This is a genomic window from Lysinibacillus sp. NPDC056185 (assembly GCF_047737915.1).
In the GTDB taxonomy this organism is placed as follows: domain Bacteria; phylum Bacillota; class Bacilli; order Bacillales_A; family Planococcaceae; genus Lysinibacillus.
In genome coordinates this window covers 57,672-115,342 of sequence record NZ_JBLLLQ010000005.1, presented here as the reverse complement: position 1 = coordinate 115,342, position 57,671 = coordinate 57,672, and the positions used below count along the sequence as shown (strand labels likewise).

General features: G+C 38.3%; 58 protein-coding genes, 1 pseudogene, 2 riboswitches and 1 other annotated feature (2 of these 62 cut by a window edge). Of the genes and pseudogenes, 23 read left to right on the top strand and 36 right to left on the bottom strand.

Features of this window, described 5'->3' with window-relative positions; translation table 11 throughout:
• Nucleotides 1-147, top strand: partial view of a hydrogen peroxide-dependent heme synthase gene (gene hemQ, locus ACMZ42_RS07230; protein ID WP_370082792.1) — the end only. Its footprint begins 603 nt before the window's first position; 147 of the gene's 750 nt are visible here — the last part of the coding sequence; its start codon lies off the left edge, out of view; its stop codon occupies nucleotides 145-147.
• Nucleotides 148-197: 50 nt separating this feature from the next.
• Here hemQ and ACMZ42_RS07225 read toward each other — a convergent pair whose 3' ends face one another.
• Together ACMZ42_RS07225 and ACMZ42_RS07220 are read right to left on the bottom strand one after the other, a co-directional pair.
• Nucleotides 198-380, bottom strand: coding sequence for a hypothetical protein (locus ACMZ42_RS07225; RefSeq protein ID WP_370082794.1), 183 nt, complete (start codon nucleotides 378-380; stop codon nucleotides 198-200).
• Between the two features lie 923 nt (nucleotides 381-1,303).
• Nucleotides 1,304-1,495: a hypothetical protein gene (locus ACMZ42_RS07220; RefSeq protein WP_415731016.1), complete on the bottom strand. Its 192-nt coding sequence runs from the start codon at nucleotides 1,493-1,495 to the stop codon at nucleotides 1,304-1,306.
• Nucleotides 1,496-1,614: 119 nt separating this feature from the next.
• Here ACMZ42_RS07220 and ACMZ42_RS07215 point away from each other — a divergent pair, with 119 nt between their 5' ends.
• Nucleotides 1,615-1,998 carry a cell wall hydrolase gene (locus ACMZ42_RS07215; RefSeq protein ID WP_400941852.1) on the top strand — a complete coding sequence of 128 codons (384 nt, stop codon included), beginning with the start codon at nucleotides 1,615-1,617 and terminating at the stop codon, nucleotides 1,996-1,998.
• 21 nt (nucleotides 1,999-2,019) lie between these two features.
• Nucleotides 2,020-2,361, top strand: coding sequence for a spore coat protein GerQ (gene gerQ, locus ACMZ42_RS07210; RefSeq protein WP_142509394.1), 342 nt, complete (start codon nucleotides 2,020-2,022; stop codon nucleotides 2,359-2,361).
• 274 nt (nucleotides 2,362-2,635) lie between these two features.
• On the opposite strand, the gene ACMZ42_RS07205 is transcribed toward gerQ, so the two are convergent.
• The 5 genes from ACMZ42_RS07205 to ACMZ42_RS07185 all read right to left on the bottom strand — a co-directional run bounded on the left by ACMZ42_RS07205 (nucleotide 2,636) and on the right by ACMZ42_RS07185 (nucleotide 6,009).
• Entirely contained in the window at nucleotides 2,636-3,814 is a 1,179-nt protein-coding gene (locus ACMZ42_RS07205; protein WP_370082796.1) for a M20 family metallopeptidase, read from the bottom strand.
• A 217-nt stretch (nucleotides 3,815-4,031) separates the two neighbouring features.
• Complete coding sequence (locus ACMZ42_RS07200; RefSeq protein WP_370082798.1) at nucleotides 4,032-4,412, bottom strand: DUF423 domain-containing protein; 381 nt, start codon at nucleotides 4,410-4,412, stop codon at nucleotides 4,032-4,034.
• 270 nt (nucleotides 4,413-4,682) lie between these two features.
• The gene (locus ACMZ42_RS07195) at nucleotides 4,683-4,949 is read right to left on the bottom strand and encodes a YwdI family protein (protein WP_370082800.1); all 267 of its coding nucleotides are present in this window, start codon (nucleotides 4,947-4,949) and stop codon (nucleotides 4,683-4,685) included.
• Complete coding sequence (locus ACMZ42_RS07190) at nucleotides 4,946-5,125, bottom strand: uracil-DNA glycosylase (protein ID WP_068985233.1); 180 nt, start codon at nucleotides 5,123-5,125, stop codon at nucleotides 4,946-4,948. The genes ACMZ42_RS07195 and ACMZ42_RS07190 overlap by 4 nt, the downstream gene beginning before the upstream one ends.
• 206 nt (nucleotides 5,126-5,331) lie before the next feature.
• On the bottom strand, nucleotides 5,332-6,009 hold the full coding sequence (locus tag ACMZ42_RS07185; RefSeq protein ID WP_415731015.1) for a uracil-DNA glycosylase: 678 nt from the start codon (nucleotides 6,007-6,009) through the stop codon (nucleotides 5,332-5,334).
• A 555-nt stretch (nucleotides 6,010-6,564) separates the two neighbouring features.
• On the opposite strand from ACMZ42_RS07185, the gene thiD reads away from it, so the two are divergent.
• Nucleotides 6,565-7,395: a bifunctional hydroxymethylpyrimidine kinase/phosphomethylpyrimidine kinase gene (thiD, locus tag ACMZ42_RS07180; protein WP_370082804.1), complete on the top strand. Its 831-nt coding sequence runs from the start codon at nucleotides 6,565-6,567 to the stop codon at nucleotides 7,393-7,395.
• 274 nt (nucleotides 7,396-7,669) lie between these two features.
• On the opposite strand, the gene ACMZ42_RS07175 is transcribed toward thiD, so the two are convergent.
• Entirely contained in the window at nucleotides 7,670-8,173 is a 504-nt protein-coding gene (locus ACMZ42_RS07175) for an Rrf2 family transcriptional regulator (protein WP_415731014.1), read from the bottom strand.
• Between the two features lie 11 nt (nucleotides 8,174-8,184).
• On the opposite strand from ACMZ42_RS07175, the pseudogene ACMZ42_RS07170 reads away from it, so the two are divergent.
• A pseudogene (locus ACMZ42_RS07170) lies at nucleotides 8,185-8,403 on the top strand (NAD(P)H-dependent oxidoreductase); the annotation flags it as partial.
• A gap of 34 nt (nucleotides 8,404-8,437) precedes the next feature.
• Here ACMZ42_RS07170 and ACMZ42_RS07165 read toward each other — a convergent pair.
• Entirely contained in the window at nucleotides 8,438-8,989 is a 552-nt protein-coding gene (locus ACMZ42_RS07165; protein WP_142509401.1) for an acyl-CoA thioesterase, read from the bottom strand.
• A 182-nt stretch (nucleotides 8,990-9,171) separates the two neighbouring features.
• Here ACMZ42_RS07165 and ACMZ42_RS07160 point away from each other — a divergent pair, with 182 nt between their 5' ends.
• Nucleotides 9,172-9,501 carry a hypothetical protein gene (locus tag ACMZ42_RS07160; protein ID WP_370082806.1) on the top strand — a complete coding sequence of 110 codons (330 nt, stop codon included), beginning with the start codon at nucleotides 9,172-9,174 and terminating at the stop codon, nucleotides 9,499-9,501.
• A 388-nt stretch (nucleotides 9,502-9,889) separates the two neighbouring features.
• On the opposite strand, the gene ACMZ42_RS07155 is transcribed toward ACMZ42_RS07160, so the two are convergent.
• On the bottom strand, nucleotides 9,890-10,252 hold the full coding sequence (locus ACMZ42_RS07155; RefSeq protein WP_370082808.1) for a DUF779 domain-containing protein: 363 nt from the start codon (nucleotides 10,250-10,252) through the stop codon (nucleotides 9,890-9,892).
• Between the two features lie 21 nt (nucleotides 10,253-10,273).
• Complete coding sequence (locus ACMZ42_RS07150) at nucleotides 10,274-11,794, bottom strand: aldehyde dehydrogenase family protein (protein WP_328007773.1); 1,521 nt, start codon at nucleotides 11,792-11,794, stop codon at nucleotides 10,274-10,276.
• A gap of 277 nt (nucleotides 11,795-12,071) precedes the next feature.
• Here ACMZ42_RS07150 and ACMZ42_RS07145 point away from each other — a divergent pair, with 277 nt between their 5' ends.
• Entirely contained in the window at nucleotides 12,072-12,422 is a 351-nt protein-coding gene (locus tag ACMZ42_RS07145) for a YojF family protein (protein WP_049667947.1), read from the top strand.
• 13 nt (nucleotides 12,423-12,435) lie between these two features.
• Nucleotides 12,436-13,125: a bacillithiol biosynthesis deacetylase BshB2 gene (gene bshB2, locus ACMZ42_RS07140; RefSeq protein WP_370082812.1), complete on the top strand. Its 690-nt coding sequence runs from the start codon at nucleotides 12,436-12,438 to the stop codon at nucleotides 13,123-13,125.
• Nucleotides 13,126-13,177: 52 nt separating this feature from the next.
• On the opposite strand, the gene ACMZ42_RS07135 is transcribed toward bshB2, so the two are convergent.
• Complete coding sequence (locus ACMZ42_RS07135) at nucleotides 13,178-13,921, bottom strand: TerC family protein (RefSeq protein ID WP_415731013.1); 744 nt, start codon at nucleotides 13,919-13,921, stop codon at nucleotides 13,178-13,180.
• Between the two features lie 245 nt (nucleotides 13,922-14,166).
• Between ACMZ42_RS07135 and ilvA the strand changes: the two genes are divergently transcribed.
• Nucleotides 14,167-15,429 carry a threonine ammonia-lyase IlvA gene (ilvA, locus tag ACMZ42_RS07130; protein WP_415731012.1) on the top strand — a complete coding sequence of 421 codons (1,263 nt, stop codon included), beginning with the start codon at nucleotides 14,167-14,169 and terminating at the stop codon, nucleotides 15,427-15,429.
• 186 nt (nucleotides 15,430-15,615) lie between these two features.
• Here the strand turns inward: ilvA and ACMZ42_RS07125 are convergent, their stop codons facing one another.
• The 7 genes from ACMZ42_RS07125 to ACMZ42_RS07095 form a co-directional block, all read right to left on the bottom strand.
• Entirely contained in the window at nucleotides 15,616-16,560 is a 945-nt protein-coding gene (locus tag ACMZ42_RS07125; protein ID WP_415731011.1) for a nuclease-related domain-containing protein, read from the bottom strand.
• A 151-nt stretch (nucleotides 16,561-16,711) separates the two neighbouring features.
• Nucleotides 16,712-17,506: an ABC transporter ATP-binding protein gene (locus tag ACMZ42_RS07120; protein ID WP_370082820.1), complete on the bottom strand. Its 795-nt coding sequence runs from the start codon at nucleotides 17,504-17,506 to the stop codon at nucleotides 16,712-16,714.
• Nucleotides 17,499-18,527: an ABC transporter permease gene (locus tag ACMZ42_RS07115; protein ID WP_370082822.1), complete on the bottom strand. Its 1,029-nt coding sequence runs from the start codon at nucleotides 18,525-18,527 to the stop codon at nucleotides 17,499-17,501. Before ACMZ42_RS07115 ends, ACMZ42_RS07120 begins: the two co-directional genes overlap by 8 nt.
• Before the next feature lie 222 nt (nucleotides 18,528-18,749).
• Complete coding sequence (locus ACMZ42_RS07110; RefSeq protein WP_370082824.1) at nucleotides 18,750-19,769, bottom strand: ABC transporter substrate-binding protein; 1,020 nt, start codon at nucleotides 19,767-19,769, stop codon at nucleotides 18,750-18,752.
• Nucleotides 19,770-20,114: 345 nt separating this feature from the next.
• On the bottom strand, nucleotides 20,115-20,693 hold the full coding sequence (locus ACMZ42_RS07105) for a TetR/AcrR family transcriptional regulator (RefSeq protein WP_370082826.1): 579 nt from the start codon (nucleotides 20,691-20,693) through the stop codon (nucleotides 20,115-20,117).
• Nucleotides 20,690-22,882, bottom strand: a complete 2,193-nt coding sequence (locus tag ACMZ42_RS07100; RefSeq protein ID WP_415731010.1) for an FtsX-like permease family protein — start codon at nucleotides 22,880-22,882, stop codon at nucleotides 20,690-20,692. The genes ACMZ42_RS07105 and ACMZ42_RS07100 overlap by 4 nt, the downstream gene beginning before the upstream one ends.
• A 17-nt stretch (nucleotides 22,883-22,899) precedes the next feature.
• Complete coding sequence (locus ACMZ42_RS07095) at nucleotides 22,900-23,592, bottom strand: ABC transporter ATP-binding protein (protein ID WP_415731009.1); 693 nt, start codon at nucleotides 23,590-23,592, stop codon at nucleotides 22,900-22,902.
• 241 nt (nucleotides 23,593-23,833) lie between these two features.
• Here ACMZ42_RS07095 and ACMZ42_RS07090 point away from each other — a divergent pair, with 241 nt between their 5' ends.
• The 4 genes from ACMZ42_RS07090 (at nucleotide 23,834) to trpB (ending at nucleotide 26,876) form a co-directional block, all read left to right on the top strand.
• Nucleotides 23,834-24,079, top strand: coding sequence for a hypothetical protein (locus tag ACMZ42_RS07090; RefSeq protein ID WP_370082832.1), 246 nt, complete (start codon nucleotides 23,834-23,836; stop codon nucleotides 24,077-24,079).
• Between the two features lie 72 nt (nucleotides 24,080-24,151).
• Nucleotides 24,152-24,547, top strand: a complete 396-nt coding sequence (locus ACMZ42_RS07085; protein WP_415731008.1) for a DUF1259 domain-containing protein — start codon at nucleotides 24,152-24,154, stop codon at nucleotides 24,545-24,547.
• Nucleotides 24,548-24,825: 278 nt separating this feature from the next.
• A riboswitch (PreQ1 riboswitch) is annotated at nucleotides 24,826-24,870 on the top strand.
• A gap of 6 nt (nucleotides 24,871-24,876) precedes the next feature.
• A complete protein-coding gene (locus ACMZ42_RS07080) occupies nucleotides 24,877-25,359 on the top strand; it encodes a QueT transporter family protein (protein WP_370082836.1) in 483 nt (160 codons plus the stop codon).
• Nucleotides 25,360-25,451: 92 nt separating this feature from the next.
• Nucleotides 25,452-25,652, top strand: a binding site (T-box leader).
• A gap of 60 nt (nucleotides 25,653-25,712) precedes the next feature.
• Nucleotides 25,713-26,876 carry a tryptophan synthase subunit beta gene (trpB, locus tag ACMZ42_RS07075; RefSeq protein WP_415731007.1) on the top strand — a complete coding sequence of 388 codons (1,164 nt, stop codon included), beginning with the start codon at nucleotides 25,713-25,715 and terminating at the stop codon, nucleotides 26,874-26,876.
• A gap of 43 nt (nucleotides 26,877-26,919) precedes the next feature.
• Here the strand turns inward: trpB and ACMZ42_RS07070 are convergent, their stop codons facing one another.
• Entirely contained in the window at nucleotides 26,920-28,545 is a 1,626-nt protein-coding gene (locus ACMZ42_RS07070) for a long-chain fatty acid--CoA ligase (protein WP_415731006.1), read from the bottom strand.
• A gap of 296 nt (nucleotides 28,546-28,841) precedes the next feature.
• Here ACMZ42_RS07070 and ACMZ42_RS07065 point away from each other — a divergent pair, with 296 nt between their 5' ends.
• On the top strand, nucleotides 28,842-29,837 hold the full coding sequence (locus tag ACMZ42_RS07065) for a serine hydrolase domain-containing protein (protein WP_415731005.1): 996 nt from the start codon (nucleotides 28,842-28,844) through the stop codon (nucleotides 29,835-29,837).
• Nucleotides 29,838-30,303: 466 nt separating this feature from the next.
• On the opposite strand, the gene ACMZ42_RS07060 is transcribed toward ACMZ42_RS07065, so the two are convergent.
• Nucleotides 30,304-31,257, bottom strand: coding sequence for an L-threonine 3-dehydrogenase (locus ACMZ42_RS07060; protein WP_370082844.1), 954 nt, complete (start codon nucleotides 31,255-31,257; stop codon nucleotides 30,304-30,306).
• A gap of 323 nt (nucleotides 31,258-31,580) precedes the next feature.
• Entirely contained in the window at nucleotides 31,581-33,254 is a 1,674-nt protein-coding gene (locus ACMZ42_RS07055) for a methyl-accepting chemotaxis protein (protein ID WP_415731004.1), read from the bottom strand.
• A gap of 392 nt (nucleotides 33,255-33,646) precedes the next feature.
• On the opposite strand from ACMZ42_RS07055, the gene ACMZ42_RS07050 reads away from it, so the two are divergent.
• Nucleotides 33,647-34,816 (top strand): FtsW/RodA/SpoVE family cell cycle protein, encoded by a 1,170-nt coding sequence (locus ACMZ42_RS07050; protein ID WP_370082848.1) that lies wholly within the window; start codon nucleotides 33,647-33,649, stop codon nucleotides 34,814-34,816.
• A gap of 168 nt (nucleotides 34,817-34,984) precedes the next feature.
• Here ACMZ42_RS07050 and ACMZ42_RS07045 read toward each other — a convergent pair whose 3' ends face one another.
• Genes ACMZ42_RS07045 through ACMZ42_RS07035 form a run of 3 tightly spaced genes read right to left on the bottom strand, consistent with a single transcriptional unit; the run spans nucleotide 34,985 to nucleotide 39,325 of the window.
• Nucleotides 34,985-36,337, bottom strand: a complete 1,353-nt coding sequence (locus ACMZ42_RS07045) for an aspartate aminotransferase family protein (protein WP_415731003.1) — start codon at nucleotides 36,335-36,337, stop codon at nucleotides 34,985-34,987.
• 24 nt (nucleotides 36,338-36,361) lie between these two features.
• A complete protein-coding gene (locus ACMZ42_RS07040) occupies nucleotides 36,362-37,891 on the bottom strand; it encodes a CoA-acylating methylmalonate-semialdehyde dehydrogenase (protein ID WP_415731002.1) in 1,530 nt (509 codons plus the stop codon).
• 24 nt (nucleotides 37,892-37,915) lie between these two features.
• A complete protein-coding gene (locus ACMZ42_RS07035; RefSeq protein ID WP_415731001.1) occupies nucleotides 37,916-39,325 on the bottom strand; it encodes an amino acid permease in 1,410 nt (469 codons plus the stop codon).
• 225 nt (nucleotides 39,326-39,550) lie between these two features.
• Between ACMZ42_RS07035 and ACMZ42_RS07030 the strand changes: the two genes are divergently transcribed.
• Nucleotides 39,551-41,119 carry a PucR family transcriptional regulator gene (locus ACMZ42_RS07030; protein WP_415731000.1) on the top strand — a complete coding sequence of 523 codons (1,569 nt, stop codon included), beginning with the start codon at nucleotides 39,551-39,553 and terminating at the stop codon, nucleotides 41,117-41,119.
• 3 nt (nucleotides 41,120-41,122) lie between these two features.
• Here the strand turns inward: ACMZ42_RS07030 and ACMZ42_RS07025 are convergent, their stop codons facing one another.
• The 3 genes from ACMZ42_RS07025 to ACMZ42_RS07015 all read right to left on the bottom strand — a co-directional run bounded on the left by ACMZ42_RS07025 (nucleotide 41,123) and on the right by ACMZ42_RS07015 (nucleotide 43,256).
• On the bottom strand, nucleotides 41,123-41,554 hold the full coding sequence (locus tag ACMZ42_RS07025; RefSeq protein ID WP_415730999.1) for a hypothetical protein: 432 nt from the start codon (nucleotides 41,552-41,554) through the stop codon (nucleotides 41,123-41,125).
• 30 nt (nucleotides 41,555-41,584) lie between these two features.
• Nucleotides 41,585-42,379: a carbon-nitrogen family hydrolase gene (locus tag ACMZ42_RS07020; RefSeq protein WP_415730998.1), complete on the bottom strand. Its 795-nt coding sequence runs from the start codon at nucleotides 42,377-42,379 to the stop codon at nucleotides 41,585-41,587.
• An 82-nt stretch (nucleotides 42,380-42,461) separates the two neighbouring features.
• Nucleotides 42,462-43,256: a PhzF family phenazine biosynthesis protein gene (locus ACMZ42_RS07015; protein ID WP_415730997.1), complete on the bottom strand. Its 795-nt coding sequence runs from the start codon at nucleotides 43,254-43,256 to the stop codon at nucleotides 42,462-42,464.
• Between the two features lie 107 nt (nucleotides 43,257-43,363).
• Here ACMZ42_RS07015 and ACMZ42_RS07010 point away from each other — a divergent pair, with 107 nt between their 5' ends.
• The 7 genes from ACMZ42_RS07010 to ACMZ42_RS06980 all read left to right on the top strand — a co-directional run bounded on the left by ACMZ42_RS07010 (nucleotide 43,364) and on the right by ACMZ42_RS06980 (nucleotide 49,724).
• Entirely contained in the window at nucleotides 43,364-44,533 is a 1,170-nt protein-coding gene (locus ACMZ42_RS07010; protein WP_415730996.1) for a pyridoxal phosphate-dependent aminotransferase, read from the top strand.
• A 187-nt stretch (nucleotides 44,534-44,720) separates the two neighbouring features.
• Nucleotides 44,721-44,825: riboswitch (SAM riboswitch) on the top strand.
• 90 nt (nucleotides 44,826-44,915) lie between these two features.
• Nucleotides 44,916-45,749 (top strand): MetQ/NlpA family ABC transporter substrate-binding protein, encoded by an 834-nt coding sequence (locus ACMZ42_RS07005; RefSeq protein WP_415730995.1) that lies wholly within the window; start codon nucleotides 44,916-44,918, stop codon nucleotides 45,747-45,749.
• Nucleotides 45,750-45,854: 105 nt separating this feature from the next.
• Nucleotides 45,855-46,880: a methionine ABC transporter ATP-binding protein gene (locus ACMZ42_RS07000; RefSeq protein ID WP_370083707.1), complete on the top strand. Its 1,026-nt coding sequence runs from the start codon at nucleotides 45,855-45,857 to the stop codon at nucleotides 46,878-46,880.
• Nucleotides 46,873-47,544 carry a methionine ABC transporter permease gene (locus ACMZ42_RS06995; RefSeq protein ID WP_415730994.1) on the top strand — a complete coding sequence of 224 codons (672 nt, stop codon included), beginning with the start codon at nucleotides 46,873-46,875 and terminating at the stop codon, nucleotides 47,542-47,544. Before ACMZ42_RS07000 ends, ACMZ42_RS06995 begins: the two co-directional genes overlap by 8 nt.
• Before the next feature lie 13 nt (nucleotides 47,545-47,557).
• Entirely contained in the window at nucleotides 47,558-48,718 is a 1,161-nt protein-coding gene (locus ACMZ42_RS06990; RefSeq protein ID WP_415730993.1) for an alpha-hydroxy-acid oxidizing protein, read from the top strand.
• 70 nt (nucleotides 48,719-48,788) lie between these two features.
• Complete coding sequence (locus tag ACMZ42_RS06985; RefSeq protein ID WP_415730991.1) at nucleotides 48,789-49,139, top strand: hypothetical protein; 351 nt, start codon at nucleotides 48,789-48,791, stop codon at nucleotides 49,137-49,139.
• 99 nt (nucleotides 49,140-49,238) lie between these two features.
• A complete protein-coding gene (locus ACMZ42_RS06980; protein WP_415730990.1) occupies nucleotides 49,239-49,724 on the top strand; it encodes a hypothetical protein in 486 nt (161 codons plus the stop codon).
• 42 nt (nucleotides 49,725-49,766) lie between these two features.
• Here the strand turns inward: ACMZ42_RS06980 and ACMZ42_RS06975 are convergent, their stop codons facing one another.
• From ACMZ42_RS06975 to ACMZ42_RS06940, 8 genes are all read right to left on the bottom strand, one after another.
• Nucleotides 49,767-50,966 (bottom strand): glycine C-acetyltransferase, encoded by a 1,200-nt coding sequence (locus ACMZ42_RS06975; RefSeq protein ID WP_415730989.1) that lies wholly within the window; start codon nucleotides 50,964-50,966, stop codon nucleotides 49,767-49,769.
• Nucleotides 50,967-51,024: 58 nt separating this feature from the next.
• Nucleotides 51,025-52,101, bottom strand: a complete 1,077-nt coding sequence (locus ACMZ42_RS06970; protein WP_370082451.1) for a nucleotide kinase — start codon at nucleotides 52,099-52,101, stop codon at nucleotides 51,025-51,027.
• 99 nt (nucleotides 52,102-52,200) lie between these two features.
• On the bottom strand, nucleotides 52,201-52,836 hold the full coding sequence (locus ACMZ42_RS06965; RefSeq protein WP_415730988.1) for a YczE/YyaS/YitT family protein: 636 nt from the start codon (nucleotides 52,834-52,836) through the stop codon (nucleotides 52,201-52,203).
• Between the two features lie 106 nt (nucleotides 52,837-52,942).
• Complete coding sequence (ybaK, locus tag ACMZ42_RS06960) at nucleotides 52,943-53,437, bottom strand: Cys-tRNA(Pro) deacylase (protein WP_415730987.1); 495 nt, start codon at nucleotides 53,435-53,437, stop codon at nucleotides 52,943-52,945.
• 24 nt (nucleotides 53,438-53,461) lie between these two features.
• A complete protein-coding gene (locus tag ACMZ42_RS06955; protein WP_415730986.1) occupies nucleotides 53,462-54,163 on the bottom strand; it encodes a hypothetical protein in 702 nt (233 codons plus the stop codon).
• 310 nt (nucleotides 54,164-54,473) lie between these two features.
• Nucleotides 54,474-55,037 carry a VanZ family protein gene (locus ACMZ42_RS06950; RefSeq protein ID WP_415730984.1) on the bottom strand — a complete coding sequence of 188 codons (564 nt, stop codon included), beginning with the start codon at nucleotides 55,035-55,037 and terminating at the stop codon, nucleotides 54,474-54,476.
• Between the two features lie 250 nt (nucleotides 55,038-55,287).
• Nucleotides 55,288-56,826 carry an acyl-CoA carboxylase subunit beta gene (locus ACMZ42_RS06945; RefSeq protein WP_415730983.1) on the bottom strand — a complete coding sequence of 513 codons (1,539 nt, stop codon included), beginning with the start codon at nucleotides 56,824-56,826 and terminating at the stop codon, nucleotides 55,288-55,290.
• A 452-nt stretch (nucleotides 56,827-57,278) separates the two neighbouring features.
• Nucleotides 57,279-57,671, bottom strand: the 3' portion of a protein-coding gene (locus tag ACMZ42_RS06940; protein ID WP_415730982.1) for an enoyl-CoA hydratase. It continues 390 nt past the right edge of the window; the window shows 393 of its 783 coding nt (coding positions 391-783); its start codon lies beyond the right edge, outside the window — the gene reads right to left on this strand; the stop codon is at nucleotides 57,279-57,281.

The window sequence follows — 57,671 nt, the reverse complement described above, 5'->3', positions numbered from 1 at the left end:
CTATTCGCAGATGACGTACTGCAATTCAAAAAATTAGTTTATGAAATGCGTTTTGATGAAGTTTCAGCTCGCTACGGTGAGTTCGGTGCATTCTTCGTTGGTAACCTTCTTGATAACGAAAAACTTGTGAAATTCTTAACTGTCTAAAATGCTTTTAAATATAAAAATGCGAGTCCATAGTAGCGGACTCGCATTTTTTAATATTCATTTTCTTCGCTGTTCTCTGATTCCAATATTAAAATAATTGTATGAATAAAAAAGCCAGTTAGAATCATAAGAAAAACTAAATACCAATTATAAGGTTGATGATAGTATTCTGCTATACCAACGGCCATGAATGCACTTATGATAATTGCTACAAACGTACCAAAACTATGCATTATAACACTCCTTCATGAAAGCAAAAAATAATTTTCCACTTTAGTATGTCACAATTTGTTTTTAATATACTTGCAAAACATTAGATTCCATCTATTTAATCAAAAAAAATTAACAAAAAATAAGAAAGTGTCACCACAACGATGACACTTTCTTATTTTCATACCTCAAGACCTTTCATCCTTAACCTTCAAAATTAGTATGATTGTATGGATGAAAAATCCTACTACAATTATTAATATAAAGAGATACCAATGGAGTGGCTGTCCGTAAAAACTCCCTACTAAAAATGCCAGCACAGCACTCAACAAAATGCCTACCCAAACACCAATCTCCATACCCTATCACCTCACATGTATTCAATACACATGCAATTTCCTATCTCACATTCCCGATTATATTTTCTATCTCTATTTACCCATGTTTATAAAATTTAGGCTCATCACCATAACGTGGGGTTGATTTCCGTTCCGGCTAGGCTGTTTCCTGGGGACGTTGGGGCAAAAAATGTTTTCTGTGTGAAAGCGTAGCGCAGCAACAGAATGCTCATCACAAGGCGTTACCACGGGACGTGATGCTATTTGCCTTCGTTTCCCTACCCTTTTGCGCTTCGGGGTCTCATCTGTGACGCTGTTTCCCAAGGAGCTCATCCTCACTCCAATCAACTTATATATATGGCATACGTTTGGTGTTGAATATCTAAATTTTTTAAAAGTCTGGCCCTCTTTTACAGACTACTCGTTATTACTAATATATGCTTAGCATTTTTAAATTGTGAATTTCTTTCGATCAATTATGCCTCGGCATAGTTGTTGCTGTCGCTTCGCTTTCGCACAGATAAACAATGCGCTCGGAGGCTTTGGGCCAACAAATGTTTTCTGTGCGAAAGCGTAGTGTTAACGCAGCGGCAGCAACAAGATGTTGGTCACTCAGTCGTTGCCACAGGACGTGGCGTTCTTAGACTGAGTTCCTCTATTTCAGCAGGTGTTTTGGCATCCACTGAAAAGTAACTTAGCCCCGTATTCATCTCACCGCCTATAGTGGTGGAAGACATCTGTAGCTGACGCTTCGCTTTCGCTACCAAAACACTTGTACCTGTCGCTTCGCTTTCGGTCAAAAGACATCTGCTGAAAAAAGTTAAAATTGAACATGTCTACAATACCATCATGCATATACTGTCTGCGAGGAGGAGTGAAAATCGCCGCCGTTATAAAGACGAATGATGCACAAACAGCCATGTTAGCAAGGCTTATGCGCTCTGAGGCAGAAGGTGAAGGAAATTTAGGTATGCTGATGGTCGGCAATGTTGGCGTCAATCGTGTACGAGCCGATTGTTTAGATTTTACGGATGTTCGTACAATTGAACAAATGGTTTTTCAGCGTCCTGGGGGCTTTGAAGCGACACAAAAAGGCTACTTTTATCAACGAGCACGTGATCAAGATCTTCGATTAGCGAAGAGAGTTATTCAAGGCGAAAGATTCCATCCGGCGACTCGTTCGCTATGGTTTTTCAGACCTGAGGGAGATTGTCCAGCGCAATGGTATGGTCAGTGGAACACGGGAAGATTCAAAGCACATTGCTTCTTCTCGCCAACCGAAGAAGATTGTCCTCAAATCTAAAAGAAAGAAGGTTGATAACTTATGATGCCTTATTATTGGACACCGACAACGCAACAACAAATGCCTCCACAGGTAATGCCTCCACAGACGACTGGAGCACGACCACCTGGACGGGAGCAATCGTATATTGAAAATATTTTCCGTTTGAATCGCGGAAAACCTGGTACTTTCCATTTTTCCTTCGAGCATGCGGTAGAGCAAGGGAAAAACACGAAAACTGTGCGAGGCGTTGTAGAAGCTGCTGGTCGAGATCATGTTATTTTACGTGAACTCAAATCGAATCATCGTTTCCTATTCCCAATGATTTACTTTGATTTTGCTGAGTATGATGAAGAAATGGCTTATTTTAACCAAAATCCATAAGAAATAAGCTATTCAAAAATTCATATTTTCTTATATGGTAAAATCCCGCTCCTCTATATGCGAATAAAATAAGTACAGAATCGGTTTGCTCCTTCGCTCCGTTTTACTCACGCTTCGTCGCATTGCAAGTTCCGCTAGACTGCCAATTGGGTCTGGTGTTCTTGCTTGCATTGCAAATATTTTCGTATGTAACGAGGAATCTGCATGGATATTTACCATTAGATCAAAAGAATTGGCATGTTAGGATACCTCCTAGCATGCCAATTTTTATTTACTATTGATTTTCTTGTAAAAACTGCAATGTTGCTTTTCCTAATGTTTTAGCAGCAATCAACATTGCACGTTCATCAAAGTCAAAGCGTGCATGATGGTGAGGATATGCTACTTCCCACTCTGGCTTTTTAGCACCCGTGAAGAAAAATGTTCCTGGTACATTCTCTAAATAATACGCAAAGTCCTCACCAATCATAAATGGTGGGCACGTTATTATATTTTCTACTCCAGGTATATCTGCTGCAAGTTGTGCAATAAATTCTGTTTCTTTCACATGATTATACACAGGTGGATAGCCTCTTGTATAACGATAGTCATAACTTGCACCGAATGCCAAACAAGTGGCATTTAAAATGGCCTCAAGTTCTTGCTCCATTTGTTTACGTACCTGCTCTTCAAAAGTACGGACTGTTCCAGCTAATACTACCCGTTCGGCAATAACATTGAAAGGATTAATCGCCTCCAAATGACCAATCGTTAAGACGGCTGATTTTAATGGATCAATACGTCGAGATATAATTTGCTGTGCATTAACTACAAACTGTGACGCAAGTGTAACTGCATCTATAGAATGATGAGGCTCCGCACCGTGACCACCTTTGCCATGAATCGTAATTTCCACTTTATCCGCAGCAGCCATAATTGCTCCATCTCTCACCAATATATCCCCTAACGGTGTTGGTGCCCATAAATGTGTACCGAAAATAACATCTACTCCATCTAAACAGCCATCTTCGATCATAGGCTTTGCTCCACCTGGCGCCATTTCTTCTGCATGCTGATGAATAAATACCACATTGCCCGCAATATCATCCTTTATAGCATTAAGTGCTTTAGCAAGCCCTAATAATGTTGCAGTATGACCATCATGTCCACATGCATGCATTTTACCATCCACTTTTGATTTATAAGGGACGTCATTTTCCTCCTGAATTGCCAGTGCATCAAAATCAGCTCGCAGTGCCACTGTTTTACCTGGCTTCCCTCCGCGTAAAGTAGCAACAACACCACGTTCACCTACATGCTCACGAACCTCATGTCCTAATGCTCGATGAAAAGCAGCTACATAGGCTGGCGTTTCCACTTCCTCAAAGGATAATTCCGGGTATTCATGTAAATGACGACGAATCGCTACCATTTCATCATAGTTATTATCTAGTAAAGTAAAAAGCTTCTCCATATCACAAAACCTCACTTCCTATTTGTCGAACTTATTTGATAATAATAGTGTACTATAAATCCTTACAAAAACAATAGGAATTAAAACTACCTTTCTATTGAAATTATATTGTTGATAAGGAATGAAAATTCTCTTGAAAGAGGTCTGTAAAAAAAACAAAAACCCCCTCACACATAGTGCAAAGGAGTAACTTAGAAAGAAAATTTATATTCAATTTTTATCGCGCATGTTTAAGGGCAGCAACTATAATTAGAACCCAGCCAGTTAAAAATAGAACACCACCAATTGGTGTGATGGCACCTAGAACTTTAACGCCGCTAATTGCCAGTACATATAAGCTTCCTGAAAAGAAGACAATACCTAGGTTGAAAAAGATTCCAGCTAAATTTAACTGCTTTACTTCACCTAGTAGTTTCGAGCTCATCAATATGCCAATCACCAGTAAAGCCGTGGCATGAAACATTTGGTACTGAACAGCTGTTTCCCAAATTCCGCGACTATAATCGTCTAGAACCTCTTTTAAAGCATGTGCACCGAATGCACCCAATGCCACTGCTAAAAAGCCGTGGAGTGCACCTGTTACGATAAATTTTTTCATGTCATTTTCCCTACCTTTTATCAATTTCACCTTGGCGAATTGTAGCTGACGCTTTGCTTTTGCTACAGAAAACATTTGCCGCTTTCGCGCAGATAAACAATGGTCCGGATTTTGAATTGTGCTTGCACAATTTATTCCTTTCAAAATCTGTGACATCCGCCGGAGGCTTTATCTTCATTCAGTAGGCGTTGGGACACCTACTGAAAAGGAACAACATCCGCATTCATTTAGCCACCTTCAGAGGTGGGAGTCTTCGCTGAATAAAGATAATTAAAAGTCAAAAATTGAATCACCATTTGCTCCGTCTTCTTCTTCAATTTTTGCCGTATATAGGCTTGTTTGCTTTGGCTCTGACACAAGCATTTGTGGCAGATGTTTTGACTGGGCTTTAGAAATGCTATCAGATGAGTCTAATACCACATCACATAATGCTCGGATTGCCGTTAAGGCTTCACGAATTTGTTGTTCGTCTCCTGCATTTTTGACACCAGATAATTGTTTTTCAAGTTGTTGAATAACGGCTTGATAAGGAATCATTGCATTCTCCCACTTTCTGCTTTTGGCACAAATTTTAGACAGTCTGTGCCAGAGGATTGTTTAACGACAACAGATGGTATTTGCTTCGTTTTAAAGCCATATGCTACACAGGCCCGTGGAGTTTGAGGGTCCCACGTTACTTTAAAATATTGACATTTGAAACAATTTACCTTCATCGTTGTTCCTCACTTTCTTCTATTAACTGTAACACGAAATGATGAGTGATGTGCATCAATTTCGCCTTGGTGTAATTGTTGCTGTCGCTTCGCTTTCGCACAGATAAACAATGTTGCTGTCGCTTCGCTTTCGCACAGGTAAACAATGTTGCTGTCGCTTTCGCTAAAAAATATTTACTGAATGAAGATATACGATTTGTGCCAATCTAAGCTAGACTCCAATCAATTGGTTGCTCTCCCCATTCCACTAACTGTGTATTGATCTTGGAGTATGGTTTACTGCCGAAAAAACCTCGATAAGCACTTAGTGGACTTGGATGAGGTGCTTCTAAAATTAAATGTGGTGTTGAGTGTTTACGAATTAATTGTTTTTTACGTTGTGCTGGTTTACCCCACAGCACAAAAATAATTGGTTTATCTCTTGATGCTAATTTATCGATTACAGCATCGGTAAATTGCTCCCACCCTTGTTCTTTATGAGAATTCGCCTGACCTACTCGAACAGTTAATACAGTGTTCAATAACATTACTCCCTGCTGCGCCCATTTTGTCAATGTTCCATTTTGAGGGATTGGACAGCCAAGATCATCTTGTAACTCTTGTAGCATATTGCGTAGGCTTGGTGGATGTTTAATTCCCGGCATGACCGAAAAGCTTAATCCATGTGCTTGGTTTGGTCCATGATACGGATCCTGACCTAAAATTACGACCTTTACATCTTGATAAGCCGTCGTATTAAATGCATTCATTATGTCATTTATCGAGGGATAAATTGTTTCTGCTGAATATTCATCTGCTACAAATTGACGTAGCTTTGTGTAATATGTCTTTTCTATTTCTTCTGCAAGTATTGCTTGCCAATCATTCAGGAATTCTTGTTTCATTGTAATATAAGCCCCTTCCTCTTCTTACAACGGTACAAAAAAATAATGTTGAATTCAAGTATCCCGTTCAATTATGCCTTGGCATAATTGTAGCTGACGCTTTGCTTTCGCTACAGATAAACAATGCGTCCAGATCGGCTTTGTTCTTAGACCTGCAGATGTTTTTTGCGCGAAAGCGTAGCGGCAGCAACGTGTTTTTGTCTGTGCGAAAGCGAAGCGACAGCAACGACAGATGTTTTTTGCGCGAAAGCGTAGCGGCAACAGCAACGAAGCAGGTCAGTTAGCCTTTATCGCATGGATACAATGGTTTTAGGCTAACATCCTTATGAACTCATTTCCGATTCTGTGACATCCGCCAGAGGCTTTAACTTCTTTCAGATGAAGAGTGAGAAAAAACCACATTCATCTCACTGTCTTTAGAGATAGGAGACTTCTACTGAAAGAAGTTAAACTGACCTTCTAAAAATATCTAACTCTGACTATTTTTATAACATCAGAATAAGACTATACTAGATGGTAATTTTAAAACTTTCATCTATAAAGGAGATATTCCACATGGCTCTTAAAAAAACTTTAACGATTGCTGGTTCAGATACATCAGGTGGCGCAGGTATGCAAGCCGATCTTAAAACATTTCAGGAGCACGGCACATATGGCATGGTTGCATTAACCGTTGTCGTAACAATGGATCCAAACGGTTGGACTCATAACGTAACGCCATTACCAACAGAGCTTTTACAAAAACAAATTGATACTGCTCTTTCAACAGGCATTGATGCCGTAAAGACCGGTATGCTATCAACAGAAGAAATTATTCGTATCGCAGGTGATGCTATCGCAAAATCTGGTACGGAAAATGTTATCATTGACCCTGTAATGGTATGTAAGGGAGAAGATGAAGTATTGAACCCTGGCAATACAGATGCAATGATTCAACATCTTTTACCATTGGCTGCAGTTACAACACCTAACCTATTTGAGGCTGGCCAATTAGCTGGAACTGGAACACCAAAAACAATCGAGGAAATGAAAATAGCCGCTCGTAAAATTCACGACCTTGGTGCCAAAGCCGTTGTGATTAAAGGTGGAAAAGCGTTAGCTACTGAAAAAGCAACTGACTTATTCTTCGACGGCGAAAAATTCTACTTATTAGAATCTGAAAAAGTAGCTTCTACTTATAACCACGGGGCTGGCTGCACATTTGCTGCTTCCGTAACAGCAAACCTCGCGAACGGTCTTTCAGTACAAGAGGCTGTAATTGAAGCAAAAGAATTCGTTTCAGCTGCAATCGCTCACGGTTGGGCATTAAATGACTATGTAGGACCAGTTATGCATGGTGCAAAATCTCGTTTTGGCGCACCACAAGTAACAGTGACAGAAATTTAAAAGCGAAAAGAGACTGGGACATAACTAGCTGATATCCAGACAAAGAGAAATCGAGGTCATTCGATTTCTCTTTTTTCTTGGATTTATTGAGAAATCTATAAACGCTTTGTGCGCTTGTTTCGGTACTTTTCGTTCAGAACGTAGTTTTTCAATTTTTTGATCATACGCTTGTACTTTTTCAACTAATGGAATACTGCCATTTTTGCTCCAAAAGAAAAAGCGATTTCTCGTTATGAAAAATCACCAAATAATCTCCTTTTACTATTTCTAAAAGTTAACTTTTATTTCTTTTAAAGAATTCTTTTGCTTCTTCTATTTGCTTACTTGGTAAAGTGCGTAGTAATTCTTGTTCTAACCATGCTATTGTCTTATTCCGTAAATAATTTCGCATTTGTTCTTCAGCCTCAAGCATTACAATATTAATAGTACAGTTCGATTGACTCGAACAAGATTCACACTCTTTGTCTGTGTCTTGATAAGCAAAGTTTGCTTTAATATTCTTACACTGAAATATTGGCTTTTCACCTTCAACAGCTCGTACAACATCCCAAAACGAAATATCTTCTGGTTTCTTATTAAGACGATAACCTCCTTTTACGCCAGGTACTGAACTTACAATCCCTTCCTTAGACAACTTACCTAAAACTTTTGAGAGATAGGTTTCTGATAACCCTTGAAATTCTGATAAATCTTTTATCCCAATACTTTCACTTGGTGGTACATCTATTAAATAAACAAGACTGTGTAGGGCATATTCAACCATGACACTATATTTCATTACTTCACCGGGTCGTTATACAGGCAAGTGGTTCACTCTATACAAATGACGATTGGTATACTGAAGTGGAATATTCCTATAAGTACCTTAAATCAATGTTTAACTTTCTTGGAATAGAAGATTTTAAAATCCTGCGTGTCCAAGGAACAGCATTATTGAATACAGAAGATGTTTTACAAAACGCACTTAATGATTCGGACCAATTATCCGTTGAATTAGCTCATAAATAACGAAAAGGCATCTGATTAGTTTCAGATGCCTCTTTTACATATAGTAGTTCTCCATCATTTCGAGCCGATAATCCCATGGATCGTTCATCGAAATGAATTGAGCCAATGCCTTACTTTCCTTTTTACGATCTGCACGCGCCTTTGCTCGTTCAGATGCCGTTTCATGTAGTTTTGTTTCCTCTACTGTTTCTGGAATAACAGATGGAACTGGGGCTGGTTTATTATTTTCATCTAATGCAACAAAGGTTAATAAGGCTGTTGCCGCTACCTTACGTTCTCCCGTTTTCAAATTCTCAGAAATGACCTTGACGAAAACTTCCATTGAAGATGTCCCAGTCCACGTTACATAAGATTCGAAATAGACAGAATCGGTCGGGCGTATTGGATGTAGGAAGTCTACAGAGTCCGTTGAGGCTGTCACACAATCTCTACGACTATGCTTAGCAGCAGAAATTGAAGCTACTTGATCGATATCACTCATTAATCGACCGCCAAACAGTGTATTATGATTGTTAATATCATTCGGAAAAACTCGACTTGTACGCATAACTCTAGAATCTTTACAATATTTAAAGTTTTTGTTCACATCTATTCCCCCTAAAAACAACTGTTTATTTCTACTATATTGCTCTATTTTTCCATAAAAATCAAATAAATTATTTGAAAATTAAGAATTTTTATTTCGGCTGTCGTTTTTTATTAATTCTCTGGACAAGATACGCTACTACTTCATATGCCATATATTAGCTGTATACGGGAGGGAGAAAAATGGCAAGACGTAGACAACAACAAGACCCAAACGGAGAAGGGAATTTCCTAGCTGGTCAAGAAGCAGGTCTCCTAGGTGAAGATACAGGTACCCAAAGTGGAGATATAACCTCTACCAAAGTAGAATTAATATCTTCAATGGTTTTGACAATAGGGTATTCACTAGCAACCCTCTCCACCATTTTAGCATTGCAGGAAGAAGAGGCAAATGAACAAGCAAGAACATCCGACGCGCAAAATCAAAGTGTACAATTTAGACAAATGCATAAGCATCTATCACATCTCAACAATCGTCTAGATTCCATTGAACGAAAACTCAACCGATATTAACAAATACATACCCCCACAAAAACCGCTAATTATAAAAAGCCGCAATTCTCCGTCATAAAAGAGAATCGCGGCTTTTTTTACTATACTATGATAATGAGCTTTCAGTCTTCTTCCCTTTTTTACAGCTATACATATCAATGCTGAAGGAATGTCATCTATTGTACCAAGATAGAATTCGTTATTAAAATTCCCTTCAACATCAAGCGCTGCCTTTCCGTCAGTTAAGGAAGAAATCATGGTCAGTATCTTTTCATTTGTGAAACCGTATACAATACAAAACGACACATTTTGTACAAAATTGCTTTCACATTCATTATATTGATATATTTCTATAATTTTTTCAAGGATATTGCTTAAAAAATCTTCATAGATTAAAAGATGCAATCAATTAAAAGAGCTTTATTACTTCTCCATACTCTTCTGTTGTGAATACTCTAGAGTTTGTAATAAAATGCATATTTTCAACACTATCTAAAGAAAAACTTGCACCTCTGCCCTCAATCGCATGAATAATCAATTGCGTATGCTTAAAATATTCATATTGCGCTCTATGAATGTAAAAAGGAACGTCACCTATTGTACCAAGATAGATATCGTTTTCACCAATTTTAAAATCTCCTTCTACATAACACATCGGTGCAGAGCCATCACAGCAACCTCCAGATTGATAAAACATGATAGCGCCATGCTGACTCTTAATTAACTCTATTAAATTTAAAGCCTCTTTTGTTGCAATCACTCGTTCTACCATGTTGTTATTCATCCCTTGGTATTAGAAAAATCCTTGTGCTTCTTTTTTGTAGCTCACTAAAAGACACTTAGTTTGTTGGTAGTGATCTAACATCATTGCGTGGTTTTCACGACCGATACCTGAAAGTTTGAATCCACCAAATGCAGCACCCGCTGGATATTGATGATAAGTGTTTGTCCACACACGACCAGCTTGAATAGCTCGACCTGCACGGTAAGCGATGTCACCAGAACGTGACCAAACACCAGCACCTAAACCATATTCTGTATCATTTGCAATTTCCATAGCTTCATCGAAATCTTTGAATGTAGTCACGCCAAGCACTGGACCAAAGATTTCTTCTTGGAAGATTCGCATTTTATTGTGACCTTTGAAAACTGTTGGTTTAATGTAGTTACCTCCTGCAAGGTCGCCTTCAAGAATATTTTCTTCTCCGCCTATTAAGCACTCAGCACCTTCTTCTTTACCAAGTTTTAAGTAAGAAAGGATTTTTTGTTTTTGTTCGTTAGAAGCTTGAGCACCCATCATGACTTCTGTATCTAATGGATTACCTATTTTAATAGCTTTTACGCGTTCTAATGCAAGTTCAATAAATTTATCGTAAATGGATTCTTGAACAAGTGCACGGGAAGGACAAGTACAAATTTCACCTGAGTTTAATGCGAACATCACAAAGCCCTCAATTGCTTTATTTAAATATTCATCATCTGAAGCCATTACGTCCTCAAAGAATACGTTTGGTGATTTACCACCTAACTCTAACGTTACAGGAATAATATTTTCAGTTGCATATTGCATAATTTGGCGACCAACAGCTGTTGAACCAGTAAAAGCAATTTTTGCAATTCTTTTGTTCGTTGCAAGTGGTTTACCAACTTCAACACCAAAGCCGTTTACAATGTTAAGTACGCCTTTTGGTAGAATGTCTTGAATTGTTTCAATTAACACTAATAATGAAACTGGCGTTTGCTCAGCTGGTTTCATCACGATACAGTTCCCTGCTGCAAGTGCAGGAGCAATTTTCCAAGCAGCCATTAAGATTGGGAAGTTCCAAGGAATGATTTGGCCAACTACACCTAGTGGCTCTTGGAAGTGGTATGCAACCGTGTCGTTATCTAATTGTGTTGTACGTCCTTCTTGTGCACGGATAACACCTGCAAAATAACGGAAGTGATCAATTGCTAAAGGAATATCTGCGTTTAAAGTTTCGCGAACTGCTTTACCATTATCCCATGTTTCTGCAACAGCAATCATTTCTAAGTTTTCTTCAATGCGATCTGCGATTTTATTTAAAATAGAGGCACGCTCAGTTGCACTTGTTTTACCCCATGCATCTTTTGCTGCGTGTGCTGCATCAAGGGCAAGCTCAATATCTTCAACTGTTGAACGAGCTGCTTTTGTGAAAACTTGACCTGTTACAGGTGTTTTATTTTCAAAGTATTGACCTTTTACTGGAGGAACCCATTCGCCACCGATAAAGTTATCATATTTTTCTTTGAAATTTACTACTGCACCCGGAGTATTAGGATTTGCATATATCATAGTATCAATCTCCCCATATTTTATTTATGAAACCGCATACAAATTATAACGACACAATTTATATTAATCTGTTTCATGTGTCCTATATTGATACATCAAAATAGTTTTTTCAAGGAATTAACACTAATAATAGTGAAAAATAGTTTTTTTAAAATAAAGAAATTTCAGTATTTTATCAATAACATTTATGATTAGTTTGGCAACAAAGTCTTTCGATTTCCCTTTGTCATCTTTTTTAACTATACTTAAAGGAGAAATAATCGAGAGGAGTGTTAAGATGCAAGAAGTACAAGTAAAGACGTTGCAGGAATTATTGAATTCTTTCGCCAACAAAGACGTTTATATTCATCTTGAGACGACAAACGGTTCTTATGCAGCACACTATGATGAGAAATTTTTCAATGCAGGTGCTTTTATTCGCAATGCAAAAATCAACTATGAACTTGCTAAAGTGGTAGATGATTCACCCCATCGTGTCGGATTAAAAATGGCACATGGCTGGGTTTATGCTCAAGGCATCACACATTTTGAATTAGATGATTTAGGTCGTTTATTAATGGCTGGACTAGACTACTCAGGTAAATTGGCGATTGCACTCGAAATTAGCGAAACGCCATTTACTTACTAAGGGGGACAACTTTTTGAATTTACAACCACAACGTCATATTTTAATTGTTTACCCTCACCCAGATGATGAGGCTTTTTCAGTTGCTGGAACAATTGCCTACTATACAAAGAAAATGAATACACCTGTTACATATGCCTGTTTAACTTTAGGCGAAATGGGGCGTAATTTAGGAAATCCTCCTTTTGCAACACGTGAATCTTTGCCAGAAATTCGACGCAAGGAGCTTGTTGCAGCAGCAGAGGCTATGGGAATACAAGATTTACGTATGCTTGGTTTCCGTGATAAAACGATTGAATTTGAAGACGATGAAAAAATGGTAAAGCTTGTTGAAGGTTTAATAGAGGAGTTAATGCCTTCTCTTATCATTACATTCTTACCTGGTTTTGCAGTTCATCCTGACCATGAGGCAACAGCACGTGCTGTAGTAGAAGCTGTTCGTCGTATGCCAAAAGCCGCACGCCCACAAGTGTTAGGCTGTGCCTTTGCAAATGATACAATTGAAAAAAATGGTGAGCCACATGTTGTCAACGATATCAGTGAAATGAAGATGGATAAAATTAAAGCATTACAAGCACACGCATCCCAAACAGCTTGGATGATGCAAGAAACAGAAAAACGTGTTGATGACGGCGAGCCAATGAGTGAAAGCTGGCTTAATATCGAAAAGTTCTATATTGTGAATCCTGATCAATATGTAAAATAACAAATAAAACGGTTCTGTCCTCTTTCTTCATTGAGAACAGAACCGTTTTATATTAAGCAACCTTCATTTTTTTTAAGAAATGAATAATGAAAGTAATAGCAAAAATAATAATTAATACAACAAAAAACATATAATGTGGAATGTGAATACCGATGACGCTGGCTAGCATTTTCAGTGCAATAATTCCAATAATAATAAATGCTGTTGCCTCTAATTCTGGTATTTTTTCAATAACGATTAAAAATAAGCCTGCAATAGTTCTCATCATTAAAATACCTAGCATTCCCCCGATTAGCAATATCCAAATTTGATTGGATATCGCAAAAGCAGCAAAAATCGCGTCAATTGAAAAGGCAATATCCATCAGTTCTACAGAAATAACCGTTGCCCAAAACGTTCCAAAAAGACGAACGATCAACCCTGTTTTTTTCATCTCCTTGGCACTATCCGCTTCCCCAATCTGCAGGAAATGAGCGACACATAGCCAACCTAAATACAGGGCTCCTAGCAATTTAATAAACCAAAACTCTACCAAATAAACACCTATTCCAATAAATAAAAATCTGAAAAAATAGGCCCCCAACATACCGTACATTAATGCTCGTTTGCGTTGCTTGTTTGGTAAATGCTTCACTAGCACTGCTAATACGAGAGCGTTATCTGCTGAGAGTAAACCTTCTATTATTACTAGCGTTGATATTAACCCCCAAGATACAGGGTCAGATAAGATCTCTTTCCACATTTCCCAATTGAAAAATTGAATGTATGTAGATAGAATTCCTTGAATGATTTCCAATTACATACCCTCCTACTTGTCCTAAGGTATTCTAGTATATGCTTGACCATTTTCGTTATGAGGAAATGTGTGCATCCTTTATTTCTACAAAAAATTCTCGTAGAAATTTAATTATTCTGCATTTTGTAGTTTCCTAGACGAAATAGACACCGAAAATTTAGAATTTACTAAAAATTAATAACAAAAAGCTTATAATATGTGCTATCATAGATAAATGTTTTATACGTATACGGAGGATGAATATTATGGAAGCTGCTGACACTAGAACTGTGCAGGTAGAAAATATCTTGATTGCACATCATTTCTTAAAAGACGTAGTGGTGCACACGCCGCTACAAAAAAATGACTATTTATCTGAGAAATATGGAGCTAATATTTATTTTAAACGCGAAGATTTACAGCATGTACGCTCATTTAAACTTCGTGGTGCCTATTATAAGATTAAAAAAATTGAAGAAGAGGCTCGTAAAGTTGGCGTCGTTTGCGCGAGTGCGGGTAATCATGCCCAAGGCGTAGCCTACGCCTGTGCACAATTGCAAATTCAAGCAAGTATTTTTATGCCTCAAACAACACCTAAGCAAAAAATTGACCAAGTGCGTATGTTTGGTCGTGAATATGTAGAAATTATTTTAGCTGGCGATACCTTTGATGATTCTGCAGAAAGTGCATTTGCTTACTGTGATGAACACGAAAAGATCTTTATTCACCCATTTGATGATTTTGATGTCATTGCCGGACAAGGAACCGTCGCTGTTGAAATTATGAATGACATGGAGGAACCGATTGATTACGTGTTCGGTAGTATTGGCGGCGGTGGCTTAATGTCAGGTGTTTCTGCCTATGTGAAAAACCTTTCTCCTAACAGTAAAATTATCGGTGTAGAGCCTGCTGGTGCAGGCAGTATGAAGGCTGCATTTGCAGAAGGTGGTGCAGTGGCACTTGATTGGATTGACAAATTCGTAGATGGTGCTGCGGTAAAGTGCGTCGGTAACCACACATATGACGTTTGTCGTCGCTACTTAGACGACATCTTACTAGTACCTGAAGGAAAAGTATGTACAACAATTTTAGATCTTTACAATAAACACGCTATTATCGCAGAGCCTGCTGGAGCATTATCAGTAGCAGCAATCGACTCCTATAAAGAGGAAATTAAAGGGAAATCAGTCGTTATCATCATTAGTGGTGGTAATAATGACATCGGTCGTATGCAGGAGATTAAAGAAAAGTCTTTAATTCACGAAGGCTTACTATACTACTTCATCGTTAGTTTCCCACAGCGTGCAGGTGCGCTTCGCCAATTCCTAACAAGCGTGCTAGGACCAAATGATGACATTACAACTTTCGAATATACAAAGAAAAACAACAAAGAAAGTGGTCCTGCCCTAGTCGGTATCGAGCTTGGCAATCGTGAAGACTACGAAGGATTACTCGCTCGCATGCACGAATTCGGCTTCAAATACAAAGAAGTAAACAACGACATTCAACTATTTGGCTTACTAGTCTAAAATAAAGGGTCACACTTGCTACTGCTAAAGTAGGTGTGGCTTTTTTAGGTTTATCGGAATAAATTTGTGATTTATCGGAACAATTTCGAGATTTATCGGAACAATTCACGATTTTATCGGAATGTTTCATCAATTTATCGGAACATTATATAAAAACAGTCTATCTGACCGCTCTGATAGACTATACTATTTAATAATATACTTTCGATTCTTCTTTGCACCTACTTCTTGAAGCTGTAACGACTTCAATATTTTATATACTGTTTTAGCGCAAGAGATACCGAAAAAATCTTGAAATATACTATTGGATATAAATTCTCCATACATAAATCGGTAATCTTTCAGTGCATTATTGAATGCTTGATGATCTACCTCACCACAATTCTCACACTGCCACTTACCTTGACGATAGTGCATGACAAATCGATAATCGCACTTAGAACATAATACACCTTTCTTTAGTTCATCCATCTTCATATCGAATGTCCATAGCGTAGGTTTATGCATCATTAGAATATGTTTTGAGAGTTCTCTTAAAACTTTTTCACTTAGATAGACTTGTTGATGTTGCCTGAACAGCTGCTCCATTTTCTCAGCTAAACCACTCACATGAATAATCGGTTGCGCAGACAAACTTGACGTCATAATCATGTTCGGATTTGCAGAGACAATCATATAGACAATAGGTATATGATAGCCTGCCTTTTGAAAAATCTGATGCAAAAACCTAGCATGCCGCTTTACTTGATCAAAGGGATTTCTAAAACCATCTACTCTGCCATCAGAAGTAATTCGAATAAATTGATGATTATCTTCCATATATTCTATACGCCCAACGATATTTTTAATTTCCACTATTAAAACAAAATTTCGCGACATATATAATGTATCCATTTGATATATTGCCCCACCTTCAGCATTAAGCTGTACATCATGCAATAAATAATGCGCATGCTCCAAATAGATTTCCTGCCATTCCTGATCTACTCTTTGTTCACCTGCATACCCTGCTCTTGTTCTATTTAGCATTTCTTGATAGTAAGTAGACTTTGGGTGAGATTTCGGTAACCGCCTTTCAATCATTTCTAATGTGAGTTGCTTCGATGAAACTTCGCGCTTTTTTAGTATCATAGTTTCACCTCCTTTAGCTAGATTATAATGTACTTTATCGAAACAGTTTGCTTATTTATCGAGAACTTTTTTAATTTATCACCCAACTCCCCAAAATATCGACATCAAGTGAAAAACGCCCACACATTTTGTATGAGCGTTTTATCATTTATTATCCTAGTAGCGCACGGTCTGAGTTCATTTTCTCTCCGCGGATACGTTCGAACTCTGCCATCAAATCCGGGATGGTTAATTCATGCTTACGATCCTCGCCAACCTCTAAAATGATTTGACCTTTATCCATCATAATCAGTCGATTTCCTAAGTCTAATGCTTGTTGCATATTGTGCGTGACCATCAATGTCGTTAAGTTGTCTTTCTCAACTAAATATTTCGTAATACGTGTGATTAACTCTGCACGAGATGGGTCAAGCGCCGCCGTATGCTCGTCTAGTAATAAAATCGAAGGCTTCGTAAATGTTGCCATTAAAAGAGACAAAGCTTGACGCTCCCCTCCCGAAAGTAAGCCGACTTTTGCAGACAATCGATTTTCAAGATTTAAACCCAACATCTCCAACGATTCCTTGAAAAATTCCCGACGCTTTTTATCAACACCGAAGCGTATGCCTCTACTCTTATTCCGTGAGTAAGCTAATGCTAAATTTTCCTCAATCGTCATTGTTGGTGCTGTGCCAGCCATTGGATCCTGGAATACGCGACCAATATAGTGAGAACGCTTATATTCTGGTAAAGTAGTAACCTCATTCCCATCAATCGAAACCGAGCCGAAGTCTGGTGTTAGTGCGCCAGAGATCATATTCATCATAGTCGATTTACCAGCACCATTACTGCCGATAATTGTGACGAAATCCCCTGGCTTTAAGTGCAAATTAATTTCTGCAAGTGCAATTTTTTCATCAGGCGTACCTTCATTGAAAATCTTATTAATATCTTTTAATTTAAGCAAGGCGCTTTCCTCCCTGCTCAACTGTCTTTACGCTTGTCTTCTCTGCTGCGCGCTTCACCTTGCGTTTGCGCTCCTTACTCTTATTAATAAATTGAGGTAAAATTAGCGCTATGATAACAATGATAGCTGTTATTAACTTCATATCCCCTGAATCAAGGAAATCTACTCGTAATGCTAATGCTAAAATAATGCGATAAATGATGGCTCCAGCAATGACAGCGAAAGTTGTGCGCATAATCGTTTTTGTACCAAAGATTGCTTCACCGATAATAACAGATGCAAGGCCGATTACAATCATCCCAATCCCCATACTTACATCTGAGAACTTCGAATATTGTGCGATTAAAGCTCCCGAAAATGCAACAAGTGCATTAGAAATTCCTAGCCCTAGAATAATAAGTGTATCTGTATTTGCCGAGAAGCTACGAATCATACGCTTATTATCACCAGTAGCTCGAATAGCCAGGCCGATCTCTGTTTTCAAGAACCAGTCAGCAATGAACTTAATTAAAATTGTGATGATTAATACTACGATTATCGTACTCCATGTTGAAGGTAGTTGATGAACGCCGATGCCTTTTAATAGATTATTTAATGCCGTATCGATTCCTAAATTACTCCAAAATGCTTGAAACTTTGAAAATAAAGTCTCTGAATTTAATAGTGGTATATTCGGACGACCTATCGTATTTTCTGCCGTTGATCCCATAATACGTAGATTAATAGAATACAAAGCAATCATCATTAAAATCCCCGATAATAGAGGATTAATTTTTCCTTTTGTGTGAAGAATTCCTGTCATACATCCAGCAATAAATCCAGCAACAATTGCTACTAAAGTCGCTAAGATTGGATGGTAGCCAAGCATAATCATCGTCGCCGCTGTAGCTGCCCCTGTTACAAAGCTCCCGTCAACCGTTAAGTCCGGAAAATCTAACACACGGAATGTTAAATACACACCAAGTGCCATAATTGCATAGATGATCCCTTGCTCCATCGCGCCAAATATTGCTAAAGGCATAGTTGCATCATCTCCTCATAATTTCTTAATAAATATAAATTGGCTCATCACATAATTTTGGGATTAATGTATAATTCTTAAAAGTACTCTATTCGCTCGTAACTATATATAGTGCTAATCCTTCCTCATAAATGACTTCATTTTTTATTCTAAAAAGTAGATAAAGCGGGGGTAGTTTTAGTTCTCCCCCGCTTCGCTACATAAGACGATCATGTCAGGTCATTACTTTTCTAACAGCTCTGCACCCCAAGAATCTTTAATTTCGATTCCTAAATCATCCGCTACTTTTTTATTGATTAATAGTTTTAGTTTTTGTGGGTATTGCGCTGGTATATCAGCAGGTTTTGCTTCACCTTTTAGAATCTTCACAGCCATTTGCCCCGCTTCATAACCGATGTCATAATATTCAAAACCATATGCCGCTAAGCCACCACGTGCAACAGAGTCAAGCTCTCCTACAACTAGTGGTAATTTATTAGAGTTTGCTACATCAATTACTGACTCAAGAGCCGATACTACTGTATTATCAGTAATGATATAGAATGCATCTGCTTTACCAATTAATGATTCAGCAGCTTGTTTTACTTCTGCAGAAGTTGCTGCAGATGCCTCAGCTACTGTTAGGCCTTGCTCAGCCATAACTTTTTTCACTTCTTTTACTTGTGCTACTGAGTTTTGCTCACCAGCGTTGTAAACCATACCTACTTTTTTCGCACCTAATTCCTTTAAGAATGCTACTGTTTTCGAAATAGTATCAGGATGTAAATCGATCGTTCCTGTTACATTTTTCCCTGGCTTCTCCATCGATTCAATAAGCTGTGCGCCAACAGCATCCGTTACAGAAGTGAAGACGATCGGAATATCACTAGTAGCTGTCGCCGCTGCTTGTGCAGATGGCGTAGAGTTAGCAAAAATTAAATCTACGTTGGCACTTACTAGATTGTTTGCAATCGTCGTGTTAAGACTGTTATCCCCTTGCGCTATTTGTGACTCGAATTCAACTTTTAAGCCCGATTCTTCAATTGCTTTTTTGAAACCTTCAGTTGCAGCATTTAAAGATGGATGCTCAACAATTTGAGTAATCCCAATCTTATATGTTTTGTCATCTGCATTGCTCTCACTTGCATTATTCTTTTCTTTCTCTTTCGAATCTGATGAACTAGAACCACCGCTACCACAAGCAGCAAGCATTAAAACTAATCCAAATAGCAGGAACGAAAGCTTTTTTAAATTGCTTCTCACAAATAATCCCCCCGATATTATATTATCTTTGATATTTATCACACTTTATCCAAACAAAGTGTGAACGTATCGCTATATTATCTTTATTATATCGCTTCGTCAACAACATTATGAATGTTCTGACTTTTAAATTTAACAAAATATTTTATTTTTTCACTCAATTCGTCGCTTTAAACCGCTAAACTACGCTATTTTTACAAATTGATTTCTTTTTCTAATATAACAAAAATTTTTTTGACAATTTTCGCAAAGCTATTTTTCAGAGATTTGATTTTTAAGAAATTTATAGAAAAACCTGACATTCCCATAAGAAATGTCAGGCCTTAAAATAGTTTTTATTCACTATTACTTCTTCAAGATATCTACTAACCAACTACTTTGGGGTAACGGGATATCCGGGAAGCATACGTGCGTTTGAGCAACACCTTGAATGGCTGAATAAAAACAACCCGCGAGTGCTTTAGGATCACCATCTCGTATTACTCCCTTAGCTTGACCCTCTTTTACTAAACTTTCGAATCCCTCAGATGCGGCAAGGTCCTTAGCAACTTGTTGAATAGTATCTGGTAGATTACTTGCTATTTGCGTTTGTGCAACTAACATTAGTAATTTTGCCGATAATGGATGAGTTTTAAAGGAATCAATGATCGACGTAACTATCACATTTAAATACTCGAACGGTTGTGCAAATTCCTCTTCTGAAATACCAATAACAGCCATACTAGTTTTAGCTCGATTTAAAAGTTCAAGGTATACCTCTTCTTTAGAGCCGAAATAATGGAACAGTAATCCTTGGCTAATTCCAACTGAATCACCAATCTCTTTTGTTGTAGTCCCTTGATAACCGTTTCTAATAAACAAATCCAAGCCCGCGTTTAGAATTTGCTCTCGTCTAACTTCCTTCTGTTCGCGGCGTTTATTCATTTCATCATAACCTCCTGCAATGTTACTGCATTCATGCTTTTTTTATAGAGTAACATAATGACCTCGTATGAAACAGCAAAGATCACGAGAGAAATTGTTATTACCTTGCTATCTGGTGTCATTGGTATTGCTACTGTTGATGATTTAGCCAATAAATCAAATAAAAATTTAGTTAAAACAATAGCATAAAGTGTGCCAATTATAAATCCGATGTAGGCAATTAATCTAAAGCCCGATAATACGATACGATTGCATTCTGCATTTGTATATCCAAATGCTTTCATCATCGCCAAGTATTTACGATTAGAGGAAATAATGATTTTCATTACAATACTAATCGTTAAAATACTTAAAGCTAAGCCAATTGAGATAAATAGAAAGGATAGTGCGAAATACGTACCTTTTTGCTGAGAACTTGCGTATAATACGTCTTCAAGTTTTGAAACAAACATATGCTGCTTCCTGTCAAACTTTACATTGTCTTCAGTAAATACACCATTATATTCTTCTTTTTTTAAAAGGCCCGCCGTGATTGCAACATTGATATTACTATAAACTACTTCCCCATACACTGATTGCTCAATAGCTGTTATAGGTAACTGATAAGCAACTTTATTTATATAAATTTTCACCGTGTCACCAATAGTCAAATCATATTTTTTGCGCATCCAATCATTCACAACAATGCCTTCCTGTTTAGAAATATCTATAGTTTCCTGGTTCTGTATACTATAGAGTTTATAAAGAGAAAGACTACTAGATAATGCCATAAACTGGCCATTATTTAATACGCCACCATTCGGAAATTCTATTTTACAATCTTCTGAAAAATAAGGTGTTTCCGAGTCTGAAAAATTCATGTCCCTCGCGTCAATAAATCGAACGTTACTTTTATATTCGGAACCTTTAAATGTTAATGAGGATACCTTATCAGACATTGTTTGCAAAGAAAAAGCAATCTGCAAATTAGCGCTAGCCATGAAACCTGTGAGCAAGGCTAAAAAGACTAATAGAATATTATTTAATACGATTGCTTTAAAGGCCACTTTTTTAAAAGGACCAGTTATCCCTATTCGCTTAACAAGAAAATTTAATTTTGCTGACTCTGCCTTATGAATCATTTCCAATGGCGGTTTACGTAAGGTAAATACGGCAACCCCAAAAGCCATTACAGAGAAAATCAGAGCGGGGATTGCTGTAAACATTATGAATTGTACAGGATCAAAATTTCGTGTAACATTTGGCACGAGAAATGTAGCATTAATCCGATTAATAAACAAAGGACTAACTACATAGGAAACTAAATATCCTACAACGGCGCCTATAAACACGAAAGGTCCTATTAGGAAATATCTTTTAGCAATTTGTATTCTAGAGTAGCCAAGTGCTTTTAAAACACCCATAGTTGGTTTTGTCTCAGTTATATTTTGAAGAACAGTAGTAATAAGCAAAACCATTACAGTTAAACCGAAGAAACTTAAGGCGCTAATTAGACAGATTTTAAACATTTTTTCTTTTGCGATTAATGTAGAAAGTACTTGCGGATTATCTTCTTTACTCACCACGGACTTTACATGTGAATCCAATAGCATTTTTTCTAGAAAGATTTGTTTCTGTTCCTCAGACACACTTTCCAAAAATCGGCCTGAATAACTTGTTTTCTCCTGTTCACCCCAACTTGTGTAAGCTTCCTCACTACATAGTATTAATGCTTGAGTAGCAGGTTTGTAGCTAACACCATTATCAGCTACCAATGGTGAAATTGCGTCCGGTAAAGTAAAAATCCCACTAATTGAATAAGTTATATTGCCAATAGTAACTGTATCTCCTAATGCTAAATTATTCTCCTGTGAAAAATTTTTATCTATTGCAATTTCAGTTACTTTTTGTGGCGCCAAGCCTTCCGAGTATATGGGAATATCAATGTTTCGCGTATTTTGCATAATACGATATACATTTTTTTCATCATAAATGACTTTATATGTTACAGGATCATACGTAAAAGAATACTTATTTGAAAGGTCCGTTATTTCCTCTCCCTGTAGATTAAGTGTAAAGTCCTGCTGATTTTGATGTTCTAGTGCCTTTTTGATGGAGTTTGTACCTTGAAGATAGAAAACAAGTAATGTACAAATAAACACTGCACAGGCAACAACTAGTACAAGCGGATACTGTTTTTTAAATGTCATCAAATGTACTCCCCTTCTCACCATGTAATTTCTTCAACATCTAGTGGATTAGTATTGTTAGTTACTTCTACGATTTTCCCGCTAGTCATTTTAATAACCTTTGTTGCAATTTGAGCAATACTAACATTGTGCGTTACCATAATAATTGTAAATTTCAATTGTTTTTGAAGCTGCTTCAAATAAGTTAAGATTTGTTTGCTCGTTTCTTCATCTAATGCTCCAGTTGGTTCATCACAAAACAAAAAATCCGGTTTTTTCGCTAAAGCACGTGCAATAGATACTCGTTGTTGTTGCCCCCCTGAAAGTTCATAAGGAAGGCGTTTTTCTAATCCTTGAAGCCCTACACCATCCATTATTTCAGAAATATTTTTGTTCCCTTTTAAGTCAGCACCCATTTTAATGTTAGATTCTACATTTAAAAACGGCAGTAAATAATATGCTTGAAAAATAAAAGCTGTTTTATCACGTCTAAACAACGTAAGATCTTTCTGATTTAATCCACAAATCTCGTAGTCATCGTAAGTAACGCTTCCTGAATCTGGTTGCTCTAAACCAGAAATTACATTAAGGAGCGTAGATTTACCCGATCCAGAAGGGCCAAGAATGACAACGAATTCCCCATCACCAATTGATAATGAAACTGAATTTAATGCATAAAGCAATTCACGACCATTTTGATAACTTTTAACCAAATTTTCTACTCTTAACATATTAGACCTCCAAACATTTCGTTTATTAATTAATTAATCAATTAATAAATAAACGATATTATTGATTAATTAGTTTGTCAATAACTAAAATGCTCCGTTCAATCATGCATAGTAAAAAGCCACATCTGGTTAGATGCGACTTAATTTTTCTACAGACACTATTCCTTTTCAGTCTCCTTTTTTACATTTAATGCATATGATGCAAATGAGACTAGTGCTGTTTTCAAAAAGGAGGAATACCATGAACAATGAAGATATCGATTTAAATCAACCTTCTGAAAAGCAAAATGCAAATATAGGAGATATTGACACAATCATTTCTGATCTTTGTGACAGTCTATTCGCATTTGCTCTAGATTTTGCCTTAAATGCCTTGGAATATACAAAAGATTTAGATGGAGAATTAGAATATTCGGATGAATTCAAAAAACAACTAGACGATATAATTTTTGAAATAGGAGAAATTAAAAATGTTTTAGATGAATAATTTCAATCAGAGACCTCTACTACTTTCGCTCCAAGGCATCCTCATTAAATTAAAAAAAGCAGAGGTGTCTAAATGCAAAGCTTTCAAGATATGTGTACAAAATTTGCTCAGATTGCCAACGGAAAAGCTTCAACGGAACATGGTGTATGCTCAGTAAAACTTAATCGAAATCTTAATGTTATGATTCAAGGTCGCCCAAGTCGTAGTGCACTTCATGCTGGGATAATATTCGAATCACTTGATATATATGGAAATGCACTTAACTTAGGTGAAGTTGTAGTACTTCAAGAGGAATTACCTCCATTTGTTAAGGTACTTGCAGAAAATAATTTGATTATAAGTGCTGTTCATAATCACTGGATCTATTCAGCCCCAGTTATTTTATACGTTCACTTTCAATCAATAGAGCCCCCATTAATCTTTGCCCAAAAATTTGCCCAAGCATTTAGTGTTTTAAAAAACTACTGATAACTACACTTGTTAAAAGAACTGCTTAGAACAGTTCTTTTTAATTTAACTGGATAAATCACTCATTTTTTATTTTTCACAGTTGCTTCTCATCTATAGACCAATTTCATTCCAACTGTAAAGAAGCAAGTGTACAAGCTCCCTTCTTATGGTTTCCAAATTCGAACTAATGAGCAACGAGCAAGAGCCAAATATTACCGTTAGCACTATGAATTTCTGCGTTTTTTTTACTCATCGCTATTTACAAGTAAGCTTGAACATTGATATGATTGCATTTGCTTCACGTGGTTCGTAACCATCCCACGTAAAAAAACTAAGGAGAAATGAATATGAAAATAAAATTTTTAGCAACGAGCGGCATTATTGCAGCTCTCTACATTGCTGTTACATTATTAGTCGGATCATTTGGCTTTACAGAGGTGCAGTTCCGTCTATCCGAAATGTTTAACCATTTGGTTGCCTTTAACCCTCGTTTTGCCGTTGGGATTATTATTGGTGTATTTATCTCCAACATATTTTCACCACTCGGTATCTACGATTTAATTTTTGGTGTCGCCCATTCGATGATTACCCTTGGGTTGTTCATTCTTATTTGTAAATTTGTCAAAAATATTTGGGCACGTTTAGTCATCAATACATTTTTATTTACATGTACTATGTTTATCATTGCATTTGAATTGAACTTAGCATTAGAACTACCATTCTTCTGGACATGGTTAACTGTTGCTGCAGGTGAATTTGTTGTCTTAGCGGTCGGTGCACCGATTATGTATACATTGAATAAACGCTTAAACTTCAAAAATTTAATTTAATTTAAAAGACGGATCTTATTAGATTCGTTTTTTTATTTCTTGGCACCAAGATATCTTGACACTATTCCGAAAATACTTTACAATTCATTTCAATAAATGCTAAGAAAAAGAATAGTAGCAAGCGGTCGTACTTAAAGAGAGCTGATGGTTGGTGCAAATCAGTAGTACATACTTGTGAATGGGCTTTGGAGCAGCCTCATCAAAAGTGAGGACGAATTTACTTCCCGTTACCGGAGTACGAAAGCGCGCAATTTTTGCGAATGAAGGTGGCACCACGGTTACTCGTCCTTTTTACAGAAGGATTGTAGTGACTTTTTTTTATGGAAAAATTAGATAAGAGGAGTCGAGAGCAGATGAGTATAGTAGTAGAGAAAAAAGGATATTTCGGTGAATTTGGCGGTAGCTTTGTTCCTGATGAGCTTCAAAATGTATTAAATATTTTAGATGAAAACTTCCAAAAATATAAAGACGATGAAGACTTTAATAAAGAGCTAGATTATTATTTCCATGAATATGTTGGGCGCAAATCTCCACTTTATTTTGCTGAAAATTTAACAAAACAATTAGGTGGCGCAAAAATTTTTTTAAAACGTGAAGATCTTAACCATACAGGTTCACATAAAATTAATAACGTTCTTGGACAGATTTTATTGGCAAAGCGCATGGGTGCTAATCGTGTGATCGCCGAAACAGGTGCAGGTCAGCATGGTGTAGCAACAGCAACTGCTTGTGCAATGTTCGGGATGGATTGCACAATTTATATGGGCTTAGAAGATACAAAGCGCCAAGCATTAAACGTCTTCCGTATGGAGCTACTTGGTGCCAAGGTAGTAGCCGTTGATAAAGGTCAGGGGCGACTAAAGGATGCAGTGGATGCAGCATTTGCTGATTTAGTTGAAAACTACGAGACGACTTTCTATTTACTAGGTTCTGCTGTTGGACCTCACCCATTCCCTTCAATGGTCAAGCATTTCCAATCAGTCATTAGCCGTGAAAGTCGTGAACAAATTTTAGAAAAAGAAGGGAAGCTACCAGCAGCAGTACTTGCTTGCGTCGGTGGGGGTAGTAATGCGATCGGTGCTTTTGCAGAATATATTGCAGATGAAAATGTTCGCCTTATCGGTATTGAACCAGATAAAGCAGCAACATTAAATGAAGGAACACCGGGTGAATTACACGGCTTCAAATGTTTAGTACTGCAAGATGCAGAGGGCAATCCACTACCAACCTATTCGATTGCCGCTGGACTAGATTATCCTGGAGCTGGTCCAGAGCATAGTTATTTAAAAACAATTGGTCGTGGAGAATATGTAACGGTGACGAATGAAGAGGTGCTTGAAGCATTCCAAGTGCTGTCAAAAGTTGAAGGCATTATTCCTGCACTTGAAAGCTCCCACGCAGTTGCTCATGCACTAAAACTTGCGCCAACACTATCTCCGGAAGAGAGCATTATTATCAATATCTCTGGCCGTGGAGACAAAGACGTGGAACAAGTATTCCAAATGTTAAGTAGATAACAAAATGAAAGAGCGACTTCCTTTATGGAAATCGCTCTTTTAACTATACGAATGAAGCTAATTTCGGATAAATTTCTGCCACATTATCTCGAAGCTTGGCTTTCAGAAACTTTCCAACTGATGTTTTTGGAATTTCTTCTAAAAATACCACATCATCTGGTACCCACCATTTTGCAAATTGACTTTCTAAAAATGCCAGAAGCTCCTCTTCACTTGCTGACATTCCTTCCTTCAATACTACACAAGCTAGCGGGCGTTCTTGCCATTTAACATGCGGAATTGCAATAACTGCTGCTTCCAAAACTGCATCATGGGTCATTAACGCATTTTCTAAATCCACCGAGGAGATCCACTCCCCGCCTGATTTAATTAAATCCTTTGTACGATCTGTTATTTTGATAAAGCCATCTTCTGTTCGTACCGCAATGTCCCCTGTATATAACCAGCCGTCACGATAGGCATCATTTGTACGTTCATCCCGATAGTACTCGTGTGAAATCCATGGACCTCGTAAGCGTAACTCACCCATTGTCTCTCCGTCCCATGGCACTTCTCCATGGTCATTAATAATACTCGATTCAATACCGGCCATCGTCATTCCTTGCATTGCTCGCGATTCAATACGCTTTTCAATTGGCCATTCATCCATCCAAGACATATAATTTGATAACGCTACAATCGGCGTTGTTTCAGTCATTCCATACACGACGATATATGGAATGCCATACTGCTCTTCAAATGTACGAATAAGTCGAGTAGGTGAAGCAGAGCCACCGCAACAAATAGCTCGTAGCGAACTTATATCTCGCTCACGCTTCTCTTGTTCCTGTAACGCGCCAATCCAAATTGTCGGCACTCCAGCTGTTAATGTAATCTTCTCCTGCTCCACTAAATCCAAAATGATTGCCGATGTGAATTGTGGACCAGGCAATACTTGTGTAGCACCCACATTGACACTTGCAAACGGTAAGCCCCATGCATTTGCATGAAACATTGGCACAATCGGCATCACGACATCACGTTCAGAAATGCCCATTGAATCAGACATACTGAGCATCATACTATGTAGCACTAAACCTCGATGTGAATAAACAACCCCTTTTGGATTTCCTGTTGTAGCACTTGTATAGCACATACCAGCAGGCTCCTCTTCCCCGATATCTTCTGGGAACTCATAGTTTTCATCTGCTGCTGCTAATAAATCCTCATACGATAATGCATTCGGTAATGTCGTTTCTGGCAAAGTATCCTCATCCGTCATAATAATATAATGTTTCACTGTCTTAAGCTCAGGCGCAATGTTTTCAATAATTGGTAGCAAATCCACATCAATCATTAAAATCTCATCTTCTGCATGATTAATAATATAAATTAAATGCTCTTCTGATAAACGAATATTCACCATGTGTAAAATAGCGCCAGAACACGGTACCGCAAAATAAGCCTCTAAGTGGCGATGCTGGTTCCAGGCAAAGGAGCCAATTTTCATTCCTCTTGTCATCCCCAGCTTTGTAAGCGCATCTGCTAAGCGACGTGTCCTTTTCGCCCATTCTCCATATGTTAAACGGTGAATCTTTTGTGGGCTCGTCCGTGAAATAATAGTCTTTCTAGCAAAATAGCTTTCTGCTCGTTTAAAAAAGTTTGTTAATACTAACGGCGTCTGCATCATATAAACCATCCATCCCTTCGTCTTGTGAACTCCCTTTGTATTACCTTTGTGAAATATTAACAGCTAATTTAATTGAATACTATTAATATTTTGAATATGATTATAGTAGAAAATTATAAATTAAGCTATATATTCCAATAATTTTCTTTTTATTGTTAACTTTTTCTAAAAAACTCATTCACAAAACGTGGGGTTGATTTCGGTTCCGGCTGGGCCTTTCCTGGAGCGTTGGAGGGAAGAATGAGTAAAATTAACACTTGCATATATCAATATAAGTTTACTTAAAGGAGAGAGAAATGATGGGGTTTGACGAATGTATAAACGAAGATTTTAGTGGAGTCATATCAGTCACTCAAAATGGTAAAAATGTATACCGTAAAGCCTTTGGATACGCAGATTTACCAAATAAAGTATCAAACGAGATTAATACGAAGTTTGCAACAGCCTCAGCAGGAAAAGTATTTGTTGCCATAACCATTTTGCAACTGATTGAACAAAGTCGATTATCTTTTGATAGTTGTATTGGGGACATCTTGAATTTTGATTTAAAGAATATTGATCCTCATATCACCATCAGGCAGTTGCTTAATCATACATCGGGAATACCCGACTATTTTGATGAGTCTGTCATGGAAGATTATGACGAACTATGGATAGATTACCCCAATTATAAAATTCGCACATCATCGGATATCATTCCATTATTTATACATAAGCCGATGATGTATCCTACAGGAGATAGATTTCAATACAATAATACAGGATTTGTTGTTCTTGGTCTTATTGTTGAGGCCATTACTGGCTCTTCATTTGATGTATATCTTAATGAACATGTTTTTATTCCTTGCGGTATGTTGAATACGGGGTATTATGAACTGGACAGATTGCCTGCTCAATGTGCGAACGGATATGTATATGATGACAGCAGGCAAGAGTTTTATACCAATATTTACAGTGTTGACGTAAAAGGAACAGGAGCAGGAGGAGCATTTACTACTGTAATCGATATTGAAAAGTTCTGGGCCAGTCTGATGAAAGGTCAATTGATATCGAAGGAAATGTTAAAAGAAATGTTAACTCCTCAAGTGAAAGAAGAATGCTATGGGTATGGGATTTGGCTGGATAAAAAAGAAGAAGGCATGTTTGATTACCACTTTGAAGGCTGCGACCCTGGTATAAGTTTTTATAGTTCATACGACAAACAACAAGATTTACTTATCACATTGGTAAGCAATTTTGGGTGTAACGTATGGAAAGTTTTCAGAGATATCAAAGGTTTGATCAAACGGTAAATACAACTATATTTTAACCCCGCCCTAAATTTAGGACGGGGTTATGCTTGTTTTAGGTTTTTAAAAATAAATAACTTTATTGTCTTTTACACAACGTAACGGCAACAAAAGGTTTTATCTGTGCGATAGCGAAGCGACAGCAACAACAGGTTTTATCTGTACGATAGCGAAGCGACAGCAACAAAAGGTTTTATCTGTGCGATAGCGAAGCGACAGCAACAAAAGGTTTTATCTGTGCGATAGCGAAGCGACAGCAACAAAAGGTTTTATCTGTGCGATAGCGCAACATGAGGTTGGTTGGTCATCTGTGACGCTAATCCCAAGGTTCGCCCAGCCTTCATATCCAATCAACTTATATACACGGTATACGTTTAGCAAGTGTCATTCCAATTTTAAGTGATTGCCCGTCAAAATAAAAAAAGACGAAGAGAACTAAATTCTTCGTCCGATTTTTAGGATTATTTGTTTATGAACAAGCTTTTGTTTGTAGCTTGATTTTTAATTTTTCTAGCATATCAACTGTCATTTTTGCTAGATCATACTGTGCTTTAAAGCCCCATTCTTTTTGTGCAGCTTCTATATTTAAAGAATTAGGCCAGCTATCTGCTATCGCTTGACGTACTGGATCTACATGATAATCCATACGGAAATGTGGCAAATGCTTTTTAATTTCCGCCGCAATCTCAGATGGCTCGAAGCTCATTGCAGTGATATTAAAGGCATTGCGATGAATTAGTTTGCTACTATCGGCTTCCATTACATCTACAATAGCTTGCAATGCATCTGGCATGTACATCATGTCCATGTACGTACCTTCTTGAATATAAGATGTATACTTCCCTTGCTTAATCGCCTCGTAGAAGATCTCTACTGCATAGTCTGTCGTACCACCTCCTGGAGGAGTTACGTATGAAATTAACCCTGGGAAGCGTACACCACGAGTATCTACGCCAAAACGATCGAAATAATAATCACATAATAGCTCACCAGCAACTTTATTTACCCCATACATTGTTGTTGGACGCTGTAATGTATCCTGTGGCGTATTATCCTTCGGTGTCGACGGACCGAACGCGCCTATTGAACTCGGCGTAAAAAATTGCAAGTTTAACTCACGTGAAACCTCTAACGCATTCATTAAACCACCCATATTTAAATTCCACGCTAGTAACGGATTTTTTTCTGCTGTTGCTGATAATAACGCCGCTAAATGCATCATCGTATCTGCACCAAAATCCTTCGCTAAATCATGCATTCTTTGTCCATCCGTCACGTCCAATACTTCAAACGGACCCTTAGAATGCTCAAGCTTCCGAATATCTGTCGCTAATACATTGTCCTCTCCATAAATACTACGAAGTTTTTCTACAAGCTCAGAACCTATTTGACCTAGTGCTCCTGTAACCATTATCTTTTTCATTTCTCCAAACCTCCACCTGTGAACAATTGTACTTTCTGAAAGTACAATAATATATAACTAAACATTGGTTTAATAACACTTCTGATGAATTTAATTATATAGTGTTCATATTAAAAATACAACCGCAATATTTCCAATTTTTAAAAACAGAGCGTAAAATCCTTTATCATTAGTATATGAGGCCTATAAAATATTGTGCTAGAAAAACAAACAAAATACATATGTACATCTCAAAAGTACATTTATAAGCAATTTTAATTTTGTTTGATACTAGTCAAAAAAAGAACCTTCTTTGTATGCAAAGAAAGGTCCGTTTGTTCATATTAAATTGAGAAACGCTTTACGGCTATTTGTAAAACTTTTGATACCTTATGTAACTCTTTAATATAATCATGGAATTGCTGCTGTGCGGTTAATTGATCGGCTGTTAAAGTAGCTACATGTTTAGTGGATGCTGCATTCTTATCAGAAAATGATGTTAACATTACCGCATCTTCATTAACCTTTTTCGTATGGTTGGCAATTTCTTGAATGGTTGCAGATACTTCCATTATATATGGCTTCATTGTATGTACTTTTTCTAAAATTTGATTGAAGCTTGTTGCCGTATCTCCTGTAACCTGCACACCCTTTTCAGTTGCGACTAACACACCCTCCATCATTTGCACAGCATAGCTAGAATCTAAATGAATATTTTGTACAATGGACGTAATCGTTTGGGTTGAATGAACTGTTTGTTCAGCAAGCTTGCGAACTTCATTGGCCACCACCGCAAATCCTTTACCATGCTCCCCTGCTCTAGCGGCCTCAATAGATGCATTTAAGGCTAGGAGGTTTGTTTGCGCGGTAATTTTTTCAATTACTTCAATCATTTGATCGATTGTAGCTGCTCTCTCTACAAGATTAAAAATGGCCGTATTCGATTTTTCAACTGCAAGTTTAATAGCCTGTATTTGAGTTAAATTCGCCTGTACGATTTCCGTACCACTTTCTGCATCACGCGCAGTTTTATGAGCAAAATTTTCAACAACCTGCACTTTTTCTAAAATTACTTGCACACCATTTAGCACTTCCTCTAGAGATGCTGTATTGGAAGCTAATTTTTTAGTAGAAGCAGCAGTTGAATCTGAAATAGATTGCACATCCTTTGCAATTTTTTGCGTCGCATTAGACGATTGCTCGGAAGATTCCTGCAGTTTCCCAGTCATTTCTTCAACTTCATGTGCACTATTTGATACTGTATGAAGTAGTCTTTTCACCTCTGTTGCCATCTGATTGTAAGACAATACTACCTCGCCAAGCTCATCCTGCGCCACATAACTGGCATTCGCTGTGAAATCGCCCTGCTCCGCTCGCTTTAATAATGACTTCAATTGACGTGTTGGTATATTCACAGCTTTTGTTGCTATAAATCCTATACAAATTACTAACAAAACAACAAATAAACATACTCCTCCTAACAGCCAATAACCAAATTGCACATCTTTCTGGTATGCCTGTTGCTGTTCATTAGCTCTCTGAACCAAATAGCTTTGAGTTTCTTCTAATAATGAATGACTTTGCTGGCTTACAGATAAATAAGATTGACCATAAAATTGTTGCTGTTCATTTTGGCCCAATTGTTTATAGTTATTAATCAATTCTACCTGCTGTGCTAGTAAGGTCTTATATTTCTTCATCTGATGGTTCGTCTTTTGATCAATTTCTAGACTTTCTAAATGATTTAATGGCTGCTCAGCGTTTTTTAAAATGACAGTCATTTCTTGATAAGCTCCGGCTGAATCCACTAAATAATCTAACTGTCGCTGTGATTCCTCTAGTTCATTTAACCACCCAATTGGTACAAGCCCTTCAGTATAACTTTCACTTGCATGCCATGACATTTTCCGTAAATAATCAACACTAAAAACACCTAGCAATACATTCGATAGTACACAAACAATCATCAGTATAAGTAACTTGTCCTTCACCATTATGTATCGAAAAAAATGCATCATCTTTGGCCCCTTCTCCAACTCTTACCAATAATAATAGTATGAAGATATAAAGCCAGTGTTATATTTTTGTAAAGATTGCACGAAGAGTTGCAAAACTATATCGATTTATCCCAACACAAAGTTATCATATTAACAACACATCCTGTTACTGCGTTTTGCTTCCGCATATAACACAGTCGTAACCTAAAGAGCTCCCATCAGAAGAGCTCAAGAAATAAACCAAACGTGATTGTAGCAATCCAGAAATCTACTCATATAGAATCAAATGTAAAATTAATATATTAGTAAAATTGGTTTATGATTTGTAATTTTTGTAATACTTATTTAACTTGCAACCTTCTGTATTTCCTTATCGTTGTCTATTAATAGTGTGGTAAAAAGGAGGTGTTTGAATGTTACAAATCAAAAAATTAGATAAAAGTTTAGTTATTAGCTTAGCATTGCTCGGTATCATTAGTTGTCTTTTTGTTCATTCCAGTAGTACGGTGTTTGAGCAGTATACAAGCTCGTTTATTATAAAGCAGTTTTTTTATTACCTAATCGGATTTTTAGTTATGTATGGAGTAGCAATGCTTGATATTGAACAACTACAAAAAATTGGCTGGCCGTTTTATTGGGCGATGGTCTTGTTAACATTTGCTTTATTTATTGCACCCGAAAGTATAGCTCGGACTGTTAATGAGGCGAAGCGTTGGTACCAAATTCCAGTGTTAGGATCATTTCAGCCGTCAGAGTTTTTAAAGTTCGCACTTTTAATTGTTGTCAGTAAGGTCATTGTTGCACATCGAGAGAAATATGTGCGCCCTACCTTTTTAACGGATATGCGGCTACTCTTAATCATTGCTATTATCACTCTTCCCCCTATGCTTGCTGTTTACAAGCAACCTGATACGGGCATGGTCATGCTTTATATGTCGATGATTGTACCGATGATTTTCTTTTCAGGTATACAAAAAAAATTGCTAATAATCTTTACAGCCATTCCAGTATCAATTCTCAGCGTTGTGGCTATTCTATATGTAAAATTTAATGAATTTTTTACAGACAAAATATTAAATAAAATGTCAGGGCATCAGATTTCTCGAATTAATGGATGGTTGCAGCCTAATGAATATCCGGACTCATCTTTTCAAACAAGGCAGGGATTTTCAGCAATTGGTACAGGACAGTTTACCGGAAAAGGTTACATGAACAATAATGTCTATGTCGTGGAAAAGCATACCGATTTCATTTTTGCCAACATTGCTGAAGAGGTCGGGTTCATTGGAGCGGCATTTGTTATTACTCTTTTATTTTTTGTTATTTACCGTATTGTTCTCATTACAGTAGAAGCACAGGACCCATTTATGACGCTGATGGGAGCTGGTATTTCTAGTTTATTAGCCTTCCAAATTACACAAAATATCGGTATGACCATTGGACTTTTACCTGTAACAGGTATGACTTTGCCATTTTTAAGCTATGGCGGAAGTTCACTCATATCCAATTTCATGTTAATGGGCATTGTGATGATTATCTACAATTCTTATAGCGGCTATATGTTTAAAACAACAAAGGAGTAAGGTGAAGGTGTGTATGGATGATACTTTAAAAAAGAGAATTTTATTGTTACTGTTCCTAACAGGAGTTGTTTTGTTCATACTCATAGTTCGCCTTGCATTTCTTATGCTGTAAGATAATCAAAAAGCTGTCTCAAAAGTTTTACTATGACTTTTGAGACAGCTTTTTATTTAAATTTTATGAATACTATCAATAACAGCTTTTATTATTGTATCAAGATCCTCTTGTACAATATTAAGTGGTGGAGATAATGTTAATACGTTATTGAAGCCTGCAACAGTGGCACCATTTTTACCGATAATAACACCCTGCTCCTTACATGCCGCAATAACAGCATTTACTTTATCTACTGGTAAAGGCTCTTTCGATGTTTTATCTGACACTAACTCGATGCCAATTAATAAACCTTTGCCTCGAACATTTCCAACATTCGGGTGATTACTCAATGCTTGCTGAAGTGCTTGCAGAGTAGCAGCTCCAACCTGACTTGATCTTTCAAATAATGCTTCTTGCTGAAGAATTTCAATATTTTTTAATGCGACCGCACATGCGACTGGTGATCCACCAAATGTATTGACATGACGGAAATAACCGTATGCATCAGACTCGGTAAATGCCTCATAAATTTCCCGTTTTACCGCTGTAGCTGATAATGGTAAATAGGCACTTGTAATTCCTTTGGCCATCGTAATAATATCTGGTTTAACACCGTAGTTCATAAATCCAAATGGCTTACCTGTTCGACCAAAGCCACAAATTACTTCGTCTACAATCATTAAAGCTCCATGTTTTTTACACACTTCTTCAATGCCCCTTAAATAGTTCTCCGGAGGCATAATGACGCCCCCACCTGTAATAATTGGCTCTAAAATCATAGCGGCTACTGTTTCACTTAGCTCCCATGTCATCGTCTTATCTACAGCCTTGACGCTTGCTAAATCTGCCGGGGCAAGTGTATCACTTTCATGTTCACGATATTGATCAGGTGGTGCTACATGGATAAAACCAGGAGATAGTGGTTCATATTTATATTTTCGTTCCGCTTGCCCAGTCGCAGCCAATGCTCCAAAAGAACTTCCGTGGTATGCACGGTAGCGAGAAACAATCTTATAGCGAGAGCTTTCCCCTTTTTGTTGATGATACTGACGCGCAATTTTAAACGCAGTTTCGTTAGCCTCTGACCCACTATTAGAGAAGAAAATAACATAATCTCCACCAAGCATTTCATTAATCTTTTCAGCCAGTTCAACTGCTGGTAAATGTCCCTGCGATAAAGGAGCATACGCATTTTTCATCATCTGCTCATGTGCAACATCTGCTAATTCCTTACGTCCATAACCCACATTTACACACCACAATCCCGCCATTGCATCAATATATTCAACGCCATCTGTATCAACAATCCTCGCACCATTTGATTTTTCTACTACATAGGTTGCTTGTGGATTGTAGGGTTTCATTGAATGCCATACATATTGTTCATCTTTCTTTAAAATATCACTTTGAAGATTTACTTGAACCATATCTATACACCCCTTTATGTTTTTTCACTTATTCGCATCGTTATTGCTTGGGAACGCAAATGAACTTGTCGTATCCTCTGTTTCATCTGGCCAGCGTTCAGAAATCGTTTTTGCTTTCGTAAAGAATCGTGCTTGGTCTGGTCCAAACATATGCCCTTCGCCAAACTTAGAGCGCTTCCATCCGCCAAAATTGTGATAGCCAACTGGAATCGGAATCGGAACATTAACGCCTACCATACCTACTTCAATTTCTTCTTGGAATTTGCGCGCCGCCGAACCGCTACCCGTAAACATCGTGACACCATTTCCAAGTTCGTGATCATTAATCAAATCAATAGCTTCTTGTAAGGTTTCAACGCCTACAACAATACGTGCAGGGCCAAATACCTCCTCTTTAAAAATAGTCATTTCTGGAGTCACATTATTTAATAATGTCGGACCAAGATAAAAGCCTTTCGACGTTTCGCATATTTTCGGATTTCGACCATCCGTCACAAGATTAGCCCCTTCCGCAATAGCACCGTCGATATATCGAAGAATAGTTTCTTTTGATTGCTGCGTAATAACTGGGCCAAAGTCTACCTCGTCATCTGTATATGGACCAACCTTTAATTTTAAAATTTTCTCTTTTAATATCTCTGTAAAGCGTTGTTCAGTATCTTTCCCGACGACAATCGCTCCTGAAATAGCCATACAACGTTGGGACGCCGCTCCATAGGCTGCACCTAAAAAGGCATTAGCCGTTTGCTCTAGGTTTGCATCTGGCATGACAACCATAAAGTTCTTCCCGCCACCAAATGCAGCAACTCGTTTATTGTGCTTCGTCCCTGTTTGGTAAATATACTCCGCAACAGGTGTTGATCCAACAAATGAAATTGCTTGTATCTCTTTATTTTCAAGCAGTTCATTAACCGCTTCTTTATCACCATTCACGACTGTCCAAATTCCATCTGGCAGTCCTGCCTCTTTCCATAAGTTACTTAAATATAAGGCTGACATTGGCACACGCTCAGACGGATTTAAAATAACTGCATTTCCTACCGCAACTGCCATACTTGTAATCGCCAGTGGCACCATAACAGGGAAATTAAATGGAGCAATGGTTGCAACAACTCCAAGTGGAGCTTTTGCAGAAAAGGCATTAATATCGCCGCCTACATTAACCGAGTATTCCCCTTTCAGCATTTGTGGGGCACTTATTGCCATATCTACAGATTCAATGCCACGAACAATTTCGCCCTTAGCATCTTCCTTCGTTTTCCCACTTTCCTCACAAATTATTTTGATAAGCTCATCTTGTCTTTCCACTAATAACTGACGGAAACGATGCAAAACCTCAACCCGTTTACCAATCGATGTCTTTTTCCATGCAGGGAAAGCTGCCTTCGCTTGCTGGATAGCCTGCTTCACCTCATCTCTAGTCGCTAACGGAACTTGCGCGATGACCTCTCCTGTTGTTGGATTATAAACTTCCGAGTAACAGCCACTAGTACCTGCTGTTTCAACCCCATTAATAAAATGTGATAGCGTTTTCACTTTTTGCTGAACTGTCATAATTTCCCCACTCCTCGTTTATTGTTATTCAAAATCCAATTTTTCCTTTTGAAAAATAGAACTTGCTTCATCTACTGGGTTAGGTGACTTTTTCTTTTGTGTAACTAAATAGAAAATCATCACTACTGCCACTACAATACATGTAAATAAAATTTGAGAACGCATCGATTCAATAAAGAACATAGCGACTAGCAAAGCTGTGATAACTAATATTGTGAAATACGTTAAATATGGGAATAACCACATTTTCACTTTTAATAGCTCGGGATTTTCTTTCTCAATTTTCCGTCGCATTTTTAATTGTGAAAAAGCAATGATTAAGTAAAGAATCAACGTGATTGCACTACATGAACTAAGTAAAAACATAAATACTTTATCTGGTGAAACATAGTTCATAATAACGGCAATATAAGAGAAGAATGTCGCTGTTAATATGGCATTAACAGGTGCTCCCTTTTTATTTAATTTCAAAAATGCTTTTGGGGCCTCCCCTTTCTCCGCTAAAGAAAATACCATTCGAGATGTTGCGTAAAGCGCGGAGTTTAAGCACGATAAAACCGCTGTTAAAACAACAAAATTCATGATTTGCGCAGCTGCTGGAATACCGATATAATCCAAAACTGCTACATAGGGACTTGTTAAAATATCTGAGGAATGCCAAGGTAATAATGTGACAACTACCGTTATTGATCCAACGTAGAAAATCAAAATACGCCAAGTAATTGAATTTGTAGCTTTTGTCACCGCTGCTAACGGTTCGTCAGATTCCCCTGCTGCAATAGCAACAATCTCCGTTCCCATAAAGGAGAAAATAACAATCACTACGCCCATCAAGACAGCACCAAAACCATTTGGTAAAAAGCCACCCTCACCGATTAAATTGGCAGTACCTACTGCATCAAAATTAGGTGCGATACCGAAAATAATAAATGCACCAAGTGCCAAAAAAGCTATAATACTTGTAACCTTAATAAGAGAGAACCAATATTCAAATTCACCAAAAGCTTTTACGGAAACAACATTTGTTAAAGTAAGTGCTACGGTTAATAAAAGACTTAGTAGCCATAAAGGGATCCCATCATACCAATATTGAATAATCGCAGCTGCTGCTGTTGCCTCTAAAGCAATGGCGACAACCCAGAAAAAACAATATAACCAGCCAATCATAAAACCAGCCCACGGACCAATTGCTTCATGTGCATAATGCGCAAAAGATCCACTTGTTGGATTGACAGCTGCCATTTCTCCAAGCATTCGCATGACAAGAATAACGATAATGCCCGCAAAGATATAAGATAAAATTGCGCCAGGGCCGGCTAAGTTAATTACTGAGCCACTTCCCATAAATAGACCGGCTCCGATAACCCCTGCAATAGCGATCATCGTCATATGCCTTTTCTTTAACCCTCTTTGTAAATGCGTCTGTTGCTCCATATCAGCCCACCTCTTTTATTAGATTGGAATACCGCTTACAAAAATTTTACATGTTACATAGAAACGAAGTAATAGACAAACTGTAAAATTCTATGCATTTGTTTTAAACATAATGTAAAATAGACTAAACATTCTTAAAATACGATATTTCGGTTTATTTAAGCAAAAACAACACATCAATAAGAAATCTAGAAAAAGGTCTATGTTAAAAGGAAGGGGGATAAAATGAGTCAATTTAAGCTTCAAGTGCAGGATGTGTTAGAAAATACATACTTCCAAAGTGCAGAGGTCGTAGCTGGTGAAGATGGCTTATTACGCATTGTAAAATGGGCCCATGTTATCGAAATTATACAAGTAGATAATTTTCTAGCTGGTGATGAATTAGTTTTAACAACAGGGATCAGCCTTCAGCACAGCATAGAAAACTTTATCTTTTTCGTAGAATCCTTAATCAAAAAAAATTGCGCGGCATTGTGCATTGAATACGGGACTTCCATACAAACCATCCCAGAAGTAATTGTAGCCCTTGCTAACCGTCACAGCTTCCCTATTATCGTTTTTCATGACACGGTTCCTTTCGTCCGTATTACACAAGATTTACATAGTCAAATTATGAACCAACAATATTTAATGATCTCTACTTTAGAATCCTACTCTCAAACATTAAATAAAAACGCTCTATTAGGGCAGACCTCAGAAGAAGTCTTACAAAATATGTATCATAAATTAAAGACACAAATTATCTTTTCTATTAAAGGTCGAGAGCCTATCTTTTTTCCAAACATCCCGCATCATAAGCGCCAACAACTTTTAACGATGAAAAATTCAGCACCAGTATTTAAAAATGAACCCATCTTTATTTTTGATCAACATTATGCAGATTTAACGCTCTTTAGAGAGGATGGTCTATTTTCGGAGTTCGAATTACTTATTTTAGATCGTACAGCTACTGCGTTAGCGCAGCTGTTAATGAGAGAATTTTATATTGAAGAAAAAAGGGACATTGAGGATGCCTCTATTTTAGCGGATTGGATCGATCAAAAACTATCGAAAGAGGAAATTTATAAATTTATCGTAACCCATCATTCTAACTATAAACTTACTAGCGGAGCCATTTTTATTTTAGCAACTCCTAATGCAATTTCTAAGGTGCAGGAGGATATTGTCTATAGTAAGCTCTACTATCGAAACCTTTTTGAGCAAAATGGATTTATAGCATTTTTATTCGAAAGAAAAAGCTATGTCATCTTTATTTTACTCCATAAGAAAGATAGCAAATCGAGTCGCGAAGTATTAAATACGTTAGTTTCTTCCGTTCAGAAAACCGATTTTTATAAAAAACAAATGGCACAAGGTTATCAAATCGCCATTGGCAAAGTCGTTGCAGACGTAGAAGAAATGCCAAAGAGCTATCAAACGGCACTCGAAACATTGTATATTTGCAGGAAAGTACAAACAACATCTTATTTTTACGATGATTTACATCTGTATCACCTCATCTATAAATTACAGATGCAAGTCAATTTACAGGAAGTGATTCAAGACTATTTACAGCCTGTCATTGAATACGACAAAAAATATAACAGTAAGCTATTAGAAACTCTGCAGGTATACTTACAAACGAATGGCTCCAAACAACAAACAGCCAACCAACTGTTCATCGTTCGCCAAACGCTCTACCATCGTTTAAAAAAGCTTGAAAGTCTCTTAGGAGAAAATTTCATGAAGGGCCATAATCGGATTACGCTTGAATTTATGTTGCTTGCTAATTCTTTAATTGAGGAGAAAAATTAATTTCTAGTTGTTGATTGGGTTACCGGCGTTGGTCGCCGGGGTAGCGGCGTTGTTCTCTGCGTTAGCGGCGTTGTTCGCCTGGTTTGCGGCGTTGGTCGTCGGGTTTGCGGCGTTGGTCGCCGGGTTGGCAGCGTTGGTCGCCGGGTTTGCGGCGTTGTTCGCGGGTTTAGCGGCGTTGTTCTCTGCGTTAGCGGCGTTGTTCACCTGGTTAGCGGCGTTGTTCACCGGGTTAGCGGCGTTGTTCGCCTGGTTTGCGGCGTTGTTCACGGGTTTATCAGCGATGTTCGTAAGTTTATCAGCGATGTTCGCTACTTTATCAGCGTTGTTCGCTACTTTATCAGCGTTGTTCGCTACTTTATCAGCGTTGTTCGCTACTTTATCAGCGTTGTTCGCTACTTTATCAGCGATGTTCACCATGCCTAGCACGCTCAACATCGCTTTGCTCCTTGAGCGTGCTAGCAGATTTTAGTTTCCGGTAACTACTCCGCTATATAATCCTGGTCTGCGGTCGTCATAAACAGGAATTCGGCCTCGTACTTCGTCGACAATTGAAAAGTCCACGTCGATGACAGCTACTTCTTCGTCCTCTGCACCAACCCACAGCACTTCGCCCCATGGTTGAATAATCATTGATTGACCATTGAAGTTTTCTACCTTTCTAGAAATGCGATTAACAGCAATCACAAAGCATTGATTTTCAATGGCACGTGCTTGCAACAATGTTTTCCAATGATCGATACGTGGTGTCGGCCATTGCGCCGGTACGAACAAGACCTTTGCACCTTCTAAGGCGTGAGCACGTAGCCATTCTGGGAAGCGAATATCGTAGCAAATCACGCCTGCAGCCTCGATTTCTCCAAGTGCAAAGCGATTCATCTCATCCCCAGCTTCTAAATATAAATGCTCGTCCATCAAACGGAAAAGATGTGCCTTGTTATATTCACCTACTAACTCACCATTTTTATCAAACGTATACATCGTGTTGTAAAATTTATCGCCCTTCTTCGTTGAAACAGAGCCACCAACAATATGTACGCCAAGCTCTTTCGCTAGGTTTGATAAAAATGCTTTCGAACGCTCTCCATCCACATCTGCAAGCTCTGATAATTTTTCAAGAGCATAGCCTGAATTCCACATTTCTGGTAGTACAATAATTTCTGCACCTTTTTTTGCGGCTTCACGAATCTTGTCCTCAGCGCGAGCAAAATTTTCTTCTACTTTGCCAAAACCTACGTTTAATTGGATACAACCAATCTTCATTGCTATTCCTCCTCTAGACAGTACTGTTCTGTATTTATACTACAATAAATCAACCTTACTTCCATGGTTTAAGCTCAAATATTTAGATTAATATTTCACCACTCAATACTTGAACAGCCGAACCCGCAATTGCCACATCTTTTATTTTCGGTGTAACGTACAATAGCCCACCACGTTTTGAAAGCTGATTGCTCACAATGCTTTCTTTTGATAACTTTTCACACCAGTAAGGTCCTAACGCACCATGAGTGGAACCATTTACATGGTCTTCATCAATGCCCTGTGCTGGAGAAAAGAATCTTGAGACAATATCAATCCCCTCATCTTTAGAACGGCTTGTAATACAAACACCACGTACCGGGAACTGTTTCATCGCACGAAAATCAGCTTTAAAGTCTGCAATATACTCTTCGTGACTTAGCTCCACTATATAATCCAATTCTGTTTTCCCTACATATGTTGGTTTCACACCAAGCCATTCCTCAAGCTCCAAAGGACATTCAATCTCTTCTAACTGGTACTTCCTAATTGTTATTTCAACTAGTTCATTCAACCAATTTGCTTGCAAAGGACCGCTTACAGTCTGGAATGTAATCGAAGAATTGACGGGTACAATTCCTTGTTTCCAAAGTAAAAAAGCGCTAGCGATTGTTCCATGTCCACAAATTGGTATTTCCTTTGCTGGCGTAAACCATCTAAGAAAAAAATCATGATCCTTCTTTTGGACAAAAGCTGTTGTTGGTACGGGAATCTCCTGAGCAATTTTCTGCATGGTCGACTCAGGTATTGGTGAATCAAGTAAACAGACTGCTGCGGGATTTCCCTTATAAAGTTCTGTAGTAAAAGCATTGACGATAAAATACGAGACTTTATTCAATTTTCCTCACCTCATATACTATTGGGCTCTAGACAATTACTAAAAAAAGTAATATTATGTGCATCATATCTTTAATAATTATTATATTCTGAAAAAGGTGGACGTGCATGGAATTCTCAAAAAAACTACAGCAACTCCCAACTCAATTTTTTGCAGCACTTGTGCAAAAAGTAAACGCTGCTCTTGCTGAAGGGCGTGATGTTATTAATCTTGGTCAAGGTAATCCAGATCAACCCACTCCTCCACATATTATTAAAGCATTGCAGGAGGCGGCAGAAAATCCTCAAAATCATAAATACTCTCCATTTCGTGGCATAGCAGAATTACGCCAAGCAGCTGCAAGTTTCTACAAACGCGAATACAATGTTGACATTGATCCTGACACAGAAGTAGCTATTCTCGGTGGTACGAAAATTGGTCTTGTTGAGTTACCGTTAGCCGTTTTAAACCCCGGTGATACTATGCTATTACCCGATCCTGGATATCCAGATTACTTATCAGGTGTCGTATTAGGTGATGTTAATTTTGAAGTTATGCCTCTTTTTGCAGAAAATCATTTTCTGCCTGATTATAATGCTTTATCCGATGCAGTAAAAGAAAAGGCGAAGATGCTTTACTTGAATTACCCGAATAACCCAACTGGCGGTACTGCAACACTTGAATTTTTCGAGGAAACAGTACGCTTTGCAAAAGAGCACAATATTATCGTAGCACATGATTTTGCCTACGGGGCGATTGGATTTGACGGCAATAAACCTATCAGCTTCCTGCAAGCTGACGGTGCAAAAGATGTCGGTATCGAAATGTATACATTATCCAAAACGTATAATATGGCAGGCTGGCGCATTGGTTTTGCAGTTGGTAACCCTGATATTGTTGCAGCCATTAACCTTATTCAAGATCATCTATTTTGTAGTCAATTCCCTGCCGTGCAACAAGCCGCGGCAGTTGCACTTACTGCTTCCCAGAGTTGCGCGGATAAGCTAAGTGCGACTTATGAGCGTCGACGAAACGTACTGATCGAAGAAGCTCAGCGAATTGGTTGGCAAGTAACAGCACCGAGAGGCTCTTTCTTTGCATGGCTCCCTGTTCCATTAGGTTTTACGAGTGAACAATTTGCCGATTTATTGCTCGACAAAGCTGATATCGCAGTAGCTGCAGGCAATGGCTTCGGTCAATATGGTGAAGGCTATGTCCGGGTTGGCTTACTTGTTAGCGAAGACCGCTTACGTGAAGCGATCAGTAGAATTGAAAAATTAAACTTATTTAACTCATGAAGTAGACTCTACCCGAAAAACTGTTCCATTAGCTCAAACTTGCTATGGGAACAGTTTTGTCTCTTTCTTGCGGATTCTTTCGCAACTAAATATTATAACAAAATAAAAAATTTTAAAAATTCAATTGACTTACTATATCCTATAATTTATATTAGTTCTATCGGATTTACAAAAAAATATTATAAATCTCTTATCAAGAGTAGCTGAGGGACTGGCCCTATGAAGCTCGGCAACCTCCTTTTTTAAGGAAGGTGCTAAATCCTGCAAACGATCATCGTTTGAAAGATAAGAGAGGACACTTTTTTATGAGCCTCTCTTAATTTTTTTAAGAGAGTTTTTTTTATTTTCAAAAACCGATAAAAAAACTTTGGAGGTATGTTTCATGAAAAAGAAAAATAAAATTTTATTAGGTTTAGCAAGTCTCACATTAGTAGCAGCATTAGTAGGCTGTGGTACTAAAGAAAATAGTAAGGATAGTCAAAATAAGGCTATTAATGAAAATAAAATTGTAGTAGGTGTAACTTCTGGTCCACACGAACAAATTGCTGAGGTTGTAGCAAAAGTTGCCAAAGAAAATGGCTTAGAGGTAGAAGTAAAATCTTTCTCTGATTATGTTTTACCAAATACATCGTTAGCAGAGGGCGATCTTGATGTAAACAGTTATCAACACAAGCCATTCCTCGAGACATTTAACAAAGATCACAATACAGATTTAGTGCCAGTTGGAAAAACAATTTTAAATCCTCTAGGCATATACTCTGAGAAATATAAATCATTTGATGACGTTCCTGATGGTGCAACGTTCGGATTGCCAAATGATCCAACAAACGGGGCTCGTGCTCTATTTGTCCTTCAAGAGGCAGGCTATATTAAATTAAAAGACGGTGCAGACTTAACAGCATCTATTCGCGATGTGGAAGAAAACAAAAAGAATTTGAAATTCATTGAATTAGAGGCTGCACAAATTCCAAAACAGCTTAGTGAAGTAGATGTAGCAGCTATTAATACAAACTTCGCTCTTGATGCTGGCATTAATCCTAAAAAAGACTCCATTCTTTTAGAATCTACGGACTCTCCATATGTGAATTACATTGTAGTACGTGCCGAAAACAAAGATGACCCAACGATCAAAAAATTTGTTGAAGCTTATCAATCTGATGAGGTACGCAATTTTATTGAAGAAGAATTCCAAGGCTCTGTAATTCCAAGCTGGTAAGTGACGATTAAGGACCATTCATAAAATCAAGAATCTGCGGGACTCCTACAGGAAAGCTAGCAGATTCTTGATTTATAGAAGGACTAAGAAAGGAGATATCACCGTATGATTCAACTAGAAAATATAACAAAAGAATTTAAAACTAAAAATGGTATCGTCAAAGCAGTAGATGGTATTAACTTGCATGTCAAAAAAGGTGAAATTCATGGGGTTATTGGCTACAGTGGTGCAGGAAAAAGTACCCTTATTCGCTGTGTCAATTTATTAGAACGTCCAACAACAGGAAAGGTATTAATCGATCATGTAGATATTACTTCCCTTTCTCTAAACGACCTTCGCAAAACTCGTCAAAAAATCGGGATGATATTCCAGCATTTTAACCTTTTAAAAACAGCGACTGTTTACAACAATATCTCGGTACCATTAAAGCTTCTAGGCTATAACGACTCCGAAGTGAAAAAACGCGTTGCAAAATATGCAGAAATTGTTGGCCTAACAGAGAAATTAGATAGCTATCCTAGCCAGCTTTCAGGTGGTCAAAAGCAACGTGTCGCTATTGCACGTGCCCTTGCCCAAGAGCCTGAGATTTTGCTCAGTGATGAAGCGACAAGTGCACTCGACCCCGAAACAACTGACGCCATTCTTGAGCTTCTCTTGAAAATTAATCGCGAGCTAGGCATCACTATTTTACTCATTACACATGAAATGAATGTTATTCAAAAAATTTGCGACGATGTATCTGTTCTTGAATCAGGGGCGGTTGTGGAATACGGCTCTGCTATAGACCTATTTTCAAAGCCTCAGCATCCAACGACACGAAAGTTTTTAAATACCATTTCTCAACGTAATTTATCCCCTTCCCTTATCGAGCAATTAAATGTTTCAGGAAGCGTTATTCGTTTAACATTCCTTGGTGAAAGTACAGGGAAACCATTACTAGCAGAAGTGAGTAAAGTTTATGATGTTCAACCGAATATTTTAACCGCCAATATCATTGAATTAAAAAACGGCATTGTCGGTAATATTGTCGTGCATCTACACGGTGAAGCACATATCGTAGAAAAAGCACTTAAGTATTTTACAGAAAACGGAGTAAGCGTTGAGGAATTAGGAGGCGAATTAAATGAATAGCATTCAAAGCTTCTTTGCAGATTGGTCAGATGTTATTGGGAAATCCATTATCGAAACCTTTCAGATGGTCGGGATTTCATTGTTCTTTTCTATTTTAATTGGGATCCCTTTGGGGCTTTTAATCGTTTTAACTCGCCCGGGGCAATCGTTTGAAAATAAATTTCTCTACCAATTTTTCAATTTATTTATTAATATTATTCGCTCTGTACCGTTCATTATTTTACTATTTTTCATTTTACCGTTCACGAAGCTAATCGTCGGCACAACTATTGGTGTAAAAGGTGTTATTGTACCGCTTGTTGTTTATACAGCGCCTTATATTGCGCGACTTATGGAAACGGCACTTTTAGAAGTTGATCCAGGTGTGGTGGAAGCTTATACAGCAATGGGTATTAAACGTCGTCATATTATTTGGAATGTCTTATTACGTGAGGCTCGCCCATCCATTATATTAGGTTTAACGATTGCCACAATCGGTCTTATAGGAGCAACAGCAATGGCAGGAATGGTTGGTGCTGGTGGTCTAGGTGATCTCGCATACCGTTACGGTCATTTACGCTATGAGGTCGATGTAATGTATGCGACAGTGTTTATCTTAATCATTCTTGTTCAGATTATTCAATCAATAGGTAACCGCTTTGCCGCGAAGTTAAAAAAAGATTAGTAGGAGGATTATGATGACAAAGACAACACATAGCGATCTACTATTAAAAAATATTAATGCACAAGCCCCCTTTCCTATTTGCTTTGCAGATTTAGAAAAGGCAGTTGCAGAAAAAATGGAAGCTGGTCCGTTTGGTTACATCCGTTCAGGCGCTGGCGGTGAGCAAACATTAAGGAATAACCGTACAGCCTTTGAAAAATACTCTATTATTCCACGCTTTTTACAGGATGTTTCAAGTATTGATACATCAATTGAACTGTTCGGAAAAGCTCACCCAACTCCGTTCTTATTTGCTCCTGTTGGCATGAACAGAATGGCGCATGACGAAGGAGAGCTAGCCGTAGCACGTGCAGCTGATCAATTAAAAATCCCTTATATTCAAAGCACAGTTTCAAGCTATGCACTCGAGGATGTGGCACAAACAGCTCCTACTGCTACAAAATGGTTTCAATTATATTGGGCAACAAATGAGGAAATTGCCTATAGCATGGCTGCTCGAGCCGAGGCTGCCGGTTTTGAGGCTATCGTTTTAACTGTAGATACAGTCATGCTTGGCTGGCGTGAAGAAGATGTTCGCAATCAATTTTCACCATTAAAGCTTGGGTATGCACGAGGAAACTATATGAATGACCCTGTTTTTACTGCTTCCTTACCAGATGATTCATTTGAGTCATATGTACAAGGCGTGTTGCAAAATATATTCCATCCAACATTAAATTGGGACAATGTACGTGAATTAAAGCGCCGTTCGAATCTCCCTATTTTGTTAAAGGGAATCTTACATCCTGAAGACGCAAAACTAGCTATAGAAAACGGCATTGACGGAATTATCGTATCCAACCACGGCGGCCGCCAATTGGATGGCGTAATTGGTTCACTTGATGCACTTCCTGGCATTGTGAAAGCTGTAAATAGGCAAATTCCTGTTATTTTAGATAGCGGTGTATATCGTGGTATGGATGCTCTTAAAGCACTCGCTTTAGGAGCAGATGCAGTTGCCATCGGTCGCCCCTTCGTCTATGGACTTGCATTAGCAGGACAGCAAGGAGCCGAAAAAGTAATGACGAATTTATATGATGAATTAAAAGTTTCTATCGCATTAGCGGGGGCAACATCTATAAAAGGACTTCGCGATATCACATTGGTGAAAAAAGATGGAGTCGATAGTAAATAAATTTAATACTGATGAACGCTAAAAGCAGCGTAAGTCATTCACTCAAAATAAAGCGGTCCTGCATTTCGAGGTGGCGATCCGTCACTTCGAGTGTTTTATCCGGCATTTCGGGGCGGCTTTCCGTCGCTTTGACGTTTCTATCCGTCTCTTCCGGGGGTGCTTTCCGTCACTCTGTCTTGTATCCGTCACTTCGGGGGTGCTTTCCGTCGCTTTGACGTTTCTTTCCGTCGCTTTGGCTCTTCTTTCCGTCACTTCGGCCTTTCTATCCGTCACTCTGTCTTATATCCGTCTCTTCGAGGGTGCTTTCCGTCGCTTTGACGTTTCTTTCCGTCGCTTTGGCTCTTCTTTCCGTCACTTCGGCCTTTCTATCCGTCGCTCTGTCTTGTATCCGTCACTTCGGAGGTGCTTTCCGTCGCTTTGACGTTTCTTTCCGTCACTTTGGCTCTTCTTTCCGTCACTTCGGCCTTTCTATCCGTCACTCTGTCTTGTATCCGTCACTTCGAGGGTGCTTTCCGTCGCTTTGACGTTTCTTTCCGTCACTTTGGCTCTTCTTTCCGTCACTTCGACCTTTCTATCCGTCGCTCTGTCTTGTATCCGTCACTTCGGGGGTGCTTTCCGTCGCTCTGACGTTTCTATCCGTCGTTTTGGCTCTTCTTTCCGTCACTTCGGCCTTTTTCTATCCGTCGCTCTGTCTTGTATCCGTCACTTCGGGGGTGCTTTCCGTCGCTTTGACCATTCTTTCGATCACTTCGCCGGTGCTTTCCGTCGCTTTGGCCCTTCTATCCGTCTCTTCGATGGTTCTATCCGTCGCTCTGTCTTCTACCTGTCACTTTGGAGGGCGCTTTCCGTCGCTTTGATCACCTTGGCTCTTCTTTCCGTCGCCCCAATCTTCTATCCGTCTCTTCGCTGGTCCTTTCCGTCACTTTGGTCCTTCTATCCGTCTTTTCGCCTCTTCTATCCGTCGCTCCATCTTCTATCCATCACTTCGACCTTTCTATCCGTCTAAATCTAAAAAAGGGCTACCTCACAATTGAGGCAGCCCCATTTTTTATTGAATAACGCCTAGCTCACGGCCGACTTTTTCATAGATTGCTAGAGCGTCGTCCAGCATTTCTTTTGTATGTGCCGCTGTAGGCATGTTACGAACACGTCCTGTGCCTTTTGGAACCGTTGGGAAAACGATTGATTTAGCGTAGACGCCCTCTTCAAATAGGCGACGTGAAAATTCCTGCGTAAGCTTTTCATCACCAATAATACATGGTGTAATTGGCGTTTCAGATGCACCGATATTAAAGCCTAGCTTAGCAAGACCCGCTTTTAGATAATCGCCATTTTCCCACAACTTATCGTGAAGCTCTGTTGAGTCAATCAGCATTTGTACTGCTGCTGTAATTGCTGCTACATCACCTGGTGGTAATGCTGTTGAGAATAAAAATGGACGAGAACGTACTTTTAGCCAGTCAATTAAATTTTTCTTACCTGCTACATATCCACCAACAACACCAATTGCTTTAGAAAGTGTACCAATTTGGAAGTCAATTTCTTTTTCTAAACCGAAATGCTTCACAGTACCCTTTCCTTTACCTGTTACGCCTGATCCGTGTGCATCATCGACGTATGTTATTAAATCAAACTCTTTCGCAATCTCAACGATTTCTGGTAATTTTGCAATATCACCGTCCATTGAGAATACACCATCAGTAATGACCATGACTTTATTGTATAGGCCTGATTCTTTTGCTTCCTTTGCCTTCGCACGTAAATCGTCCATATCTGAGTGATTAAAGGCAATGATTTTCGCACGTGATAAACGACAGCCATCAATAATCGATGCATGGTTTAATTGGTCTGAAAGAATCGCATCATTTTTATCCATAACAGCTGAAATAGCTGCCATATTACAGTTAAAACCTGATTGGTAAGAGATCGCTGCTTCTGTACCTTTAAATTCAGCAAGCTTTCCCTCTAATTTTACATGTAAATCAAGTGTGCCATTAATTGTACGAACTGCTCCAGCCCCTACACCGTATGTCTCAATTGTTTCTTTAGCAATACGCTTTAACTCTGCATTCGTTGCTAAGCCAAGATAGTTGTTTGATGATAGATTAATTAGATTTTTGCTACGTACCTGAATAATTGGTCCGTTTGCTCCCTCTACTGGATCAATTTCATTGTATAAGCCTTGATCGTGTAAGGCTTTTAGGTTTTCATCTAAAAATGCATTCAATACTTTTGACAAGCGTATCATCCTTTCCTAGGAACACTATTCTAGTTCCTAGTGTAGCACAAGCATACTATTAGAAAAATTACTTTGTTAATCTTTCGAATAGTGGGGCAGTTTTTTCTCGCCAAAGGGATGATGATATACAATTATCTAATAATCGACGGACAGTATACTCCGCTTCCGCGTAACGCTTCGAATAACCCATTGCATCCTGCATCGCCTCTTTATACTTTGCCCGAATATCTTCAATTCGAACTTCTGCTTCCTGTGAAATTGCGCAATGTTTCCCTATATCGAAAATTTCATCCCCTAGTCTTCCGTCCTGTGGGTCAAAGATATGAGGCTCTGTACTATCAAAAATACAGAAATTCAATTCCGGGATAATAACCATGTCAACCGAGTTTGAATCCAAGCCACACCAAATAATTTGTGCATCGAGTCCTCTTGCATTTGCTTCGTCTGCTAAACCTTTCATTAAAGAAGATTTACCTGTACCTGGCTTCCCTTTGATCATCAATCTTTTAGATACATTTTTTGTAATGCTATCTACTGTATTTTCGGCGCCTCTCGGTGTTAATGTTCCGAGTAAGCGATGGGTGCGCATTCCTGTTTTGTTTAAGACGATTGATTGGAAAACATCTGTCTTTAAATTTTCAACCTGATCATTCAACGCCTGCCAGTTCATACAACTCTGAGTGACTACTTCCCAATCATCATGGATCTTTATAGCATTATTAAGCTTCGAAATACACTTCTCACACCATGACTCTCGTTCCGTCATTGCATCAGCGAGCTGTTCGCCGACCCTTTCAAGCTGAATTTCTTCTAAGCAATCATAAAATGACATCACCCGATGCTTTGTTCCAAGGAAAACCGGTTCAATCCCCCACCCCGATGACCATACAAATAGTCGATTACATCCTTGAACATACACTGCCTCAACAATATCCTCCAGCAAAGCATGCTTAAACCACTCCACTGCAAAGCCTTGCTTCACATAAAAATACCCAAGCTCTTTAAGAAGCTCTGATCCTTTAAACGTCGGTGCACCCTGCAAAATATAAACTAATTCAGCCTCATCCATCATTTCTTTATATAAATGTTTAATTCCTTGCCCAGTCAGTGCGTGTCCATAATAGTAGGTCACATTTCCGTTCAATTTCGATCCCCCTTTATCTTATGCCTTGCATTATATGAAGGAACCTTAAAAAAAATGAAGAGCTACTTTTATTTTTTACAAATAAAAGTAGCTTCTTATTTAATAGAATGGCTTCATGCCCTTTATATTACCAATACACTTCATCAATACCTTTCGACAATAAGGTAACGAATATTGCACAATATAGCCTGATGTTAAAGCAATCATCACAGTGCCAACGCCAACAGGACCTCCAAGTAACCAGCCAAGAATTGTTACAAGCACCTCGATACCCATTCGTGCTGTTTTAATCGTTCCTCCAAATTTTTCAACAAGAATCATCATTAATGTATCCCGAGGACCTGCCCCCATATTCGGAGCAATATACATACCACAGCCAAAACTTAAAACAAATAAACCTACCACAAAATAAGTTATCTGTAAGCCATAAATATTTGTTGACGGCAATAGCCAATTAAAAACATCTATAAAAGATCCGATAAGTAGCATATTGAGCCATGTCCCGATTTTTGGCCATTCTCGTAAAACAATTGAAGTTGAAATAACAATTAAAAGCCCTGTTAAAATAGACCATGTACCAATTGATAAACCCAAATTCTGAAATAAACCCACATGCAACACATCCCAAGGGCTCGTTCCTACGATTTTCCCTTTAATGGACATTGTAATTCCAAGCGACATCACGATTAAGCCACCAATAAAAAACGTCCAACGCCACCCCGTAATTTTCCTCATTTCATTCCTTCTCTCTATGTATGATATTGCTCTAACAGCACCCTATTTTCTACAAAAATCCTACTCTTACTTCTTGACAACTTAAATAAAAAAACTACCCAGCATATCATTCTTGGGTAGTGGTAATTGGTGCGAGCTTTGCCTTTGTTGCAGCGACTAAATCATCTAGTTGTACATGGATTTGCATGCCGATTTTCCCGGCACTTACAATAATACTTCCTTGCTCTTGAGCCGACGCGTCGATGACAGTTGGATAAAGCTTTTTCATCCCGATTGGAGAGCATCCGCCTCGTATATAGCCTGTATAGCTGAGCAACTCCTTGACAGGGAGCATGTCGATTTTCTTCTCGCCTACAACCTTTGCAGCAGCTTTTAAATCAAGCTCATCTGCTACAGGGATAACAAATACAAAAAGCTTTTGTGCACTTGCCTTTGCTACTAATGTTTTGAAAACGCGAGAAACTGGGTGACCAATTTTTTCAGCAACCGAAATTCCGTCAACTTGGCCGTCACCAGTCTCATATTCAATTACTTCGAACTGTATTTTTTGTTGCTCCAACAATCTTATAGCATTCGTTTTTGCATGCTTTGCCTTAGCCATGTTAAAAAACTCCCATCTGCAGCATTAGGCTATCATGGAGAACATAGAGTCACTTCCTGGTGGATAGCCATCTTTCGCCATTTGTATATGAGTAGCATATTTTTCAGAAGCGTATTTAAATGTTCGCGCCTTATATGCCTCTGCATAACTCTTACCGAAAATTGTATCTGCAAATGGATCCAATTTCAATTCCTTCGAAAAACGTTCTGGTACTTTAACTTCAATTACTTCACGTACAAAAGTAGGCTCATCTAGCTCTTGGCCATTTAATTGTGCTTGCATTTGTTGTATTTGAGCATTTGCACTTGCCGCTACACGTAAATCTTGTGGTGATGGCTGCGCGGGTGCTAGCGCTGTATTCCTCACCTGATCTAAAATTTGTAACGTCTCCTCATCTACATGCTCTAGCTGTGAATTTTCAAGAGCTTCAGGCTTTTGCGTTTGCTCATGAGCGAGCACATTCTTTTTCGTTTGTTGCAAATCTTGAATGATTGCTTGCTGTTGAGGCGTAATTTCGTTGGATTCCTCTTTTTGTTGCTCATAGAGTTCTTGATCTGTATGCCCTAAAAGTAAATTTTCTAGCTCAAGCAATAACGGATTTTTCTTTGGCTGAAAATACAGTGAGTTTTTTCGATATGCATCACCCGCTTGTTTTCGCTGTAAAATCTTTTTACGATTATACTGTGATGTAATTCTTTCTTGTTCTATTAAACTTGATAGTTTCATATAAATTCACCTCGGCTTTCTTATTTAATATGCAAGTTAAATAATAGATATGATAATCTCTTCTCTAATAGTTTCTGTACACTAATTATCGGAATTTTCTTTACCAAATTCAAGAACAAATTAATACTAAGCTCCTAAAGGAATAATCCATTTTCGATAAAACAAGCACAAAGACCTATCATCAAATTCGTTTTTTCGTTCATTTATTACTGTAATATATAATTTCAATAAAAATTATTACTGTTACCACTTTATAAATGGTGTTAATTCACCACTAAAAAAACAGCCCCTCAGCAAGGACTGTTTGTTTCTATCTATCTTTTTTAGGTTTAATAAGTATACTTTTATAGGCTAAGTAACCAAGCCATGCTCCGAGTGTATTTAAAATTAAATCATCAATATCTGCCGACCCAACTGTAAAAATAAACTGGATAGTTTCTACCGTTAGACTAGAGAAAAAGCCTGCCCAAATAACTGTCCGAGCTTTACGAAACTTTTTTGATAATAACGGAAGTAAAAAGCCCATTGGGGTAAATATTAATAAATTGCCTAGTAAATTAATAATAATGATATCCAAATTAAAATACTGAGAGTAATTTATATAGCGAAGAATTGTATCAAAGGGAATAAAATTTGTGGTTAAACGCCAGTCACTATAATCAAACAGCCCTAATTCATTTAAGGAATATTCGCCATTTAATAAAATAATGATTACATTCACAAGACGATCAATGACCAGTTTATAAAAAGCTATAACGGAATAAATACAAAAGAATATCCAACCTGTTACCTTGATTGGTAAATAATATGTATCTATCAATGAACGATAAGGTAATGGTAGCTTGGCATTACCCTGTATATTATTTTTTGTCATGCCTATACCACCTACTTCCCTATATCCTCTCATCATTTTAATATGCTCCACTTCCCCAAGCAAGTGGTAATAATAAGATGGGTAAAGCGTTTTAAAGCATACTAGCATATTAGGAGTACTTTTTCCCCCTATACTATACGTTTGTCCAGGTTCAATTAGAAAGACAAATAAACAAATTTTAACAAAATACCCCCCTCAGATGAACAAAAAAAGCTGCCTCAATTTAACTGAGACAGCATTCTTTCAGACTTTATACTGGATTTACTCCGTGCTTACGTTCTGAGAATAATAAGTACTTCGACATATACAGCTCTAAACGTGATTCAAGTGCTTTTCTTAAATCATTTGGCTCAATAACATCGTCAATGATTAGCTCTGAAGCTAGACGATAAACATCGATTTCCTCTTGATATTCCTTGCGTTTCTCTGCAATAAAGCTCGCTTGCTCCTCTTTTGGAAGTTCAGCAATTTTATTTGCATATACTGCGTTGACCGCTGCCTCCGGGCCCATTACAGCAATTTGTGCGTTGGAAAGCGCAATACAGCAGTCTGGCTCAAAAGCCGGACCTGCCATTGCATACAGCCCTGCACCATATGCCTTACGAACAATGACCGTTAATTTAGGGACAGTCGCCTCACTCATGGCAAAAATCATTTTTGCACCATGGCGTATAATCCCAGCTTTTTCAACTTGCGTACCAATCATAAAGCCTGGTACATCTGCAAGGAAAAGAAGCGGAATATTGAACGCATCACAAAGAGAAATGAACTTTGCTGCTTTATCAGCTGAATCATGGAACAAAACGCCACCCTTTACGCGCGGTTGATTGGCGATAATTCCAACGGATTGCCCATTAATTCGCCCAAGTCCAGTAATTAATTCTGGAGCGAATAATTTTTTTACTTCACAAAACGTATCTTCATCAATAATACGTTCTATTAGTTTATACATATCAAAAGGAACGTTTTGATTTTTTGGTATTAGCTCATCAATCGATTTATCAAATGAAGCTGGTGGCTTTGGAGCCTCTACCTTACCGCGCTCTGCATAATTGTTCGGGAAGTAGCTCAAATATTTACGAGCATAGGCAATTGCTTCTTGCTCGCTTTTAGCAAGCACATCTCCGCAACCAGAAACAGAACAGTGCATTTTCGCTCCACCCATCGTTTCCAAGTCTACCTTCTCACCAATAACCATTTCCGCCATACGTGGGGATCCTAAATACATCGATGCATTGCCCTCTACCATGACCACAATATCACAGAATGCAGGGATATAGGCACCTCCTGCTGCAGAAGGTCCAAACAGTAAACATATTTGAGGGATTTTACCTGAAAGCTTTACCTGATTATAGAAAATGCGTCCTGCTCCTCTTCGACCAGGAAACATTTCTAATTGGTCAGTAATACGTGCACCTGCCGAATCGACTAGATACAGTAATGGGCAATTTAGCTTTTCGGCTGTTTCTTGAATACGAATCATTTTTTCTACTGTACGTTTACCCCAAGAGCCAGCTTTAATCGTCGAATCGTTTGCTAATACACAAACAGTACGGCCATGGATTTTACCGATTCCTGTTACAACGCCATCTGCCGGTAAGTCACCAGCTAAGCAGTTTGCGTACAAGCCATCCTCTGATTGCAGCCCATCATCTAATAATAATTCGAGTCGTTCACGTACAAATAGTTTTCCTTGCTGCGCATTTTTATCGTGATATTTTGGTAGACCACCAGCTAAAATTTGTTCCTTCATTGTTTTAGTCGTATTTTCTGTCGGTACATTGCTCATATTTAATTCCTCCCTTTGCCCATTCGGTTACGCCTTAGCATAATTGCGATAGCACTTCGTATAACTTCTCCCTTACATTACAATAATCGATTCATCACCCTAGCGTGGGGTTGATTTCCGTTACGGCTGGACGCTTTGCCGCTGACGCTTCGCTTTCGCGCAGAGCGGAGCTTCCTGGGGGCGTCCGATGAGCCGCTTCACTCGCGGGGCTCGCTCCAGGGTCTCAGGCCAACACGATGTTGGTCACGAAGGCGTTATCACAGGACGTGATGGTTTTAGCCTTCGTTCCTCTTAATCGCTGATCCCCAAGGAGTCGCCAGCCTCCACTCCAATCAACTTATACATGTGGCATACTTTTAAAAAATATATCCACAACTTTTTGATGATGAGCATAGATTTTATTGTTTTTAAAATCCTACTTTAAAACCATTCAAAATCCTTCATCAGAGTCTTTACTTCCCTAAGTATTGCGGTGTTCGCTTTTCTTGGAAAGCAAGTAAGCCCTCTAATCGATCTTCAGTAGGAATCAGAGCATTATATGCAAGTGATTCGATTTTTAAGCCAGTAGCTAAATCTACTTCAACCCCTTGATTCATGGCGATTTTCGCCTGTACTAAAGAAAGTGGAGCATTCTTTGCCATTTCGAGTGCAAGCTGCTGCGCCTTTTCAAGTACTTCATGCCCCTCATGAACATACTCCACAATACCGTAGCCTCTCGCTTCCTCTGCATTTAATCGACGCGCTGTATAAATTAATTCCTTCGCTTTTCCAATGCCAATTAGTCGTGGAAGTCGTTGCGTGCCTCCTGCCCCTGGGATGATGCCGAGAGATGTTTCCGTAAGGCC

Coding starts and splice junctions, on each gene's coding strand:
- ACMZ42_RS07025 (WP_415730999.1), bottom strand. CDS start 41,554: ATGTTGAGCGTGCTAGGCATGGTGAACATCGCTGATAAAGTAGCGAAC.
- ACMZ42_RS07085 (WP_415731008.1), top strand. CDS start 24,152: ATGCAAAGCTTTCAAGATATGTGTACAAAATTTGCTCAGATTGCCAAC.
- ACMZ42_RS07200 (WP_370082798.1), bottom strand. CDS start 4,412: ATGAAAAAATTTATCGTAACAGGTGCACTCCACGGCTTTTTAGCAGTG.
- ACMZ42_RS06990 (WP_415730993.1), top strand. CDS start 47,558: ATGACAAAGACAACACATAGCGATCTACTATTAAAAAATATTAATGCA.
- trpB (WP_415731007.1), top strand. CDS start 25,713: ATGAGTATAGTAGTAGAGAAAAAAGGATATTTCGGTGAATTTGGCGGT.
- ACMZ42_RS07150 (WP_328007773.1), bottom strand. CDS start 11,794: ATGATATATGCAAATCCTAATACTCCGGGTGCAGTAGTAAATTTCAAA.
- ACMZ42_RS07005 (WP_415730995.1), top strand. CDS start 44,916: ATGAAAAAGAAAAATAAAATTTTATTAGGTTTAGCAAGTCTCACATTA.
- ACMZ42_RS07225 (WP_370082794.1), bottom strand. CDS start 380: ATGCATAGTTTTGGTACGTTTGTAGCAATTATCATAAGTGCATTCATG.
- ACMZ42_RS06995 (WP_415730994.1), top strand. CDS start 46,873: ATGAATAGCATTCAAAGCTTCTTTGCAGATTGGTCAGATGTTATTGGG.
- ACMZ42_RS07055 (WP_415731004.1), bottom strand. CDS start 33,254: ATGATGCATTTTTTTCGATACATAATGGTGAAGGACAAGTTACTTATA.
- ACMZ42_RS07045 (WP_415731003.1), bottom strand. CDS start 36,337: ATGGTTCAAGTAAATCTTCAAAGTGATATTTTAAAGAAAGATGAACAA.
- ACMZ42_RS07095 (WP_415731009.1), bottom strand. CDS start 23,592: ATGTTAAGAGTAGAAAATTTGGTTAAAAGTTATCAAAATGGTCGTGAA.
- ACMZ42_RS06945 (WP_415730983.1), bottom strand. CDS start 56,826: ATGAGCAATGTACCGACAGAAAATACGACTAAAACAATGAAGGAACAA.
- ACMZ42_RS07185 (WP_415731015.1), bottom strand. CDS start 6,009: ATGAAACAAGAATTCCTGAATGATTGGCAAGCAATACTTGCAGAAGAA.
- ACMZ42_RS07145 (WP_049667947.1), top strand. CDS start 12,072: ATGCAAGAAGTACAAGTAAAGACGTTGCAGGAATTATTGAATTCTTTC.
- ACMZ42_RS07190 (WP_068985233.1), bottom strand. CDS start 5,125: ATGAAGGTAAATTGTTTCAAATGTCAATATTTTAAAGTAACGTGGGAC.
- ilvA (WP_415731012.1), top strand. CDS start 14,167: ATGGAAGCTGCTGACACTAGAACTGTGCAGGTAGAAAATATCTTGATT.
- ACMZ42_RS06955 (WP_415730986.1), bottom strand. CDS start 54,163: ATGAAACTATCAAGTTTAATAGAACAAGAAAGAATTACATCACAGTAT.
- ACMZ42_RS07125 (WP_415731011.1), bottom strand. CDS start 16,560: ATGATACTAAAAAAGCGCGAAGTTTCATCGAAGCAACTCACATTAGAA.
- ACMZ42_RS06965 (WP_415730988.1), bottom strand. CDS start 52,836: ATGAGGAAAATTACGGGGTGGCGTTGGACGTTTTTTATTGGTGGCTTA.
- ACMZ42_RS07100 (WP_415731010.1), bottom strand. CDS start 22,882: ATGACATTTAAAAAACAGTATCCGCTTGTACTAGTTGTTGCCTGTGCA.
- ACMZ42_RS06975 (WP_415730989.1), bottom strand. CDS start 50,966: ATGATACGCTTGTCAAAAGTATTGAATGCATTTTTAGATGAAAACCTA.
- ACMZ42_RS07030 (WP_415731000.1), top strand. CDS start 39,551: ATGAGTCAATTTAAGCTTCAAGTGCAGGATGTGTTAGAAAATACATAC.
- ACMZ42_RS07105 (WP_370082826.1), bottom strand. CDS start 20,693: ATGAATAAACGCCGCGAACAGAAGGAAGTTAGACGAGAGCAAATTCTA.
- ACMZ42_RS07115 (WP_370082822.1), bottom strand. CDS start 18,527: ATGCCTTTAGCAATATTTGGCGCGATGGAGCAAGGGATCATCTATGCA.
- ACMZ42_RS07175 (WP_415731014.1), bottom strand. CDS start 8,173: ATGAAATATAGTGTCATGGTTGAATATGCCCTACACAGTCTTGTTTAT.
- ACMZ42_RS07060 (WP_370082844.1), bottom strand. CDS start 31,257: ATGAAAAAGATAATGGTTACAGGAGCACTAGGTCAAATAGGTTCTGAG.
- ACMZ42_RS07040 (WP_415731002.1), bottom strand. CDS start 37,891: ATGACAGTTCAGCAAAAAGTGAAAACGCTATCACATTTTATTAATGGG.
- ACMZ42_RS07070 (WP_415731006.1), bottom strand. CDS start 28,545: ATGATGCAGACGCCGTTAGTATTAACAAACTTTTTTAAACGAGCAGAA.
- ACMZ42_RS07020 (WP_415730998.1), bottom strand. CDS start 42,379: ATGAAGATTGGTTGTATCCAATTAAACGTAGGTTTTGGCAAAGTAGAA.
- ACMZ42_RS07090 (WP_370082832.1), top strand. CDS start 23,834: ATGAACAATGAAGATATCGATTTAAATCAACCTTCTGAAAAGCAAAAT.
- ACMZ42_RS07080 (WP_370082836.1), top strand. CDS start 24,877: ATGAAAATAAAATTTTTAGCAACGAGCGGCATTATTGCAGCTCTCTAC.
- ACMZ42_RS07215 (WP_400941852.1), top strand. CDS start 1,615: ATGTTAGCAAGGCTTATGCGCTCTGAGGCAGAAGGTGAAGGAAATTTA.
- gerQ (WP_142509394.1), top strand. CDS start 2,020: ATGATGCCTTATTATTGGACACCGACAACGCAACAACAAATGCCTCCA.
- ACMZ42_RS07035 (WP_415731001.1), bottom strand. CDS start 39,325: ATGGAGCAACAGACGCATTTACAAAGAGGGTTAAAGAAAAGGCATATG.
- ybaK (WP_415730987.1), bottom strand. CDS start 53,437: ATGGCTAAGGCAAAGCATGCAAAAACGAATGCTATAAGATTGTTGGAG.
- thiD (WP_370082804.1), top strand. CDS start 6,565: ATGGCTCTTAAAAAAACTTTAACGATTGCTGGTTCAGATACATCAGGT.
- ACMZ42_RS07050 (WP_370082848.1), top strand. CDS start 33,647: ATGTTACAAATCAAAAAATTAGATAAAAGTTTAGTTATTAGCTTAGCA.
- ACMZ42_RS07205 (WP_370082796.1), bottom strand. CDS start 3,814: ATGGAGAAGCTTTTTACTTTACTAGATAATAACTATGATGAAATGGTA.
- ACMZ42_RS07065 (WP_415731005.1), top strand. CDS start 28,842: ATGATGGGGTTTGACGAATGTATAAACGAAGATTTTAGTGGAGTCATA.
- ACMZ42_RS07000 (WP_370083707.1), top strand. CDS start 45,855: ATGATTCAACTAGAAAATATAACAAAAGAATTTAAAACTAAAAATGGT.
- ACMZ42_RS07155 (WP_370082808.1), bottom strand. CDS start 10,252: ATGGTAGAACGAGTGATTGCAACAAAAGAGGCTTTAAATTTAATAGAG.
- ACMZ42_RS07195 (WP_370082800.1), bottom strand. CDS start 4,949: ATGATTCCTTATCAAGCCGTTATTCAACAACTTGAAAAACAATTATCT.
- ACMZ42_RS06950 (WP_415730984.1), bottom strand. CDS start 55,037: ATGACAAAAAATAATATACAGGGTAATGCCAAGCTACCATTACCTTAT.
- ACMZ42_RS07010 (WP_415730996.1), top strand. CDS start 43,364: ATGGAATTCTCAAAAAAACTACAGCAACTCCCAACTCAATTTTTTGCA.
- ACMZ42_RS07160 (WP_370082806.1), top strand. CDS start 9,172: ATGGCAAGACGTAGACAACAACAAGACCCAAACGGAGAAGGGAATTTC.